This is a genomic window from Candidatus Saganbacteria bacterium (assembly GCA_016223245.1).
GTDB lineage: Bacteria > Margulisbacteria > WOR-1 > XYC2-FULL-46-14 > XYC2-FULL-37-10 > JACRPL01.
Genome location: JACRPL010000008.1, coordinates 57,672 through 115,342 on the forward strand (window position 1 = coordinate 57,672; position 57,671 = coordinate 115,342).

A 57,671-nucleotide genomic window follows, 5' to 3' on the forward strand; every position below is an offset into this window, starting at 1 on the left:
CCAAGAGATAGATGATATGGGACGGATAAATTTGACCATGAAGGGCGTAACTGAAGCTGACAAGAATCGTTTGCACTCTTAATCTTTAAGGATTACAATACAAGCGATGAATAATAAATCCCTATTTTTCTTGATATTCTTTATTATCGGCTGGGTTGTATTTTCTTTGAGCCAAATCGGATGCGGCAAGGGAGACCCTAAAACCACAACAACTACTACAACCACAACAACTACTACAGTCAGCACAAGCACAACAACGACATCAACAACAACCACAACCGTTGCAACAATAGTAGCAACGCCAACATTTAATCCAAGTGCGGGCACTTTTGAAGCGAACAGCAAGCCAATAACCATTGAAACAACCACATCCGGCGCCACGATCTATTATACGACAAACGGGGAATCTCCAACAGTGGGCGAGGTTAGGGCTCCAACTGCAATCACATATGAAGCGCCCGTAGCCTTAACGTCTTCAAAGACAATAAGGGCAGCCGCTGTCAAATCCGGATTAACAAACAGCGGGGAACTTATCGGAACATTCTACCTTAATTGGTGGCAATCGGCGGGGCTGAATTTAAATGCTCCCGTCAAAACCATCTTGAACTACGGCGGTGAAATATATATTGGAGGCAGATTTACAAACGCATCGGGCAATGCAAATGCGGACTATGTAGCCCATTTTAACAGCACGACATCGACCTGGGAGGCGGTTAACGCAACTGTCTTGGACGGGACCGTTGAGGTTTTAGCGGGGGGTGTTGCGGCTATATTTATGGGGGGCACATTCCAGAACTTTGGGGGAACTAGCGCAATTAATGTTGTGAGAATGAACAGCAGCAATGCCTTTAGCGCTCTAACTGGAGGCGGGGTAGATAGTATAGTGCAAGCTCTGGCTTTTGATACAACCACCAGCCGAATGTACATGGGTGGAGATTTTGCAACAGTTGGCGGAAGTACGACTGCGACTCGGGAGGCCTATTATAATCAGGATACAGGCGCCTGGGGTGCGATGAGGTCAGGATTGCCGGCATATGTATCAGCTATGGCCCTTAATTCAGCCACCGAAATATACATTGGCGGAGGTTTTACAACTACAGAAGGCGCTCCGGCAAGTTACGCTGTCTTATGGAATGGGACTTCTTTTGCGGCATTTGACGATGTGTATCCTAATAATTCAGTCAGCGCATTAAAATATTTTCCTTCAAGCGATCCTTATCTTATTGTCGGAGGCTTGTTCCAAAGGATAGGAAGCACAGTGTATAACTATATTGCAAAATGGACCAAAAGCACAGGGGAATGGTCTGCTTATGGCAGCGGGCTTGGCGACGGGGTCAACACTATAGCGATAGATTCATATACTAACAATGTTTTATATGTTGGCGGGAGATTTATATCTTCCGGGACCGGAACAACCCTTAATCATATCGCCAAATGGAATGGCTCATCATGGGCGGCGCTTGGGAGCGGATTAAATGGGATCGTACATTCGATAGTTTCCGATAATTCAGGGAATATTTTTATCGGAGGAGAATTTACAGACGGCGGCGGAATAACCGGCGCAAATTATATTATTAAATGGGGCAGACTATAATTATAGCTTCCCAAGTTTACAAAGAGTTAGGCTTATCAGACAAAGAATACCAAAGAATTTGGAATATCCTGGGCCGCGACCCGTCTCCAACAGAGCTTGCCATGTTCTCTGTAGAATGGTCGGAGCATTGCGGCTATCCAAGGTCGCGGAAATATCTCAAATTATTCCCCCAAAAAGGCAAATACGAATCCCTAGTTGGCGAGGATGCCGGGGGGATCATTTACGACGACACAGCGATAATATTTAAAATGGAATCCCACAACCATCCATCTCAAGTCGAGCCAAAACAAGGCGCCGCGACAGGGGTCGGAGGCATTATCCGCGATATCTTTACTGCAGGCGCCAGACCTATCGCATGTTTGGACTCGCTCCGATTCGGCGATCCCACAAATCCCAAAAATAAATTTATTTTTGACGGGGTTGTCGATGGCATCCAATTTTACGGCAATTGCGTGGGAGTCCCGACCGTAGGCGGCGAGATATATTTCAATGACGCGTATGCCGGCAATTGCCTTGTAAATGTTATGTGCGTCGGCGTATGCGATAGGAGCAAGATCGCCAGGGCAAAAGCTGTTGGGATCGGCAATTCGATAATATATGCCGGTTCCCGCACTGGCCGCGACGGGATAGGGGGATGTTCAGTCCTTGCATCGGCCGAGTTTTCGGAAAAGGATTGCGAAAAACGCCCAACAGTCCAAGTCGGCGATCCTTTCACCGAGAAATGCTTGATCGAAGCGACGCTCGAAGCTCTTGAAAATGATGCGGTATTCGGGATAAAAGACATGGGGGCCGCGGGGCTTACCTGTTCTTCGTCAGAGATGGCCGCGGCCGGCGGCGTTGGAGTTGCCGTTGACCTCGACCTTGTCCCTCTTCGGGAAGAAGGAATGGAGCCATACGAAATAATGATGTCCGAATCCCAAGAGCGGATGCTTCTTTGCGTTAAAGCCGGGCATGAAGATGAAATAATAAAAGTGTTTGTTAAGTGGGGGCTTGAAGCCGCAACTATAGGGAAAGTTATCCCCGAAAAATTAATTAAGATAACAAGAAATAAAGAACTAATTGCAGAAATCCCTATTGAAGAGCTTGCAAATGCGCCGCTTTATGATATGCCGTGGGAAGAACCTCCAACTTCCAACATCAAACCTCCAAAAATAAATGCGCCAAAAGATCTAAATAAGACATTGTTGCAGTTAATGGGATCGCCGAATATTGCGAGCAAAAAAGCAGTATATGAGCAATACGATCACATGGTGCAGGTTAATACTTCAATTTACCCGGGCGGCGATGCGACTGTCCTTAGGATGAAAGATAAACCTTGGGGAATAGCTGTTACATCCGATTGTAATGGGCTTTATTGCAAACTTGATCCATTTATCGGCGCGCAGATAGCTGTTGCCGAAGCTTGTCGGAATATCGTTGTAACGGGAGCGGATCCCGCCGCGGTGACCGACTGTTTAAATTTCGGGAATCCCGAAAAACCCGATAGATATTATTATTTTAAACGCTGCGTAGAAGGGATAATAAATATATGCAAAGAATTTGAATTGCCTGTGATCTCCGGCAATGTTTCTTTTTATAACGAAAGTCCGCAAGGCCCGATCCTTCCAACACCTACGATCGGAATGGTCGGGATATTAAAAGATATCGAAAAAAGATGCACGGTGCCTTTTAAAGATAACGGCGATTTAATCATTCTTCTTGGGATCAACAAGGACGAGCTTGGAGGCTCGGAATATTTGCAGTATATCCACAAAACAGAAGAGGGCCAGTGCCCGTCATTGGACCTAGACCTTGAAAAAAAGGTACAAGCCGCGTGTTCGACCGCGATAGAAGTTGGTATCGTAAAATCGGCGCATGACCTATCGGAAGGCGGGCTTGCGTCCGCGATATCAGAATGCTCGATCCTGGGAAACAAGGGAGCCGCGATCTATTTAAAGGATGACTTGAGGCCCGATTCCTTGCTGTTTTCCGAGACACAATCGCGCATCTTGCTCACTATCGATCATGACAACATTTTTGCCGTATCGGACATCTGCATGCTATTGAATGTCCCATTTGAAATTATCGGTAAAGTAGCGGGCAAAAACCTATCTATCAAGCACAATGACAAAAAGATCATCGATCTTCCTGTCTCAAAATTAGCGGAAGCATACTACAATGCGATATTATGACCCCCACTCATTCTCCCCCTTATCAAGGGGGAGATGTAAGAGGGGGTAAAAGCTTTCATGGATCCAACTACTTCCACGATCATCATCTTGGTTTTCGTATTTTCAATAATTGGTTCGGCCACCCATCATAAAAAAGGACCAATTGCCGAAAAACCCGGCCAAACTATAGGGATCGCATCTCCCGGGACCGTTTACGGCACAGTTGAGTCGGTCGTCCCTATTGAGTCTTTTGAGGGTGTTACACTCGAAGGATTGAGCGATAAGATCAAAAGCTTCACATTGAGATACGGCAAAAATCTTCCCGAATCCGATGCACAAAGCATTTCCGAAAATGTCATCAAATATTCCAAACAATATGACGTTAACCCAAAACTTGTAACCGCTCTAATCGCACGGGAGTCAAGGTTCAATAAGTACGCGATATCATCGTCTAATGCGCAGGGACTCGGCCAGCTTCTTCCAAGCACTGCAGTAGGCCTTGGCGTTACCGATCCATTCGATATCGAGCAAAATATCAAAGGGACGGTCAGGTATATTAAATCTCTGCTTGATAGGTTCCCAAATTCCAATAAGATACCAAATGCCATTGCGGGATATTTTGAAGGCCCGAACGGTATTTTGCGAAATGGCGGGTTCAAGCTCAAATCCAAGAGTTATGTTGAAGATATTTTAGCGATCTACAACAAAATTTAACTCACCCCCTTAATCCCCCTCTCTTAATAAGAGAGGGGGAAACCGACGAAGTCGGAGGGGGTGAGTTGGCATCTTAATTGCTCCAACTGTTCCATGAACTTCGATCTAAACCAAAAATTGACGTTTATTGGTCTAATTGTCGCGATTGTCATCGGATCAGGATATTATTTTTATGAGCACATTTTTGTACCTGATCCCCCTCAAAAAATGATCGATCACATCAAAAATAATCAGCAGGAGAACAAGTCTTCTCAAATAGTGGTTCATATTGAAGGGGCTGTTAGAAATGAAGGAGTTTTTAAAGTATCGTTCGGAACTAGAATATTCGATCTTATAAAGCTTGCCGGTGGAGAGTTGGCATCAGCCGATTTTTCGTCGATCAATCTTGCGGAAACCGTAAAAGACGGGCAGAAGATCATTATACCGAGAAAGGTTTATCAGGATATCAGGGGATCGGCGGGAAGTGTATCAGAAAATCAGGATAACAGGGAACGGAACAATAAAAAAATTAATATCAATCGAGCGACGAAAGAAGAATTGGATGCTCTGCCGGGTGTCGGACCTGCGACTGCAAAGAAAATAGTTAATGCACGGCCTTTTAACTCGATCGAAGACCTAAAAAAGATCCCTCGATTCAGCAAGAGCGGGTTTGAAAAAGTTAAAGATAGGATCACTTTATAATGTTTAAACGCCCGATCGTCACAATTGCAATTCTTTATGCGCTTCTAATAATTCTTCTAAGGCCTATGATCCCTGTTCCCGAGAGACCAAACTTCAATACCGATAAAAAAGAAATACCAGCGATCTCCGCGATCAACGAAAAATTCATGGATGTGATTAAGAAAACCACACCTGCACCATATGATGCACTTCTTGGAAGCATTGTTTTCGGGACAAACGTTTCTCCTCTCGATACTGGCCTTAAGGACAGGTATAAAAAAGTCGGATTGGCTCATCTTTTGGTCGCATCGGGGACCCAGATCTCGATATTGATCGGGGTATGCCTTGCGATGATCCGATATTTTAAAATAAAAATGGGAATCGGCGTTGTTGCAGTTTCGATCGTAAATATTTTGTTCACAATAACGACAGGCTGCGGGCCATCAATGGTCAGAGCTGCAGTCATGGGGGAAATTGCTCTTATTGGCCTATTATTCGACAGGGAATCGGAAATATATACTTCGCTTGCTCTTTCTGCCTTGGTATTATTTATCGTTGATCCGCTTAATTTATTTGATCTGGGATTTCAATTGAGTTTTTCGGCTACTTGGGCTCTTGTTTATTTTTGTCCGGTATTGGAAGAAAAAGGGATCCCATCTATTATATGCGTATCTTTAGCGCCCATTTTGGCGACACTTCCCATTTCTCTTTATAATTTCAATCAAATATCAATAGTTTCGCTATTGGTCAATATATTGGTCGTCCCATGGATCGAATTTCTTACAATAGCGGGTTTTGTTTCGACATTCTTTGGTGTATTTTTTCTTCCGATCGCCGCAATAATGAATTTTTTACTTTATATCGCGCTTAAATTCTTGAACGGCATAGTGTATACTTTCTCGGGTCTTACTTTTTCATGCGTTTACTTAAAACAGCCTTGGTTCCCTTTCGTGATAATATATTACGCTGGATTGATCTGCTTTGCCGAAAGATTAAAGGGGAAAAGAGTGTTTAAACTGAACAAAGAAAATATAATATTGATCGGATTGTTGTTTGTCGGGCTGTTCACATGGAATATTGCCGTATCGCCAAGTTCCGCATTTGCCCAAAACGATCTTCAGATATCGGTTATAGATGTAAAGCAAGGGGACTCGATCTTCATTAAGAGCCCATCCGGCAAAACAATGCTGATCGATGGCGGGCCAAAATTCAGGAATATCGATGCCGGGAAAAAATATATCATTCCATTCCTTAGGAAACTTGGGGTCAACAAACTTGATATCGTTGTATTGACGCATTCTCATGAAGATCATGTGGGCGGCCTGCCCGCGGTTTTATCCGAGATCCCTGTTGGTCTCGTAATGGATCCCGGCCAGGCGCATACAGCAAAAGAATACATTGAATTCCTTAAATTGATCGACGAGAAAAATATACCTTACAAGGCCGCGAGAGCGGGCGATGATTTCCATTTGGAAGAGCTTGTCACATGTGAAGTATTGGGCCCAACCAACCAATTTATCGAAAAATCGGCATTTAACAATAATTCGATCGTCATACGATTAAGCTATAAAGATTTTTCAATGATGCTTATGGGCGATTGCGAAAAGGAAGGCGAGGAGATGATATTGGGAAAATATTCGTTTATAAAACCGGTTAATGTCTTAAAAGTGGGGCACCATGGGAGCAATACCGCAAGCTCGATAGCGTTTTTGAACGCGATCAAGCCGCAAGACGCCATTATTTCTGTTGGCGCAAAGAACAGGTATTTTCATCCGCACCCTTCGACATTAAAGAAATTTGAAGAAATAGGAACCAATGTTTATCGGACGGACTTGAACGGGACGGTAACTGTTGATACAGATGGGGAAGAGTATCATATTAAATCCGAAAAATAGATTTTCATGTTCTTATGGCGTTGAGACTTCGGGAGTTGAAACTTCCGATTTTTTTAACATATATTCAGGGACCGTCCCAGGGATCGGCATTGCACCAAAATTCCAGAAATCGTTAACCATTTGTTGAATAGGTTTTGTCCTGTAGAGGACCTCGGATGCTTCGGCACGGCTATACTCGCGCGTTGCTTCAAATGTTTTGCCTTCAAGATATTTTAAGAGTCCCGCATCTTTGGCCGAGGCAATGAATTTGTTCCCCCAAAATTTTGCCGCAAGGTCTTGGAAGGCCGATTCGTCTTTTTCCGGTAGCTTGGCGAATCGAGCCATGACAGTTATGCCTTCCACGCGATTTATCACTTTGTTGCCGTTGAATGTCCCGTCGGGATATCCTTGGACAAAACCTAATTGCGCGCCAACGTTTATGTATGGAGCCGCCCAATGCGTTGGAGGAATATCTTTGAACCTTTGCGTTTTTATAGCTTCCGTCCAAGCTTCATCCGAAATATTGAGGGTCCTGACCAAAAGCGTTGTAAGTTCCGCGCGTGTAATTCCTTTTTCCGGCTTAAAGGTGTTGTCGGGATAGCCTTTGATCAGTCCAAGCGTTGAGGTCAATGCGATAGGCTCTACAGCCCAGTGGGTATCTTGTATATCTGCAAATGGCGCATATCTTAGCACCACGGCTTCGGCAGTAAATTTCTGGGCTTCGGGAGACGTATAGCCGATAAGCCTTATCACATTTCGGCCGATTGCGAGGGTTGCGGCCGTTTCAAATGTCCCGTTGTTTATTAGTTTGCCGTTCAATGTGGCTTGGGCAAGTTTTTCAGTCTCATAAACTTCTTTGGTAGTCGATGTTTGCGAGAATGAAGGGACGGTATAAGTTGTTTTTTCCGTAAAGACCTTGTTTGCGTAGGCTTCGCCCCATACTTCAACCGATTCGCTGGTCGTTATTAGCCTATTCATCGGCCTTGATAAGAAAAGTTTGGTTTCTTTGCGTTTCAAAGTTTTTGTAACCGATACAAGGCGTTCACCAATAAAAGATATAGAAAAGTAATGGGGATTATCTTGAGGGATACCCTGCCTGTCGACATATGCATAATCAAAGCGGAACCCGCTGTTAATAAAGCCAACCCCGAACGTAAGTCCTGTCCCTCCGGTCTCCTGGTTTAAACCTGTACGAAGGACGATGTTCTTTATCGGGTAATATTCCGCCCCAAAATTATAAAGCATAGAGCTTTGTTGTGCTAGATAATTTGAAGGCAAGCTTATATCTATTCCCAAAACCAAGTTTTGGGCAGATGCCCTAAAGGCTTCAGTGGAATTTCCCAGAATATTGAAAGAAGACCCGAATTTATAAAATCCTGAAAGCCTGTCTTCCGACTTGCTCCATTTGATCGTCCCGCCTATTATTTTTTGGAGCATGGCGCCTGTCGTTATCCAATTGCTTAACTTATATTTCATTCCGAAATCTAAGCTGTACCCTGTCCCCTGGTCGACGCTGCCGCCGGTAAATCCTTGAGAATAAAGGTTTAAGTTCGCTCCAGCCTGTATTTTTTTGTTAGGGATGTTGAATGGGAGGTTTACGTCCTTGGCGTAGGATATTGCCGCAACGCTGTTTGAGTACCCGATCGCTTCTCGGCTCGAATCTTGGATTATCCTGCCTGAAGCGGGGTCGCGGAAAGTTGGGATCGAGCCTAATGTTCCCATTTGGATATATCCGAAGCCGACAACTCCCCAGTTTGTCGGGATAGATATCCCAAATAACGAGTATTGGGTTTCATCCAGGAATATTTTTCTTGAAGTTGCGGAGATTTGCGGATAAATGATCCCGCTTAATCCCGCGGGATTCGAAAAAATGCTATTCCCGTCATTTGAAAAAGCGACCGAAGCGCCGCCCATGCCAAGCCGCCTTGAATCAAAAAGGCTCGCGCTTGGATCAACGGAAATCCCCGCATATGCCTGCGAAAGGCCACATATTATAAAAGCGATGATTGAAATTATTATACGCATTTTCATCTTTTTACGGCTGTGATCTTTCCTTTTCCTATTACTTTGCCTCCGCCAATAATAAGATAAACATATGTACCGGTACCGACAGTTTGGCCTGCATCAGATTTTCCATCCCATGAAACTTCGTTGTATCCTGCGATCCCGCCGTTTTGGGTTGAAGAATATGATTTTTTGGATATTAAGTTCCCGGATAAGTCGTGGATCGTGAGCGTTATCGATGAAGCTTTTGACAGCAAGTATGAAATTGAAGTTGTTTCCGTTTGCGGGTCAAATGGGTTGGGATAGCTTAATGGCGTTCCCTGCGATACAAGGTCCTTTGAGCTTTGGACATAGATCGGAGTTACTTCATAAGTTGAGCCGTTGCCCAATGTGTCGAACGCTTCGACAATAAGGTACACAGATCCGTCCGATAAAGGAGCTGCAGTTTCAAATGTGGAATAATAATTGGTGTCGACGTTTGCAAAAGTTAAGTTGGTTTTTGAGCTGTTTATCTTGATGCTGCCGGTCGGAGGGCCATTTATTGTATTAACTGTGATTTCGATCTTAGGGGTAGGAGAGAGAGGGTCTCCAGGATAAGGCTTAACGCCGTTTATCCTGACGCTTATAGTTGGAGTTGACTGTGCGACGGTAAAAGAATATGTAGAAAAGCTAGAAGTCGTTATGTTGCCTGCTGCGTCAGTCGTCCTGATCGAAATAGTATGCGAGCCGCGGCTCAAAGCTGACGGGATCCTTATGTAAAAAGCTTCGTTTGTCGAATTAAAGGCGCCATCAACCGCTTCTGCGGAAATAAAGCTCCCGCTGTCGACGCGGAATTCAACATTTGCAACCCCTGACTCATCAGTTGATATTCCATTAAGTGTCGGCAGGAGATCCGTTGTTGTGTTGCTTGGAAGCGGGGTTACACTTACAGTCGGCGGGGTTGCGTCGATGGAACTGCTATTAGTATTAAATGAAAACACATAATTGGAATCCATCGCGCTTGATCCTTCATCCAGAACATTTGACTTGAGTACTGTAACTGTATATGTGGTATCAATAGTAAAGTTTGGATGGGAAATGGTCAATATCGTATTGCTTGAATCAAAGTTTGCAGTCAATGTGCCGACAGACGGGCTAATACTAACCCATGCGGCGGGGTTGCTCGTCGACATCCGCTTATTGAATGTTAGGACGATCGGCTTGTTTAACGGCGCGCCGCTCTCTCCGCTTGTAGGCATGTTCGACCTCACTGCGGGAGGCGCGCCCGGAATATACGGATAAGTATACGTAAAATTATTCAAGCTTGATGAGCCAAGCCAAAAGCTTTCCAAGAATTCTTTTGGCACTACTCCCTCGGAGCTTATCGAGTCGCGCGCAGACTCATAAAAAGGCTTGTCATTTGAATCCCGACCAATCGTTTTATAAAAAGACTTGATATATCCGTTCGTGTAGATCTTATATATGGAATATCCCGTCGGGAATTGGACTGCGGGACCTTGCCTTACGTATGAGATATTGTTAATATCGCGCTTGTAATTATCTGTAATATGTCCGGATATGACCGCGGCTACAAGGGGATAGCCATTAGTATCCTTTATTGCCTCAATTGTCGACCTAAAAGCAGTATCGTTATCTATTACGACGACCCCGCCTTCTACAGTAGGGATAGTCAGCGGATAGTCTTTAAGAGTAGAACCGTTAACGCTTACGCTGCGGAAATCGTAGCATGGAAAACTTGAAAATACGAAAGTTTTAATTGCTTCGGTTGTAATAAGGTTCCGCGCAATATCCGTGTTTATATGTCCGCTTGCATCGCTTGGCTTTTTGACCGAATCGAGGAACACGAAATTATAGTGGTTATACGCGAAACTGTAATTCAATACCGAATTCGCGTCTTTGCTTGCCGCGTTATATCCGTAATGGGTTTCAAGGCTTACAGGGTCTGTTAATAATTTAAATCCATTCGTTATCCAATCCGTTGTAAAAGTTGCTTTTTTATCCTGGTATCCCGGGACAGCTAAATATTTGAAAGCATAATTTGGGAGGTCGCTTGCGCCATTCAATGAATCAAGTTTCGTCTTAAGATTTGTCCCAATTTGGTCCCCGTAAGCATTAGAGCTCTCCGCCAAGTTGCCGTTTATTACGGTAAAGGCAACGCCCTTGGCATTGATATCGGAAACTTCCGACGTGACGATGCTTTGGCAAAGATTGTATGGGGATCCGCGGCCGCTTACAGTAGCCGCTTTTCCTTCGGCATAGCGGATATCATTTAACACCGCGAAACTGAAAAGGTAATCGCCTGTCGGCTTTGAAAGAGTCGTTGCTGTATTATTGGGCCCTTTTGAGCTCCCTGATTTTACCCTATATGAGTATAAATTGTTCGGGTTGAGGCCGCTTACTACAGCGTAATGGTATTTTGTCGCGCCTTCGACTGTGACAATGGACGAAAAATTCCCGATACCATATTCGATCTCTGTTGTCGAGGCTTCATCGGTCGTCGTCCATGTTACAATAAAAGAGGAATCCGTTATGGTCGTAAGCTCTTCGTTGGAGATGATTGCCGCATTTGCGCAAATGACAAATGACAAATGACAAATGACAAACAATGTAATTATTAAAATTAATTTTTTCATTTCATTTCCTTTAAAATTTATACGAGATCCCCAATGTCTGGATGAATTTTATGTCCGATATCGCAAGGCTCTTTTTACCCGATGAATCGGCCGGTTTGCCCGAATAAGCCGCTGCACTCGAAAGCAAATCTAAATGCGAAAGATAATCTATTGTCCATGAGTCTTTTTTGAGCGAGAAGCTGTAATAGGCCATCTTGCTTAGGTCTATATTATTTACATCTACTTGAAGGGTGTTTATTATCGGCAGCAGATCGAATCCAATGGCATCGCCAAGTTCATATCCCCACAAATTCACATAGGAACCCAGGTCCAGCTTTGCCGGCAAAACTTTATATTTGAAGGCGCTATTGATCGTATTGAGCGTTGCCGCATCGGCTCCGACAATTGTCGGCTTTGTAAGCAAAACTGTCCCAAATCTGATCCAAATTGGCATGAAAAAAAATTGGCTTTCAAATCCCAGCCTGATAAGGTTCAGATTGCTTATTGTAGATGTCGTGTTGTTGCCAAGAGCAAGAGAGAGCGGGGTTTGGTTCTGTTCATAATCTATTGCAACAAGGAAAGGCTTTTTGATGGCAACCCCTATCCGCATTTTTTGGGGGATCTTATATGTTTTTTCGGGTTCAAGCGACAATTTGGCGCCGCTTATTTCGGTTGTTGTTGTCCATGTGTCAAGAAAAGGCGCCCAGGCAGATGTTTGGCCCGGTTGGAGCAGGGATGCAGCCCCCGAAGTGTTAAAATCCCGGTAATTTATGTATGATGCGATCCCGTTGCCTTTCATGCTTAGGGCTGCGCTCCCAAAATTTTCAAGCGCCAATCCGACGGTTACCCAATCCGAAAAATCATACATAAACCCAATGTCCGTTCTTAGAGTATTTCCGGAATAATATCCCGTGTACCTTGCGTCAGCGACCACGTCGCCTGACGGCAAAGTTATCTGTTTTCTCGTATATCCACTTTGCGCGCCGTATTTATCAGGGTCTGAAAGCCATTTTGCTCCGGCAGTTGCATCTGTTGGATCGAAATTGGGCAGATAAAAGAATTGGTCGGGAGCATCGGAGTTCACAACCGACCTGATATCGTTCGCTATTTGAGCGGTTGCGCTTATCGGGAACATGTTCAACCCGGCATAGAATTTTCCGAATTGCGAAGCAATGGTCGCGATATACGGCGCCTGGATATCTATATTATTCCTGATCTCGGTCAGGTTTGTAAAAGGGATAACAGCTTCCTGCGACAAGAACCCGCTCCAGAGGGGGGATACTGTTTCGGGGGTAGTGACGATGCCTCCGGATGTGAAAGTATAGCCCATTTTCCCTCCGCTTGTGATCGCCATGTTCCCCAAGGTCTGTCCATATAGGTTCGTTGCCATTTTTGCGGTTGTCGGAAAATTCCCGGAAATGTCGAGTTCGCCGCCAATTGGGGCGCGGGAGGAAAAACCAACAGTTATCCAGTCATTCACTCTTTGTGCTGTTGCAAAATTGATCCCTGTAATGCTTGTCGAATAGTTTAGGCTGCTGCTCAATTGGATCTCTTTTGTCGATATTCCAGTTCCTATAGCGCTCGGAGCCCTGAAGAAAATGCCGTATCTTATCGGGGTTGCGGTCGTAGATCCCGTTGTCGACCCAAGTTCGGATGTCCCGGAAAGTTCGCCATAGTTTGTTGTTTTCAGGATATTATAGTTTCCCGAAGCCGTTGAATATGAAAGGGAAGTATCTGATAATTTTTCTTTGCCGAGAGAGGCAGGGTTCCAAAGTATGCTTTTTGTGCCGTAATCGAGGGCGCTAAAGTAGTTTCCCATCCCGATGATAGGATCTTCAGATGGAGATAGCCTAAGGTTTATCAGCCCGTATGGGTAATTGACGGTCTCCCCATAGCTTGTTGATTGAAAAATCGATGCGCAAAAGACCGCCAATAGCAATAACGAAATGAATAAAAAATTTTTCTGCCGCATCAAAATAATGATATGTTGTATAATGTCAAATGTCAAATGTCAAATGCCAAATGCCAAATCATCGGATTAACGGGGCCGATAGGCTCGGGAAAATCGGAAGCGGCAAAGATTTTTAAACGCGCCGGAGCTTTGTTGATAGAAGCAGATCATGTAGGCCACAACCTATATGTTCCCCAATCAAAAGTTTGGGGACAGATCGTCAAAGCGTTCGGGTCTGTTGTGCTTGGAAGCGAGGGAAGGGTCAATCGAAAAAAACTTGGAGAGATAGTTTTTGCCGACCCAAAGAAACTTGATATCCTTAATAGAATTACTCACCCTTTAATTATGCAAGAGATAAAAAAAGAAATTGCAAGTTGTGAGTTGTCAGTTGTTAGTTGTAAGTTGATTATCGTTGACGCAGCTCTCCCGCAATTGTTTGAAGGTTTAGTTGATCGGGTAATTCTCATAACGGCCACAAAAGAGAAAAGGCTTAAACGTCTGATAAAAAAGGGTTTGGAGAAAAACATGGCCCAAAAAAGGATCTCTTTGCAAATGGCCGCAAAAGAATATTTGGATATTGCAGATATTGTCATTGAGAATAATGGGCCATTGAAGCAGTTCAAAGAAAAAATTAAACAGGTTCTAGCCAGTAATTCAATAATTGGTAATAATTCTCGACAAAATTAGGGGTTACCGCTTCTTTAAATTATAAATCCATGAGACCGGTTAGGAAGCGAATATTTTCCGAAGGGTTTTTAAAACGATCGATTTTTTGAGTAGTTTTGATAACGGTAGAATCAGCTCCGCCCAAGCAATCTTTGAGAAAGCCCTTTTCTTGGGCATAGAGGACGATTTTATGGAAAGCTTTGTCGATCCGGCAAATCATCATCAAAAGATACATTGAGGAAGAAGCGGAAGAGGATATGGAGATTGATCAACTCTTCGAGCTGATAATTCGAATTCAAATTCATGGCCTCCTTGAGGAAAAGTATTTTAAACATCAGGACAGGATCAAAGGCGTGCTGACCGGTTTTTATGAGACCGAGTTAGCAACATACCTTTGCGCCCATGTTGGCCTTGTGATGTCCATGCTGGATATATTTCGTTAGATCCGGGCTGGAATTTCAAGAACACGCCTATTTTTTTAATATGACGATAAAAGCCGATCCCTTGCCTTCTTTGCTTTTGACAAAAACCTTGCCGTGGTGGGCGTCGACAACCCATTTGACGATCGCAAGCCCTAAGCCCGAACCCTCGCCTTTTCCTTGCTCAATGCGATAAAAGGCATCAAAAATATTTTTCTGCAATTCTTTTTTTATGCCAATGCCGTTATCGGAAACTTCAAAGATGAATTCTTTCCCGGTGGATCTCAAATTTATTTGTATCTTGCCGTCAGGCGCCGTATTTTTAGCCGCATTTTCAAGCAAATTATTAATGGCTTTTTTTATCTGGTCCGGATCCGCTTTCAATCCCGAGTCGTCGGGAAGATTTAATGTGATGTTCTTTGTCGGATATCTTTTCTTGAGATGCGATGCCGCATTTGTTATGAGTTCCGAAAGATCAAAAGTTCTCTTGTTTAATTTTTCGGTCCCGCCTCGGCTCCTAAAGATCAGCAGAAGATTTGAAACGAGCTTGTCCATCCAATCGGCTTCATTTTTTATTTCAGTCAGCGTTTCGCGGCAGTCATCGGGCGAAAGGGGGGGAGCGCAGCGCGACTTCGGCGATCCCGGAAATTACGGATAAAGGGGTGCGCAGCTCGTGCGACGCAAAACTCAAAAATCTTTGCTGTTTTTTTACCAGATCAACAGAGATAAGGGCATTTATCCCAAGCCATAATGCCGCTATCGTGGCGAAAGTCAGGATCGAAAGTATCCCTAAAAGGATGTCAAAATTATGGTACAGCGGGGAAGTTGTTATCCCAAAGATCGCATAGCCGAGGCTGTTGCCCGCGTCGATAATTTCTCTTTGGTATACTTTGAGCTTTAAATTGTTTTCGAATTCCACATCTTTTAATACGTCGTCTTCATTTTTAAAAAAAGGAAGCGAATTATGCTTTAAGCTAGGAGATCGGGCCAGAAGGTCGCCGTCCTTGCCCATGAATTGGACCAGAATTCCCGATGAAGTGAATTCATTCTTTGTGGTGGAAAAAATATAGTCCTTCGGATCTTTCAGGAATAAATTCGGATTTTTACCTATCTCGACCAGCACATTGTCGGCTGATTTGATGAGCCTTAATTCGGTGTTTTCAAGCGTGCTGTTTTTGAAATAAAAAAATAGCGACAAATTTGAAAAAACGATTATAATTGATAAAAACAATGTGAACCAAGGGGCTATCTTTATTCGCATAATCTGAACCCGACCCCGTGGACCGTTTGGATGAGGTTTTTTTTATGCCCTTTGTCTATCTTATCCCGAAGATATTTAATGTAAACGTCGACGATGTTGCTTTCCGGTGAGAAATCGTATCCCCAAACATTTTCCAAAATAAGCGTCTTTGATACGACTTTATTCGGGTTTCGCATTAAATATTTTAATAATTTGAATTCCGTTGTGGAAAGTTTTATCTCTTCCGGACCTCTTTTTACTGTATGCGATCCGGGATCCAGCGTGAGATCGCCGATCTTTAAAGTTTCGAAATGGATGCCCCGATCTCTTCTTGTAAGTGCGCGTATCCGCGCCAGAAGCTCCTCGAAAGAGAATGGTTTTGTCAAATAGTCATCGGCTCCGGCATCGAGGCCTTTTATTTTATCTTCAACCGCGTCTTTCGCTGTGAGCATAATGATCTTTGAAGGATCCGGTCTTGTTTTCAATTTTTTTGCGATAGTTATCCCATCAAGTTTTGGGAGCATTACATCGAGGATAACAAGCTCGTATTTTCCATCCTGCGCCATAAATAGGCCGTCTTCACCATTTAATGCGGAATCAACAGTATGGCCTTCGCTTTTGAGCCCTTTTTTTATGAATTTGACAATCTTTTCTTCGTCTTCAACTATGAGGATCTTCACATAATAATTATATCATACCTCACCCCCTGTCCCCCTCTCCACTTCGTAGAGAGGGGGGGGGATCAATGAAGAAGGTTTCGAATATAGTTCTCCCTCTCCATTTATGGAGAGGGAGTTAGAGGGTGAGGAAAAGAAAATTAATCAATGATAGGTTCTAATGATTTTCTAATTATTTTTTTAATAATTGTTTAATGTGTGGCCGGTATACTGGGACAATAAAAGTTTACAATTTGAAAAACGGGAGGTGAAAACTCATGAAGAAATTAGCGGTAATATTTGTAGCATTATTCGCGCTTGCGTCATTTGCATTAGCTGCAGAAACAGCGCCAGCTGCAAAAACAGCCGATTCAACAGTAAAGGCTCCAAAAGCAAAGGTTGTTAAGGTTAAGAAGCATTTGAAAGCCCAAAAGGCGGCTCCAAAGGCTGCCCCAGTAGTAGCTCCAAAAGCCGAGTAGTATGATGTGAACCTGAGACTAAAGTCTCGGTTCCGCTCGAATAAAAGCAGCAGAATTAATTCTGCTGCTTTTTTATTTTAACCGCGAATTTATTCGCAGGTTTGTTTCTCCATGTTATAATTTCATCAAATGTCCAAATTCAAATTGGTTTCAAACTTTAAACCCGCGGGCGACCAGCCAAATGCCATCAAAAGTTTGGCAAAAGGCCTGGATGCCGGGAATGAATTCCAAACGCTTCTTGGGGTGACCGGATCCGGTAAGACATTCACGATGGCCAATATAATAGAAAAGACCCAGCGGCCGGCTCTCGTAATATCCCACAATAAAACCTTGGCCGCGCAATTGTGCCAGGAATTTCGTTCCTATTTCCCCGAAAATGCCGTTGAATATTTTGTTTCGTATTACGATTACTACCAGCCCGAAGCTTATCTTCCGTCAACTGACACATATATAGAAAAAGAATCAACAATCAACCAAGAGATTGATCGGCTAAGGCACTCTGCAACAATGGCGCTTCTCTCTCGGCGCGATGTGATAGTTGTCGCGTCTGTTTCCTGCATCTACTCACTTGGCGCCCCAGAGAATTATCTAAAAGCCATGGTGCCTCTAAAAGTTGGCGCGCGGCTTAACCGCGATGATGTTCTTTCAAAACTTGTGGCCATGAAATACGAGAGGAATGATTATGAATTGAATCGCGGGAAATTTCGGGTTAGAGGCGAATCAATTGAGATCCAGCCGTCTTACGAAAAGCATCTATTAAGAGTTGAGCTTGACGAGGGTGATGTAATAAAAAAAATAACCGAAGTTGATCCAACATCGCAAAAAACAATCAAAGAATTGGAGTTTGCCGGCATTTATCCTGCGACCCACTTTGTAACGTTCCAGGACAAATTGGAAGCGGCCCTGCAATCGATTAAAAAAGAGCTCGAATTGCGGTTGGCGGAACTTAAAAAACAAAACAAGCTTTTGGAAGCGCAAAGGCTAGAACAGAGGACAAAATACGATATTGAAATGATAAGAGAGGTGGGGTATTGTTCCGGGGTTGAAAATTATTCAAGGCATATGGAAGGGCGGCCGGCGGGGACCCATCCGTCGACTTTGATCGATTATTTCCCGAAAGATTATCTTATGTTTATTGACGAGTCGCATGTTACCCTCCCGCAGATACGGGGAATGTATTTTGGCGACAAGTCGCGAAAAGATTCGCTTATAAATTTTGGGTTCCGCCTTCCTTCGGCATATGATAATCGTCCCTTGAAATTCGAAGAATTCGAAAAAAAACTTAATCAGGTCGTTTGCGTGTCTGCAACTCCAGCCAAATGGGAGCTTGAGAGAAGCAAAAATGTCGTGGAACAGTTAATTCGTCCAACCGGGCTCATCGATCCGGAAGTTGTGGTCAGGTCGTCAAAAAATCAGATCGATGACCTTGAAAAAGAGATAAACAAGAGAGTGGGTAAGAATGAAAGAGTTTTAGTTACAACTCTTACAAAACGCATGGCCGAGGACCTTGCGGAATACTTGGATGAAAAAGGGATCAAAGTCAGATATCTGCATTCGGATGTAGAAACTTTGGACAGAATAGAGATCCTCCGAGAATTAAGACTTGGGAAATTCGATGTGCTTGTTGGCATTAATCTGCTTAGGGAGGGATTGGATCTTCCCGAAGTTTCGCTTGTTGCGATTCTTGATGCCGACAAAGAAGGGTTCCTCCGAGCCGAAACTTCTCTTATCCAAACGATAGGGCGGGCCGCCAGGAATGTTAACGGTTTGGTTATCCTTTATGCGGAAAAAATGACTGAATCAATGAGAAAAGCATTAGGTGAAACGAACCGCAGAAGAAAAATTCAGCTTGCTTACAACAAGAAAAATCATATTACGCCTAAGACGATCGTTAAAGAGATCGCGGATATATCGGATAGGATAAAAGATTCGAAACTGGACGAAGTGAAACAAATAAAATCTTTTGTGCCGCCGGAAGAAGTCCCCGATCTTATAAAACATCTAACAGATGAAATGGAGATAGCGTCAACCGCTTTGGAATTCGAACGCGCGGCGGAGATCAGGGACAAGATAAAAGAGATAAAGAAGGCATTTTCTATAAAGTAAATTTTATGCTAGAATAAAACAATAATTTTGAAGTTTGAATCTAATTTGGAGGCGGAGGATGATTGATTTCGGAAAAGTAATAACAGCAATGGTAACCCCATTCAAAGAAGATATGTCGGTCAATTATGATCTGGCTGCGAAATTGGCTGTTCATTTATCTGAAAATGGCTCCGATTCTCTTGTTATCCACGGGACAACCGGCGAATCGCCAACTTTAAGCCACGAAGAAGAATATGAGCTCTACCGAGCAGTTAAAAAAGCCGTTTCTCCTAAATGCAAGATCATTGCGGGGACCGGATCCAATTCAACCGCCACAACCATCAAATCAACAATCGAAGCCGAGAAAATAGGCGTTGACGGGATCATGGTCGTCGTACCTTATTATAATAAGCCGTCGCAAGAAGGGATGTATGAGCATTTCAAAGCCGCGGCGAACTGCACGAAATTGCCATTGATAATTTACAATATCCCGGGTCGCTGTGTTGTGAATATGCTGCCGGAAACAGTTGCGAGAATCGCCAAAGAATTCAAAAATATCATTGGGCTCAAAGATGCCGCGGGGAACATCGAGCAGACCAAGAAAACTATCGAATTAGCGCCAAAAGGCTTCATCCTATGGTCGGGCGACGATAATATGACCTTGCCAATGATGAAAGCCGGGGCAGTTGGCGTAATATCTGTTGCGTCGCATATCGTGGGGAACGAAATAGCCCAAATGGTTTCAGCGTTTAATTCCGGCAATACAAAAAAGGCGCAAGAAATACATGATAAGCTTTTACCCATATTTAAAATATTGTTCATAGCGCCTAACCCGACTTGCGTTAAAGCCGCATTGGAAATGGTTGGACTAAAAGTCGGAAAACCTCGTTTGCCTTTGATCGAGGCTGATCAAAATGAAAAAGAGCAGGTCAGGAAAGTCCTGAAAAGTCTGGGTAAAATATAGTTATGAAGAAAGTCTTATTGCATGCATGCTGCGCTCCATGCGCGACACAGGTATTGTCTGAGCTCAATGAGGAGCATTTCGATTTGACGGGATTTTTTTATAACCCGAATATCTTCCCTGCCGAAGAGTATGGAAAAAGAAAATCAAGCATGGAAGAATATTGCAGGATCGTAAACCTCCCGATGGTTTATATCGAGAACGACTTGGAGCACAGGTCCGGGGATTGCCCTTTTTGCTATGAGACAAGGCTTTTGCGCACGGCACAGTACGCCAAAGGCAACGGATTTGAGGCATTTACTACCACGCTTCTCATAAGCCCTTACCAGAACCACGAATTGATAAAAAAGATAGGGTTCCAGATAGAGGAAGAGTTCGGGATCATTTTCGCCTACCGGGATTTCAGGCCCGGCCACCATGCCGGCCGCGCCAAATCAAGAGAATATAACCTTTACCGCCAGAAATACTGCGGTTGCGCATCAAGCCTCAAAACACAGGAGGTAAAAAAATGAGCAAGCTCTTGAAATATTTATCCGAAAAGCCGTTGACCCTTATCGTAAATATCCCGGAAAATAATATCGAAATGGCGAATGCCGCAGTCCAATCGGGCGCCGATGTCCTGGTGCTCAACCAAGGGTATGACGAGGAAAAAATATTAAAAGCCTCGTCTGTCCCTGTAGGGCTCGATGTGAATGACGCCGAAATTAAAGAGATCGAAAAACTCCTCGATTTGAAGTTTGATTTCATAAATTTCCACCATCAGGCGCTCGACCAATATATAAAACTTAAGAAGGCAAAAATAATCGCTCTCGATGAAAATTATACTTTGGACAATTTAATGCAGCTCTCCGATAAAAAGATCGAAGCGATCGACGCGGCGATAATCCCCATAAGCCAGTCGATAAAAGACCTCATGGTCGGCGATCTCCAGAATTATATTGCAATTGCCTTATCCTCAAACATCCCCGTCATCATTCCGACCCAGAGGAGCATCAAGCCGTCTGAAGTCCCGATCATTTGGGATACTGGAGCCAAAGGATTGCTCCTGACAAAGACCGTTATTGGTGAAACCGCGGAATCGATCTACAAGGCCGTAAAAGAATATCGAAATGCGGTCGATGACATCGACACCGAAGCGTAAATCCCAATGACCAAATCCCAAATCCCAATTATTGTATTAATTATACTTCTGCTAACAGCTTCAAGTGCATTTGCTTTCTCGTTTGTTGTGTTTGGCGACAATAGGGACGGTGATGCGGTTTATAAAAAGATACTCGATAAGGTCAATTCAGATAAAACCATTACTTTTTCGGTAAATACCGGCGATTTTGTCGCCCGCGGCCAGGAAAGCGAGTACATCAAATACCAAAAAATGATCAAAAAAAGCAAGATACCGATCTATCATGTAATGGGCAACCATGACGGCGTGTTTGGCGGGTGGAAATTCTACAAAAAATATTTCGGGTCCGATTATTATTCTTTCGATCACGAAAACAGCCATTTTGTCGTGTTAAACAATGCTTTTAAGAGCAGTTTTGACGCGAAGCAGTATAATTGGCTTATTTCCGACCTTAAAAAAAATAAACGGCAGCATACTTTTGTTTTTTTCCATAAGCCGACTTTCGATGTTTCGGGGTTTTACGGCGATTATGTAATGAGCGACAGGCAAGCGAGCGAAACCATGATGGCGCTTTTTAAAAAATATAAGGTTGAATATGTTTTTACCGGACACGTACATGGATACGCGCGAGCAGAAAGAGAAGGGATAATATACACAATAACCGGAGGGGGAGGGGCTCCGCTTTATCTTCCAAAAAATGCCGGAGGCTTTTATCATTATGTGAAAGTAACGGTTGAAGATGATAAGATCGCAGATGAGGTTGTGAGAATTAATGACGAAAGCAATTAAAGAAAGAAATAGGATAACTCTCGCGGCGATAGAGCTCGCGCGCGACAAAAATTTCCACAATATCCCGCACAATGAAAGGATGCATCTCATATCCGAAGTGCTTGCTTTGGGGGAAAATATAGCAAACGGCATTTCAAAAGAGTTTGGCACCTCTGATCCACGAAAGATCGCAGACCTGATGGGCGTTAAGATATCGGGCGACGAGGCGGGCAACCTAAAGAAAAGCGAATACCGGAAGAAAGAGAAGCAGATCGTAATTTTCCACGATACTTTGCGGCGCATCACATCGGAAATTACCGTTCCGGAGCTTTCCGACCGGATATTAAGGTGCCTTATCGCGCACGAGCTTTTCCATCACATCGAAGAAGTCAAAGTGGGATCTATCTATAAACGGTTCAAATTCAAAGGCAAATTATGGTTTAATTATTATATCAAGGGGCTGTCAGACGTAGCCGCGCAAGCGTTCACGCAAAAATTATTGGGGCTTGAATTTTCTCCGCTGGTATTTGACTATTTAACGTATATAATGTTCACATCGGATTTTAAGAACTAATAGGGGGGTAATATGAAAAAAATTATCTTAAGTTTCTTTGTTGCTGTGTCCCTATGTCTCTTTGTTGCTATGGCCCTATGTTCCATTTCCTTTGCGTTGGATTTGCCGTCCGATAGCGGATCATCTCTGCTAAATACTGTTTCACAGGTGTCGAATCTATCGACTGCGGCAACAACTAAGCCAAGTTATAAGCTCGGCGGAATAAGTATTGCGTATGTAAAAGTTGGGGCGGATTCCGTCGGTGTTCTAACTTGGCATCCTGACCTAAAATTCGGCCCATGGGGTGCGGGGCTTGATGTGAATATGTCTTTGGGGGATAAATATGTCACGGGATACGAAGGGATCGTTGTGCGTTATGCCGAATATGACGATTCAAGCCGAGGTTTGAGATATGGGATACTGGACGGAATAACTTGGGGGCATGGGCTGCTTTTGAAAAATTATACGACAAAAATCATCGGCCCTGTTATCGTAAGTGATAACCAGTTAGGTTTTAAAGGATATTATAGTTTCGATAAGTTCACAGTCCGAGGATTGACTACGCATACAAATATTATAGGCGCTAGAGTTGAAGAAAAAATTAATCCGATGCTCACTTTGGGACAGCATTATGTTGCGGATAACGGCGGGACAAATGGAAGGCCTGCTATCGCGGGATTGGGCGCTGATGCTTCCGTCCCCCTGCCTCTTAATTTTGAAGCATACGCCGAAGCCGCGCAGATCGTAAATCATGGATCGGGAATTGGCGCGGGGTTAACTTGGGCGTATGACATTATGGCGGCCAAAGCGTCTTTTAATGCTCAATACAGGACTTTCGATAAAGGATTTATCCCTTCACTTTTTAGTTCCGATTACGAAACGAACCCAAAGAGCTTGGCATCAGCCGAAGCTTCGGGCAATTCCAAAAACGGGTATTTGGTCGAGCTTGGGATCGATGCTCTTGGGTTAGCCCAATTAAATGCGGCATTTGAAAGCTATGTCGGATCTAACCAATCTTTCGGCGCGACACTTGCCGCAAAAGTCAGCGAGCAAGTATCTTTCACCGGATATTACAAACAGCCGTCTTTTATTAATTTCAGCTCTCTTTCATACGAGCAAGGCGCCATCATGGGCGGAAAACTTGCGTATAAGGTCAATCCATACACAACGCTAATAACTAATTTCAAGAGAGCCTACAATCCTGCAACAGGGCAGGTACAGAGCGACCAATATTACGAAATGCAGTTCAATTTGTGATATAATTTATGATATATGTCTGCAGACCTGCACATCCACAGCAACCTTTCGGACGGTACAAATTCGCCAGAAGAAGTAGTTGACCTGGCAAAGATTGCCGGCCTTACAAAGATCGCCCTGACTGATCACGATACCGTAATGGGGATTAAACGGGCGCAAAAAGCAGGCATCGGGATAGGCGTTGACGTAATACCCGGTATCGAGTTCACAACTGAAGCTAATAACACCGAAGTCCACATATTAGGTTATTTTTTTGATCCAAAAAACACAAAACTTTTAGAAATATTAGAGAAGATACAAGCGGGCCGGGTGGATCGCATACATAAAATAGTTAAAAAACTGAATGAGCTTGGCGTTTCAATAACGGCCGACGATGTTTTTAGATTTTCAAACAAAGGAGCTCCGGGGCGGCCTCATGTGGCAAGAGCAATGATCGAAAAAGGATATGTTTCAAGTTTTAAGGAAGCTTTTAACAAATATATTGATTTCCGCGGCCCGGCGTATGTAAGCCATTATAAATTATCGCCTGAAGAAGCGATAAAATTAATAAGGCAAATAAATGGAGCGCCGGTTTTTGCGCATCCCGCAGTCTCGAATTGCGACAATTATATTCCTGATCTTATAAGTGCAGGGCTTTTAGGCCTTGAAGCATTTTACTCCGGGCATAATTCATCGCAAACTGAAAAATATAAAAATATCGCGCATAAATATAATTTAGTTATGACCGGAGGTACCGATTTTCACGGCGACAATTCCGGCCGTGAAATAAAATTAGGCGATATTTCAATTCCCGACGACATGGTCGACAAATTAAAAGAGGCAATATCTTGAATACATTCGCCGAAATAAGCCTTGAGGCGGTCAAACATAATATAAAAGAAGTTAAAAATCTTTTGTCCCCGAGCACTCGCTTTATGGCTGTTGTTAAAGCGAATGCTTATGGGCATGGATCGATCGCAGTTTCCCGTGCCGCGGCAGAAGCCGGCGCCGATCATCTAGCAGTTGCTAATTTGAAAGAAGCCCTCGAACTGCGGGAAGCCGGGACACAGCTTCCAATTTTAATTTTGACCGAATCCCCGACATCGGTCATGGATGAGATCGTGGAGCACCGTTTAACGCAGACTGTATATTCATATTCCGAAGCAAAAGCGCTCTCTGATGAAGCCGTAAAGCGCGGGAGAAAAGTTCCGGTCCACATCAAAATGGATACAGGCATGGGCCGCGTCGGCGTCCAGCCATCAGAGGTTATCGCGCTTTACAATAAAATCATATCTCTCCCTAATTTGATCGTAGAAGGCATTTTTACTCATTTTGCGAAGGCCGAAGAGCATGGAGATTCGTACACAAAACAGCAATTTGAAAAATTCCAGTCGATAATTGCCCGGCTTGAAGTCGTTAAGATAAAACACGCGGCAAATTCCGCGGCGACCCTTTTCCATCCAGAAACCCATCTTGACATGGTGCGGATAGGCCTTATGATATATGGGATATACCCGGCAGGCGGAGCCCACAGGTCAATTGCTTTGAGGCCGGCGCTTTCATTTAAAACAAGAGTAGTTTATTTAAAGAGAGTCCCGCGCGAAACCTCTCTCTCTTACGGCGGGACATATGTTACAAGCGGTGAAACAACTATTGCGACACTGCCTGTCGGTTATGCTGATGGATACAGCAGGAGATTGAGCAACAGAAGCCAAGTCCTTATTAAAGGAAAGCGTTTCCCAGTTGTCGGCCGCATAAGCATGGATATGACGCTCGTTGATATCGGGGACGCAAAGATTGATGTTGGCGATGAAGCTATGCTTATAGGGACGCAAGGAATGGAGACTATTTCTGTTGATGAGATAGCTAGGCTTGAAGATACCGTGAGCTATGAGATAATTTGCGGGATAGGGAAAAGGGTCCAGAGGATTTATAAATAAAAATTAACCAGCGACTAAATCCCGATGTGGGAATCGGGACAAGCGTCGCGGTTAATTTTTGAGGAACCGCGAGCCGTGCCTACCGGCAGGCAGGGTTTACTCGCAGGTTCCGAACTGGAGAGAAAATGAGCTATGTTTCGCTGTACAGAAAATGGAGATCTCAAAGCTTTGACGATATAGTTGGGCAAAAACATATAATCAAGACTTTAAAGAACGCGATATCACAAAACCGCATCGCGCACGCTTATCTTTTTTGCGGACCGAGGGGGACAGGAAAGACTTCGATCGCAAGGATATTTGCAAAAGCTTTGAATTGCGAAAATGGTCCGACAGTTTCGCCATGTACAACTTGCGCCAACTGCACAAAGATCCGCGACGGACATTCCGTTGATGTAACAGAGATCGATGCGGCGTCGAATCGCGGTATCGACGAAATACGCGACCTTCGCGAAAAAGTCAGATATGCTCCTGTTGAAGGAAAATATAAAGTTTACATTATAGACGAGGTGCATATGTTGACCTCCGAAGCGTTCAATGCATTATTGAAAACCCTTGAAGAGCCGCCATCGCATGTAATCTTTATTCTTGCAACAACTGAACCGGCGAAAATTCCTGTAACTATCGAAAGCCGATGCCAGCGATTAGACTTTTCCAGGATTTCTCTTGAAGAAATTAAACAACATTTGAAAAAAATATCCGCCGCCGAAAGCATTAAAATAGAAGAACCCGCATTGGACCTTGTTGCAAGGTCGGGCGAGGGAAGCATGAGGGATTGCGTTTCACTCTTAGACCAGCTTTCATCGTACGCCGGCAATAATATCTCGATCGATAATGTTGTCGAGCTTTTAGGCTGTGCGGATGAAGCGATGCTTTTTAATATGGCCGATTCATTGGCGAGGTGCGATATCGCTTCGGCGCTCAATACTCTGCGTGAGGGGATAGATCGCGGGCGAAGCGCCTCGCAAATAGTAAGGGACATGATCTCGCATTTTAGGAATTTATTGTTCATAAAGCTTTCGGCTCACGAGGCGCTCGAATTGACCAAAGATTATCTCGAAAGGTTAAAAAAACAATCGGGATCATTTTCTCTTGATGCGGTAAAAAAAATAATAAGGGCTCTTTCCCGGGCAGAACTTGATATGAAATGGCACCCTCACGCTCGATTGGTTTTAGAGGTTGCTTTGCTTGAGTTGCAAGAGGAAAACCCCCTCTCTTCTCTCCCCCTTAGTAAGGGGGAGATGTCCGAACATCGTTCAGACAGAGGGGGTAAAGTCGCAGCCGATCCACGCCTAACGGAAATTAAAAGTAAATGGTCCCAAATCCTCGAAGAAGTTAAGAAGAAGAGTTTGTACGGATATGTATCTCTGCATGAAGGCGACCCAATTTTAGCAGATGACACAGGGCGTCTTGTTATTTCTTTCAGAAAAGGATATGCTTTCCATAAAGATAGGCTGGAAGAAGCTAAAAATAAGCAGGCTGTTGAAGATATTATTACACAAGTTATGGGACACCCCGTTAAAATCGAATGTAAGATATTGGATGACGTTAATAATGCTAAGCCGCTGATAACAGTCGATGCCGTGCGCGAAATTTTTGAAGGGGAGCTGGTAAAATAATGTTTGGGAAATTGGGAGATATGGCGGAGATGATGAAACAGGCGCAGAAGATGCAAGACTCGCTTAAGAAAATAAAAAACGACCTTAAGTACGCGCGGTACGAAGCGGAATCAAACGGCGTCAAGGTTATAATAGACGGAGAAATGGAAATAAAAGAATTAAAGATCACAACACAAATGGACAACAGGAAAATGGAAGATACGGTAAAACATGTGATAAATAAAGCATTAAAACAATCGAAAGACGATGCGGCGAACCGGTTGAAAAGTGCGACCGGGGGGATATCGATCCCGGGGCTTACATGAGCCAATACGCGTCCGCAATGAGAACATTGATCGATGCGTTGAAGCGCCTGCCCGGCGTCGGCCCAAAATCCGCGCAGAGATTGGCGTTCCATATCCTCGAGATCCCCGAATCGGAAGTAATGGATCTTACTTCAGCTATTATCGAAGCCAAAAAGAAGATTAAACACTGCAACATTTGTTTTAATATCTCGGATAAAGATCCTTGTGAAATATGCTCGGATCTAAGCCGCGACCGTTCGCTTATATGTGTTGTCGAAGAGCCTAAAGACCTTATCGCTATCGAGCGAAGCCGCAGCTTCAGGGGCATTTATCACGTACTGGGAGGGGCTATTTCGCCGCTCGACGGCTTGAGTCCCGATAGCTTGAGGATCGTGGAATTGATCGACAGGGTCAAAAGCAATATGATAAGCGAGGCGGTCCTTGCAATGAACCCGACAACAGAAGGAGAGGTCACGGCGTCATATTTGACAGGGATATTAAAGCCTCTTGGCGTTAAAGTTACCCGCATTGCCTATGGCTTGCCTATGGGCGGGGACTTGGATTATGTGGATGAGCTGACGCTTTCGAAATCATTTGAAGGGAGGAGGGAAGTGCATGTTTAGATCTTATCTTAACGATCTGGCGAAGATGATCTTCAGGCCGATATTGTTTTTTACGGTGATCCCCGAGGGGAAATGGTACGATAAGCCGGCATCATTTGCGGGGTTTACTTCCGCATTGCTTTCGTTCGTGCTGGCTTCTGTTATTTTTGTGACGCAATTCATGCCCATAGGCTCGACAATGTTCGAAAAAGTACAACCGTCGAAGATCATAATTGCTTCTCCAGTGATGGCAGTCCTTGGCCTGATGTTTTTTGCGATGACATTTGCTTTGCTTTTTGGGCTGCTACTTGTTATTTTATTAATTTTATCCGCGACCATCGGATCTTTATTGTTTTCCGCGTCTTTTGTGTTATTTTCAAAACATGAATCGACGGTCGGCATCAATAACGAAGGGTTCTTAAAGGATATCAAAGCTTCATTATATTCATCAGGCTCTATGGCCGTATTTATTTTGCCGATTTTGATGATACTGCTCACAAAATCGAGCCGCATGGACTTTACAAACTTTAAGATCGGGTATAATATGTTATATTCGTTTTGGGTCTTGTATATGTATGGAATACTAGCGATCATTGCCCGCAAAAACCATGATCTGCCAAAATGGAAAGCGTTTGCAGCAGCACTTCTCCCCATTATATTCCTGATATTGGTTGGAGTTGTAGTGAGCAAGGTTGTTCTTATTAAAATTAGTTCCATGATAGCCTAAGAAAGCCCTCCAAAGGCGGGCAAGGAATATCAATGAGTAAAAATATCTTAGAAATAAGATGGCACGGAAGGGGAGGCCAAGGAGCGAAGACTGCCGCCCTGCTTTTTGGCGACGCCGCAATGGATTCCGGCATGAATATCCAGGCTTTCCCCGAGTACGGCCCGGAGAGGATGGGAGCGCCTGTCGCATCATTTAACCGATTATCCAAAAAGCCTATCACGATACACTGTTCAATAACTAATCCCGATGTTGTTGTAGTATTGGACCCTACTTTGATCGGCCGCGTCAATGTTACCGATGGTTTGGCAGAAGGCGGCAAACTGATAATAAATACAGAATTATCCCCCGCGGATTTCAAAAAAACGATAAGCGCCCCAGGTATTATGATCTATACTGTCAATGCATCCGGTATTTCAAAAGAAGCGATCGGCCGCGATATGCCAAATACACCGATGCTTGGAGCTTTGCTTAAAGTTTCGCAGATCATGGATTTTGACAAAACGATCGCAGGCATTGAGATCAAATTAAAGAAAAAATTCAAAGGCAAGCCGGAAATAATCGATGGCAACTTAAAAGCCATCAAGCGCGCTTATGAGGAGGTCGTATCCGAGTGACTGCAAAACCAGGTTGGAAACAATTAAAAGAGGGAGATATCCTGGAAGCCGGAACTTCGCAAAAGTTCACGACAGCCGATTGGAGATCCGAGCGGCCAATATTCCATAAAGAACGTTGTATCGATTGCAAGCTGTGCTGGGTGTATTGTCCCGATTCATCGATACTTCTGGACGAAAACAAAAAAGTATGCGGGATCGATCTTGAGCATTGCAAAGGATGCGGGATCTGTTCGTTCGAATGTCCTGTGAAGCCCGAAAAAGCTATCACAATGCAGAACGAACACAAGTAAACGAAGGAGAGGTCATATAATGGCAGTAGCGGCAAAAACAGGCAATGAAGCGATGGCGGAGGCCATGCGCCAGATAAATCCGGATGTTGTTGCGGCGTATCCAATAACTCCGGCAACAGAAATTGTCATGATATTCGCGCAATTTGTAGCCGATGGATTGGTTGATACCGAATATGTTCCGGTCGAATCAGAACATTCGGCAATGTCCGCTTGCGTTGGCGCCGCGTCAGCAGGGGCGAGAGTCATGACCGGGACATCTTCGCAGGGGCTAGCATATATGTATGAAATATTGCCGATAGCCGCGGCTCTTAGGCTTCCAATTGTTATGTGTGAAGTCAATCGTGCTATTTCCGGTCCGATAAATATTCATTGCGACCATTCCGATACTATGGCTGCGAGGGATTTTGGGTGGATACAGATGTTCTCCGAGAACGCCCAAGAAGCTTATGATAATACGCTTCAAGCTGTTCGGATCGCAGAGACCGTAAAACTTCCAACAATGGCAACAACAGATGGGTTTATCATCAGCCATTGTATGGAAAGGATAGAAACACTGGAAGATGACCAAGTAAAAGATTTTATCGGCGAATACAAATTAACACCATCACTTTTAGATATCGAAAATCCGACAACACGAGGAGCTTTAGACCTTCAGGATTATTATTTCGAACACCATGTCGGCGTGGGCGAAGCGATGAAGGGCGCAAGATCCATTATTAAAAGTGTTGCCGAAGACTTCAATAAAAAATTTGGCAGAAAATATGATCTCATTGAAGGCTACAAATTAGAAGACGCCGAAAGGGTGATCGTAGCTCTTGGTTCCACTTGCGGAACACTTCGAGCGGTAATTGACGAACTTAGGGAAAAAGGCGCAAAAGTAGGTCTTTTAAAGATCAGAGTATTTAGGCCATTTCCTGCCGATGAAATTGCGAAGGCTCTTTCAAATTGCAGATCAGTTGCGGTTTTGGATAGAGTCGAGCCATGGTCGGGCGTTGGTTCCCAAACTTTTGTTGAAGTAAGGTCTGCATTGTTCAATCTGGCTAAAAAACCAAAGCTTATCAATTACATGTACGGCTTGGGCGGAAGGGATATTTCACTAAAAGAACTCGCGGGCGTTTATGAAAATCTAAAGAAGGCCGATAGCCTGCAAGAAGTAAATTATCTGGGAGTGGGGGAATAATATGGCAAGTTTGAAAGATCTAGCCAATAGGAAAGAAGGATTATCCGGCGGCCACAGGGCTTGTATCGGATGCGGCGCAACAATTGTTGCAAGGCAGATAATGCTTGCGTCCCCCGATCCAGTTGTTGTAGTTTCAGCTACGGGGTGCCTTGAGGTAACTACAACAATTTTTCCATACAGCGCGTGGAATGTCCCATTTCTCCATAACGCGTTCGAAAATGCCGCCGCAACTCTATCGGGTGTTGAAGCCGCTTACAATGCTTTTATGAGAAAAGGCAAGATCGCCAAAAAGATAAATTTTATCGCTTTCGGCGGAGACGGTGGAACTTATGATATAGGTTTCCAGTCCCTATCGGGCGCAATGGAGAGAGGCCACAATCTTCTTTATGTTTGCTACAACAACGAAGCATACATGAACACAGGCGTCCAGAGATCAGGTGCGACTCCTCGCGGAGCAAATACAACCACAGAACCCGTAGGAAAAGTCAGGCAAGGAAAAGTTAAATTCCAGAAAGATCTGACTGCGATCATCGCGGCGCACAATATTCCTTTTGTCGGGCAGTCAATCGTAGGTAATTGGGCCGACCTGACCCGAAAAGCCGAAAAGGCTTTTGCGACTCCCGGCGCCAAATTTATAAACGTCCTTCAGCCTTGCAGATTAGGATGGGCATATAAACCCGAAGAAACGGCTGCATTGGGAAGATTGGCCGCCGACACTTGTGTTTGGCCGTTATATGAAGTCGAAAAGGGAATATTAAAAGTGACATTCAAACCAAGAGAAAAGAAATCGATCATGGACTATATAAAGAAGCAGGACCGTTTCCGACATTTAACAAGGCCTGAAAATGCAGGGCTTGTAGCCGAGATCCAAGCGGAAATAGACCGTCGATGGGAGCTTTTGATTTCAAAAGACGGTAAACAGCTCTATTAAAAGGAGGGAATTAGATGAACAAAAAACAATTGGCCGGAAAAGTCGCGAATCAAGTCGGTATCACTAAATCAAAAGCCGAACAGATCATTGATTCCGCTTTGAACTTTATAACTGAAGAATTAGTTGCGGGACGCAAAGTTAGATTGGTAGGATTTGGGAATTTTGTTGTAAGGACTAGGGCCGGACGCGTTGGCCGCAACCCGCAAACAGGAGCTAAGATCCAGATCACATCTTCTAAATCTCCAGCTTTTGTTCCGGGATTTAATTTAAAAAAGTCAGTAAAGCGCAAGTAATAGATAATGGCTAAACCAAGAAAGTCCGAAGATGTAAGGACAGCAGAAAAAACCGAAGAAGAAGTTTTAAAGCTTCTTGATGTGCTTCCCCATAGAGTTAAGGATTATGTAAAAAGTTTGCGCGAACTTCAAGACCTTGTTGAGATCGTACTCGATCTCGGCAAAGCGCCCGAAGCTAGATTTGTAAATCAAACAGTAAAATACACGCCGGGCGATCCCATAAGCCAAGAAGATATCGACTTTGTCACCGCAAATGTCGGCCAATTCACATCGGATAATCGCGCAGGGATCGAAAGGACGCTCCACAGGATCTCGGCTATCAGAAATAGGACCGGGCGAGTTGTCGGCATGACATGCAGAGTAGGCCGGTCAATTTATGGAACGATCGATATTATACGCGATATTATTGAATCAGGAAAAAATATTCTCTTTGTCGGGCCTCCAGGCATTGGAAAAACTACAAAGCTTCGCGAAGCAGCGCGGGTTTTAGCCGACCAATTTTCAAAGCGAGTGGTAGTTGTTGATACAAGCAATGAAATTGCAGGGGACTCCGATATCCCGCACCCTGCAATCGGCCGCGCGCGCAGGATGCAGGTGCCGTCACCCGACATGCAGCACAAAGTCATGATCGAAGCTGTTGAAAACCATATGCCCGAAGTTATTATTGTTGATGAAATAGGCACAGAAGCCGAAGCAGCCGCATCAAGAACAATAGCCGAGAGAGGCGTCCAATTAATTGCGACAGCCCACGGAAAAGCTTTGGAAAACTTATTATATAATCCAACTTTATCCGATCTTGTCGGCGGGATCCAAACTGTAATTCTAGGTGATGAAGAAGCGAAGCGAAGACACACGCAAAAAGCCATCCTTGAGCGAAAAGCTTCTCCTACATTCGATATTCTTATAGAGATCAGGGAGAGGGATACTTTCGCGGTCTACCATGATGTTGCAGCGGCGGTTGACGCAATGCTTAGGGGCAAGGTGCCAAAACCCGAGATAAGGCTTAGGAAGACCGACGGCGCGATTGAAATTGAAAAACCAGAAGTTGAGATCCCGATCCCAAATGAGCAAGAAGCCAAGAGGATATTATCCGAAAAAGAAAAAGGGCCCGTGCGTATCTTTCCTTTCGGGGTCAACCGCCAGGACCTGGAGCGGAGCTTGAGGGCGCTTGAACTCCCTGCTATCGCAGTAAAATCGCTTGACGACGCTGACATGATCTTGACGATCAAGCCCAAAGCGCGGCCTGGGACCAAAATAATGCAATCTGCGGAAGACCATAACCTTCCTGTTCATGTGCTGAAAAAGAATGTTTCATCGCAAATAAATAAATTCCTGAAATATCATTTCCAGGTTGGAAGCGGCGAAGAAGCGGATGAAGCGGCGCTTAGGGAAGCTAAAGAAGCCGTGCAGATGGTCAAAAGTTCAGGCAAAAGCATTGATATCAATCCGCAAAATTCCTATATCAGGAGGCTTCAGCACCAAATTGTTGATGGATCCGGCCTTCAATCGGAGTCGGTAGGGGAAGATCCCAGGCGCAGGCTAAGAATATATCCCGAAAAATAGGGGGGGGTAAATAATGGCAGATGAAAAAGTTGTTATCGATCCTTATAGGAGAACAGTTGCTTTAGTCCTAGCTGTTACGATCCTGGGCCTTGCTTTTCTCATAATACGTCCATTTATTATAGCAATACTTTCCGCTGCGGCGCTTTCATACATATTTTATCCGATGTACAAATTCTTGCTTTCAAGCCTTTTTCCTAAAATATTAAGGCAAAGGACTATATGCTCTATAATTACTTGTTTTGTGATAATTGTCCTGGTCTTGATACCGACAATAATATTGTCGACCGTTTTGGCATATGAAACGCGTGAAGGATACAAATATTTCCGCCACCTGCTTGAAACGCCCGGAGTTTCAATAAGCGCACTGCCTATCAATTTTGTCGACCTTATCGGCGGGAAGGACCAGCTCAATAATCTGATAGGTGATTTCGCCGGCCAAGTGTTCGAATGGGCCCAAAAGATATTAAAAGGCGTCCCGAACATTGTTTTAAGTATTTTTATCACGATATTTTCGACATATTATTTCTTGAAACACGGCAAGGATATTTATGAATTTTTTAAGGGAATTTTCCCTCTTCCCGAAAAGCGCTATAAGCAGATCATTTCCCGGTTCGACGACCTAAGCCGCGGAATGATAATGGGGCAGATATTCGTCGGATCGATCCAGGGGTTCTTGACCTGGGCGGTACTTTATTATTTGCATTTTCCAAATCCGGTCCTATGGGGATTTATCACCTCGCTGATCTGCATTATTCCGCTGCTTGGAGCCGCGATGGTTTGGCTTCCGATCGATATTTACCTGTTCATTAATGGATATCTTACAGGCAATTATACCGACGCAATAATTCTTCTTGTTTGCGGAACATTTGTCATAAGCCTTATTGATAATTTTTTGAAGCCGAAAATTGTCGGGGATCACGCAAAGATACATCCGCTTGTGATACTTTTTGGTATATTAGGCGGCATACAGCTTTTTGGAATACCGGGGATCCTGATAGGTCCGTTGATCTTGACCCTTTTTGATGTGGTAATTGAGATCTACAGGGAAACTTTATAGACCAGGTGTTTCTTACATTCTTTATCGTCCGTTTCCGGATGGTCCGATCTAAAGTGGGCGCCGCGCGATTCTTTTCTGTCTTTTGCGGCAGTACTCACTAAGAGTGCGATCTGGACAAGATTTTTAATTTCCACTTCATCTTTTACATGAACATCTTTCGCCATATGTTTTTCGATGTTTTGGAATCGTACCATTGCGGCATTTAATCCTTCTTCATTCCTTTCGATCCCAACTTCCTGCCACATATTGCTCTTGACTATCAGTTTAAATCTTTGTAGTTCAACGGGTTTTATCATTTCTTTTACCGTAATTTCGGGAAGAGCTGCAAGTTTTATAATTCCGCCTAAATGGGCTTTGGATGCTTCAGCCGCGCGATGGCCAAAAACCAACCCGTCCAACAGCGAATTGCTTGCGAGCCTGTTCGCGCCATGTACCCCAAGTGATGAACATTCCCCGGCGGCATACAGCCCATCGATATTTGTTTTGCCGTCTACATCGGTTTTGATCCCGCCCATGGCGTAATGCGCCGCGGGAGCGACCGGGATATTATCTTTTGTAATATCTAATCCTCGGTCGAGGCATGTTTTATATATTCCGGGGAACCTCTTTTTTATCTTATCGGCGCCGATTTGCGACAGTTGTAAAAATACATGGTCGCTTCCGGTTTTTTTCATCTCGTTAAAGATCGCTCTCGCAACAATATCTCGCGGCAGAAGTTCCGATATGAATCTTTCGCTTTTATTGTTTAAAAGCAATCCGCCTTCTCCGCGCACGGCTTCCGATATCAAAAACTGGGGGAGGGCTACAATATCTTCAAATTCTTTGAATTGCACAAGTGATGTCGGATGGAATTGGACAAATTCCATATCTTGGACTTCAGCCCCGGACCTATAAGCCATCAAAACCCCATCGCCAGTCGCTAGAATTGGGTTTGTAGTGTGAAGATATACCTGGCAGAATCCTCCGGTAGTGAGGATCACGGCGTTTGCGAAGAAATCTTCTATCTTGTTGGTTTTTAGATCGAGGGCTCTAGCCCCAATGCATTTTCCATTATTAATGATAATATCTATTCCCAAGACTTGAGTGAATACTTTTATCTTGCCGCCTTTCATAACTTGGGCGGCGAGAGTTTTTTCTATTTCAAGGCCTGTTTGGTCGCCTGCATGAAGAATTCGTCTTCGTTTGTGCGCGCCTTCAAGGGCCAAAGCATATCCTCCGGCTTCGGTTTCCGCGCGGTCGAACTCCGCGCCCAATTCTATTAATTCGCGTACACGCTCGACCCCTTCATTGACGAGTATCCTTACTGCTTTTTCGTCGCAAAGCCCGGCACCCGCGGCGATCGTATCTTGGAAGTGGAATTCGGTAGAATCGGATATCTTATCTATTGCAGCGGCTATCCCGCCTTGCGCCTTTTCGGTTGCGGTTTCACCAATTTTGCCTTTGGTTAGGACGGTAACGTTTGCGAATTTACTCGCTGTCAAAGCCGCTCGGAGGCCAGCAATCCCTCCGCCAATGATCAAAACATCCGAAACATTTGTCATTTGTAATTTGAAATTTGTCATTGTTGTGATTATACGCTCGTTGACATCTGTCCGCAAGAATGGTTAAATATTCAAGTATGCCAATTCAGATCGTGCAATTCTTAAACTTCAACCCAATATTCAAAGGTCTAGGGCTGATCATTCTTGGGCTTATCGCGCTGCTGTTCGCTTATTTTATGGATAGGAAATGGAAAGAGCCAAAGAGCTTTGGGTTTGTCTTATTTATAGCAATAGCGATCTTTATATTGTTGTTCGGGCTATATATCCTGCTATTCCATCCTAATTGGTGGGCGCTGCCTTATTCCGCGTAGCAGAGCCTCTTAGGCTCTGTTCTATTTTGCACCCCTAAGAGGGGTGCCTACGCTAAGCGTATTTTTTGACCTCTTGCTCGAACGCGGCTTCGGGTTTAAATCCGATTATCCGATTTACTTCTTTTCCGTCCTTAAATACGATTATGCAGGGGATTCCGCTAACTCCATATTCGCTCGCTTTTTCGGAGTTTTCGTCGGTGTTGACCTTGAGAAATTTGATAGCCGGGTATTTTTGCGACATTTTATCGAATATCGGGGCCATCATTTTGCAAGGTCCGCACCAGGGAGCCCAAAAATCCACAAGAACAACGCCTGCTTGCCCTTCAACTTCAACCTTAAAATCCTTATCACTTATTTCTTTTGCCATTGTTATTACCTCCTGCGGAATTACTGATATTATATCACTATTTATTCGGGTCGATTAAAGAATTTTTTCCATTCGGATGATATTGTTTGTATCCTATTAATATGCAAAGGATTGAAATTCTTGGAGCTAGGATAGACTTGCAGTCCGCCCGCCACTTCGCAAGCGAGCTTAAGGCTGTATTTCAGTTTCTGGTATTGTCCCGAAAAGACCGATTCATCCTTTGGATAAAGCCCCATTGGCAGCGCTAGGCTTACGATTTCTTGGCTGGCTAATTTGCTTAGGGCATCACATGATCTTGCAAGGGAGTATCGGGCTTCTTTGGAGCTTATATTTTTCAACCTATCGTGTGAATACGTATGAGATGCAGCTTCCATGCCCATGGAAACCAATTGCTTGATTTTTTTTGTCGCAAATTCTTTTTGGCCGAAAATATTCCTGTCGGGATTGTTCGTTTCGATCAATATAAAAAACGTCGCACGCATCGGCCATTCCGTCTTGTGCTTATCATGGAATGCTTTTATAATTCCTACCGCGCAGTTGGGATCGATCTTCCCATTTTTCAAATACCTGAATTGGCTCGATGACGAATCGTCAAAGGTCAAAATGACGGGCGTTTTTCCTTTCGGGATAATTAATGGGGACAATAGATCTTTTAAATTGATCGGGTAATAATTGTTCTTATAGAGCCATTCAAGGTCTTTCCTGAAATTTTCCGCGGTCCTGGCCCACCTGGCTTCGTATGTCCCAATTAGATGATATTCGAGTACGGGAAATTTTTTTTCACGCGGCCCCTTTAAATCCCCCATGGCAATTGCGGCGGACGATATTGATAAGAGTAAAATTACCGTTAATATGCGTTTCATTTAGATAATCTTTCAAAATTTTGTTATGATATTATATCATGAGTGCGCCAAGAAAAGCTTGGCGTATACAGTCGATTGAAATCCGACCTATCCAAAGCCTAACCAGCAGAATAGAACGGAACTCCAAGTGCTCCGATGCGAATCGGGGTGCGGAGCAGGAGTGAAGGGCTACCAGGCCATAACGCAAGTGAAGGTATATGACGGGAACTTGGGAGGTCTGGAATGCAGCCCCAGGTCGAGGGGAAGTTTTTAGCCCCCTGATATAATTGGACTTTCCGAATGAGAGACTTTTCCGGCATAGCTAGATGCCAAGTCAGACTCGGAAAATGCAACACAGCTCAAATATGAAGGGGGTTTTTAATAATGGTACACAAGAAATGGTCCACTGATGAAAAAATGGCGATAGGTCGCCGCAGGGCGAAGTTGATCGTTTGTTGAAGCTAGTCGGTCAACAGGCATATGCCATTGAATGTCAAAAAAAAATTGCGCAGGGACTGCCACTGTAGAGGAAAAGCGAAAAAAAGAAGTGATCGGCAGATATTTCAGCATGAGGGCAAGAGCTGCGGAAGAATTCTGCCTGGCGGCAGAGAAAAGAACTTGGCTTAAAATCGAATATTGCGGAGTGCAGGCGCCCAATGACAAGCCATATATTGAAAGCTGGTTTTCTTGCTACAAGAAAGAAGAAGTTTATCGGAATGATTATCTGAATTTCTGGGAAGGTCGTAAGGAGATTTTGTCTTTATAAGATCATCAAATATTTGCTCAATATCTGCAATTTCTCCATGTCTTAACATGCTCGGGTCTTTGGTCCACTCCACAAAAGAAGTAATATCCTGCCTAAGCATTTCAAGCAGTTGCGGCAGGTCTTCCTTTGGCATCAAGTAGGTTGTTGTCCACAATTTTTGGTATGCCATCGTCAGGCGATAAAGCTTTTTTTCAGGCAGTATCGCGGATATGTCAACTGGTATTGCGCTGTTTTCGGGAAGGGCTGAAGGTGATCGCGCGGAATAACGGGGCCCATTTTAGGACGGTCAAAATCAACAAACCATCTTTGCGGAGTCCGTCTTGAAAAGAAAGAAACGGATCCCGTTTTATTTATTGGCATTTTATCCCTTCAAAGGAGGATGTTTTTCATTGTTAACCGCCAGTTTTAATGCCGCAGCAAGCCTTGCGTCCTTTTCGCCAATATGACATAGTATTTGAGCCAGCTTATAATACTGCAGCTTCCCTAATCCTTTCGCAACTATGCCAATATCTGGTGATTTATGCAATATATCTTTAAGCGCATTAGTTAATTTATTTTTACTCTTCGATCCAATGAAATTAGGCAGCATAGAGCCAAAAAGCGCAGAAAAAAATATTGCCGCAGATATTAAAAAATGAAATCCACCATAACCAGTGCTAATCAATACAGCAACTAAGGCATCGATAAAGGAACCCTTAATAAGTAGAGCCTGAAGAAGAAAATTCGTGTAGCGTAACATCACGGCACCTATCCACATACCAGTGGCAAAAAGGCTAATACCTGAAAGCACCAATGTTACGTTTTGAATTATCTCTATAATAGGATTGAAATTAATTGCCATGGTATTTTTATCTATCTTGTCTATCTTAGCAAAATAAAGTTCAAACAGTTCATCATACGTTCTTGCTTTGGAAAAGCGAGTGCCAGAAACCAGTTTTCTATCAATAGGAGCGGATTCGGTTGGGAGTGTGTCTGGCATTCTCTCGCTTTTTTGCAGCGCTGCAGACACCGACACCGCTATTGGCTTTACCCATATTGCCAATTGTTATTATTTCGCCTTTTGGCAGATATATGTTTGTCCCGTTAAGGCGTAATACCCCCGCAATTTCACCTGTCGTGGATAAAAGGTCTTTTTTAACATGGACTTTTACCTTGTTCCCCGATGGAAGGTCAAAGCTGCATTTCTTATAATCACTTCTGAATATAGTTGAGATTGACATGTTATCTTTCTTAAAGAGACTCCTGAAAAATCAACCCATTTTCCCATGGATTATCTTTTTCTTTTTGGCCCGCATATATATCGACAGCCCCGCCTAGGATTTCACTATGGAACAAACTATTTTTTATGCCCGCAATCCTTTGATGCGCAAGGAATACAGAGAATAATGAAAGCCCTGCCGGCCGCAACCCCATTGATCCCAAAATCCTTTTCATGGCATGTCTTCTGGAATTCAACCCTGTCTTTTTTTAGAACCAAGCGAATGGGAGAAGAAAAGTTCAAGGAAGCATTTAACCAAGTGGTAAAACAATTAAAAGAGGCGGGCTTGATCTCTGGGCAGCTCCAATCCCAAGATGCCAGCTGGGGAGCTAAATCTGACAAGAAATTCTTCGCCGGATACAAAGTTGAGTCTAATCTTGATCACAAGTTCGGCATCATAACCGCTATTGAAGCAGACAAGGCCGGACACCCCGAAGAAAAATCAACTCTCTTGTTCCTGCCAAGAACAAAGAAGGCGGACTTGTTTTGGATAACTTTTACTTCGAGTGCGGACATGTTTCAAAATATTATTATTAGAAATATTATAGGAAATATTATTAATTCTTCTTCGCTACGTAGAATCTATCTTTGTTTAGGATCTTTATATTTCTACGTTTGACTTCGGCTCGGCAAATTATGCAAAAGACGCTTCCCTCGGCGACTTTTCTGCCGCATCCGCACGCAGGCTTGTTCAGACGCTGCTTAAGTTTGACAACTGCCATAGTTTTTAGCTCCTGGCCACATTATACTACATATTATGGGTAACTGCACTTAAATTTCAGCCATTTGCCGCAGCTTGTGCGCCTGGCGCTCCATACTTCAACAGCATTTCAACGGTTGCCTTGTCTTCAGCTTTGAAGTTTTTTATTATAGCAGGAATTGTCCAGATCAATCCAAAAGGCAGTCCCCACCATCCAAATATAAATGTGATCAAAGAGAAAACATAACCCATCGCATAACCCTTTGGAAAAAAATAATATGCCGATTGGTCCCGTATTGAGAATATAATAAAACTTAAAACCCACGTATACCGCACTACCTCGGTCTCTTTTGTGATTTCGCGCCCCGCATACTTGGTTTTCCCGCCGCTTAAAAGCGCGTTTTTGTTTTTACCGATAATTTCCAAGAACCCTTCCGCGTCCCACAATTGGGTCATCAGATAAAAGCTTAATGCAAGATAAATGCTTCCTAGCGCCACAAGCTGCGGAGCCGCATTTTCCAAAGCCCAGCCTTCCGTGAAGCCGGTAAACAGCCCGATCGCCAAAAGGAACAATCCAACGCCCGTCGCTATTTTTAACATATCACGCTTTCCTTGATTTTAAGAATTTGGACAAATTCGCGGGCCTAAATGCCCCTGCCCCGATCCAAAAAGTGAATGACGGCGAAAGAACGTTGCCCGTCCGCAGGTCGCAGGCAAACCCATAAACCCCGATCATCGGGGATACATCCCTGTATTTCATTCCTTTTATCAACTGCTTATATTTAATAAAATTCTCATGATCTTCAAATAGAAAATATCGGAGGCAGAATATGCCCGATAGCGCGGAAACGACATTCGAGTAATAAAGCGCCCAATCTTTGATGCTTTTAAAGTAATTTTCATCCTGTATATTATTCCAAATGCTTTTTGTAAGCATTATGTCGGCCTGATGCATCTCCTTAAGAGATTTTTCATCAAAATCATCCGCGAAAGTAAAAATACCGGCGACCGGCATCCCAGAGAACGTCCCTCCCGCAAGAATATCAACATTTGTATAAAACTGGTCCAGAGCATTCCGGACTTCTTTAGATTTAAAGAAATAAACGAGGCGCCTCAACGGCGGTAATTTTGCGGCTGTTTGTTCATCTGTCGAATCTAATACTAGCCCATTGTCCTCAAGATATGTTTTCAAAGCGCTTATGAAACCCGCATCAGCCATGGCAGTATAATTGCACAAAATTATCAAGCTTGTCAAGCGCTATGCCATATGCTTTGTCCTTTTCTAAAAAGAAGCGTCGAGGGGAACAATTTGTTAAGTCTCTTCTACTATTATATAATTACATCTAATCCCAATGATCTACTTAATCTACGGCGAAGAGCAATATCTGGTCCGGGATTTTATTTCCCGCGTAATAGAAAAAAATAAGGGCGCGGCTATCGAAAAGCTCGATTCGCCTTCACTCAATTCTTTGGTTGAAATCATATCTATACCATCCCTTTTTTCTCCTGATAGAATAATTATTGCCGAAGATCTAGCTCTCAATGAAGACAGTGAAAAATTCGCATCCGCATTGCAAACAATGCCGCCAAACCTTACTTTGATCATAAAAAAAGCCGACGGCTTCGATAAAAGGACAAAATTCTATAAAACGATCGAACCTATCTGCGAGATACATGAATTCAAATCCATCCCCGAATGGGAAGAGGGAAAATTGTCCGAATTCGTGATCGGAGCTTTCGCGAAGCTTAATAAAAAAATAACCCGCGATAACGCGGATATACTTGTCGAAAACGTTGGCCGCAATATGGCCCTCCTGAACGCTGAAATAGAAAAGATATCAACTTACGCAGGAGATAAAAATACCATAGAAATATCCGACATCGAAGATGTAGTGACCAGGTCGGGATGGGATTCTTTCGCGTTCGTAAACCTGGTTGTCGGCCGGGATTATAAGAATGCCCTGAAAACAATCGAGAGGCTTTTGTCCGAGAATGAAGAGCCGTCAAACCTGCTTGCCTTGGCTTCTTCCCAATACAGGGATATGTTCAAAGTGAAATTATTAGCAAGCAATGGAGCAAGCGTGAACGAAATAATGGGCAGGATGAAAAAAACATCATATTATTACATAAATAAGCTTTTTATGGCCGTAAAACATTTTAGGCTTGAAGAACTTGAGCACGGGCTTGAACGGTTTTATGAGGCCGACCTGAAGATCAAGAGCGGTTATAGCCCGCGAGTTGTTTTTCCTCTTTTATTATCGGAACTGATGCCAAATGTCTAATAGAAGAATTAGGATGCTTTCAAGGGCCATCTTAGTTGTTTTTTTGCTGATCGTCTTAAGGCTAATCGACCTGCAGGTAATCCATCACTCATTTTATAAAGGAAAAGCTGAAGGGCAGAGGAGAAGGATCATCCCCATAGCCGCTCCCCGCGGTGATATTTACGACAGGTTGGGGAGGCTCCTTGCGACATCCATCAATACCTTGTCGATCCATGTCAATCCGAAAGAGTTTTCTGATTACGAGGCTCTTTCAAAATTATTAGGCGAACCGATTGAACATTTTTCAAACAAGCGGGCCTTTGCATGGGTCAAGCGCAAAGTGAACATCGACCTTGCCCAAAAGATTAAAGAAGCCGGCATTAAGGGCGTGTATTTCCTGCCCGAAAAAAAGAGGGTTTATCCGAAAGGCCGGCTGGCATCTCAAGTATTGGGCTTTGTCGGCCTTGATAACGAGGGTTTATCGGGGATCGAGCTTGGAATGGACGAATACCTCAAAGGCGAAGAATTGAGCATCGTGACCGAAAGCGATCCCGCTGGATACGAGCTCCTGTCGCGCCGCGAAAGCAATAAAAAAAGATCACAGTCGGGAATGGATGTTTTTTTAACGATCGACGAGACTGTCCAGTATATCGCCGAGCGAGAGCTTGAAAAAATAATCAAGGAATATAACGGCTTGTCGGGCATGGTCATCGTAATGGATGTTAAAAGCGGGGAGATACTTGCGATCGCCGGAAAACCGGACTTTAACCCGAACGAATATTATAAGTTCGACCCTAAGACCTGGAGGCCGAAAGCCATTGATGTATATGAACCCGGATCGACTTTTAAGACTATTACTATGGCATGCGGGCTGGATGAAAAAGTTATCAACTTGAATACAAAGCTAAAAGCTTTGGACTCGCTTGAGATCGGCGGCAAAGTGATCAAGAATTCCCATAAGATCGATTTTGGAGGGTCTACGATCACGGTCAGAAGAATGCTCGAACAGTCCGTAAATACTGCTGTCGCGCAAATAGCTATAATGCTTGGGAAAGACAGGTTTTATAATAAAATAAGGCAATTCGGTTTCGGGGACGCGATCAATGTGGGGCTTGCAGGCGAGTCCCGAGGGATCGTAAATAAACCCGAAAATTGGTATAAGCCTGATATAGCGATGATTTCGTTCGGCCAGAGCATTGCGGTAACCCCGCTGCAGCTTTGCGCGGCGTATCTAAGCCTGGGAAACGGGGGCATGCTCGTCAGGCCGCAGCTAATCAAGAAGATCGAAAGCGAAGACCAAAGCTTCATAAAAACTTCCCGGCTGGAAGAAATAAAAAGGACAATCTCAAAGGCGGCGGCGCTTGATACCCTCGACGTGCTGGAAAGCGTCGTAATGAATGGTTCCGGCAGAAAAGCGAAAATGGAAAATTACAGGGTAGGCGGAAAAACTGGCACAGCGCAAAAAGCCCTGTCCGGCGGGTGGGGTTATATGGCAGGGCATTATATTGCGTCTTTTATCGGGATGGCGCCAATATCCAATCCGCGAATTGTTTCCCTCGTCCTTGTTGACGACCCAAAAGGGGTCATTTGGGGTGAAACCGTTGCAGGGCCTGCGTTCAAAAGAGTTGTGGAAGAAACCCTGCGGTATTTAAACGTCAGGCCAGATAAATTCGGATCAAGCGAAGTAAAATCGTGATATAATTGCAATAATCATCATGCAAAAAAAGCGTGTATTATCAGGCATACAGCCAAGCGGAAAACTCCATTTGGGGAACCTTATCGGAGCGTTGGAAAACTGGGTAAAGCTCCAGGATCAATACGACTGCTATTTCTTTATAGCAGATTTACACGCACTGACAACAGCTTACGATAATATCAAAATGCTCCCGGAATATATAAAAGATGTCGCGGCAGACTTAATTGCCGTCGGTCTTGATCCCGAAAAATGTGTAATTTTCAAACAGTCCGATGTTCCCGAGCATTCCGAGCTCCATCTTTTATTTTCAATGATAACTCCGATCTCATGGCTTGAAAGGGTGCCAACTTATAAAAGCAAAATCGAGGAACTAAAAGGGAAAGATCTCGGGACTTATGGTTTCTTAGGATATCCAGTTCTTCAAGCGGCGGATATATTGATCTATAAAGCCGATTTTGTCCCGGTTGGCGAGGACCAGTTGCCGCATATCGAATTAACCCGAGAAATTGCCAGGCGATTTAATTTTTTCTATGGGAATGTTTTCCAAGAGCCCAAAGACCTGCTTGCTCAATTCCCGACCCTTCCCGGACTTGACGGCAGGAAGATGAGCAAGAGCTACGGCAATACGATCGCGATATCCGATCCGCCGGACGTTATAAAAAAGAAAGTTAACGCGATCGTAACCGATCCCGCGAGGATAAAAAGGGAAGACCTCGGCCATCCCGATGTTTGCGCCGTATTTTCATATCATAATATTTTCAATAAAGATAAAGTCAGCGTGATCGAGAGGGAATGCAAAGAAGCCGCTAGGGGATGCGTCGCGTGTAAAAATGAATTTTTGGTACATCTGCTTGAATACTTGAAGCCGATCCAGGACAGGCGCAGAATGATATTGCGCGATCATGAAAAATTAGACAAGATATTAAAAGACGGCTCGATAAAAGCGCGGAAGATCGCAGGAGAAACCCTCCTTGCCGCGAAAAAAGCAATAGGGCTTATGATATGAATGTCTCGCAGTTCCAAATAACGCAGGAAATATATTCAGGCCCTTTCGACATGCTTCTTGCATCGATCAAAGACAGCAAGATCGACGTGTTTGAAATATCGCTTTCGGCAATAACAAGCTCGTATTTTGAGCATTTAAGGGGCATAAACATCATTAATTTGAATTTCGCATCGGAGTTCCTGATTATGGCTTCGATCCTCCTTGAAATGAAGTCCAAAAAACTTCTTCCAAGGCCTGAAGAGGCAGGACTCCAGCTTGAAGAAGATGAGATCGAGTCCGATCTTGTTTACCATCTTGAGGAATACAAGATATTCAAAAGCCTCGCCGCTACCTTAAAGCTGAAAAAAGATACGTTCAGGAAAGTGTATTCTCGATACCATAGGGAAGTGCTTGGCCCTGACAAAAAAGATTTCTATCTTAAGGACGTAAACCTGCAAGACCTCATATTAGCGTTCAAAAGGGTTTACGATTCGATATCTGAAACGGAGGAAACCCAAAAGATACAAGATGACGATATTACGCTTCCAATGCGGATCGAGGAAGTCTTAAAAATGCTCAAAGACCAAACAGACGGGATACATTTCGAGGGGCTGTTTATCAGGAAGACGAGGATCGAGGTTGTCGTAACTTTTTTGGCAGTGCTCGAACTCGCAAAGCGCGGAAGTATAAAAATTTCCCAGGGAGGGCATTTTGGCGGCATTAGAATATTCGGAGCTTAAAAAAATATTGGAAGCGCTCCTTTTTGTGACAAAAAAGCCGCTATCCGCGCAGGAGATCTCAAAAATAACCGAAGAGCCGGAGGGCGCGATAATCAATGCTTTGGGGGACATGGCGAAGGAATTTGAGCCGCGCGGGCTTAAAATTATTACTGTCGCGCACGGGTACATATTGGGGACCGATTCCATAGCATCCGAATATGTCGACCGGATGGTAAACTCCAAAGTCGAGGCAACCCTTTCACCGCAGTCCCTTGAAACCTTGGCGATCATTGCTTACAAGCAGCCTGTCACGAAACCGGAGATCGAGACCATCCGAGGATTATATTCCGACGGCGTGCTGGATACCCTGCTTTCAAAAAAACTTATCGAAGAAAATGGCAGGAGCCATGCCCTTGGCCGCCCGATCCTTTACGGCACGACGATCGAATTTTTACGGCATTTCGGCTTGAAAGACCTCTCTGACCTTCCGAAGCTGCCGGAATTCTTAACCGAACAAGAAAACTTGTTTCAAACAGTCCTCAAATGAGCAAAGCGCAATTATGCGAAGTGTTCTCATCGATCCAGGGCGAAGGCATTTATCTTGGAGAACGGCAGGTCTTCATTAGATTTTCTGGATGCAATATTTTATGCGAGTATTGCGATACGGTTCTTTCTCTTGAGCTAACCCCTGAATATAAATTCGAACAAACCCCGGGAAAGCGCGATTTTAAATTGATGCCAAACCCAGTATCGGCCGCCGACCTTATCCTGGCCGTTTTGAGCCTTGCAAAACAAAGATCGGCGATACACTCTGTGTGCATAACCGGCGGCGAACCTCTCCTGCAAGTCGATTTCCTCAAGGAATTCCTACCCGAATTGAAAAAGCTCGGCATCAAGATATTCCTTGAAACAAACGGGACATTGCCGAAACATTTGGAAGAAGTGATAGATATTATCGATATTGTTTCAATGGATATGAAAGTCCCGTCCGCAACGGGGGGTGACTTTTATTTGAAAGAACATAAGGAATTCCTGGAGACCGCTTACACAAAAGAAGTTTACGTAAAAACTGTCGTTTCCGAAAAAACAACAGTTAAGGAGATCGAAGAGATTTCAAAATTAATATCTAGCGTCGATCCCGCAATACCGCTTGTCATCCAGCCGGTCTCGCAATCAAGGGAAAAAAAACACACCGCGAACATGCAGCTCCTTTTTGCCCTCCAGATAGTCGCGAAAAAGGACCTTATAAACGTGAGGGTCATACCGCAGATACATAAGATATTAGGCGCGCTTTAATCTAGAGATCACGGCCTTAAGCCAGCAAATATCTTTTTCCCGTTCCTTGTCGAACGATATTTTCTGCATTGACCGCAGGAGTTCAAGCTTGTAGCTTGCGGTCTCATACGCCAAGGTTTCAAGTTTTGCTTCAACAAACCGGACGCCCTTTCTGCTTATTTTCAATCCCAGGCCGCGTGCGTCCTTCGTTGCCTTTGCGATTTTTATGCTTAATTCCTCGAATTCATTTTTCGTGCCGCATAGCACCCTTTTGAGGTGGAGCTGCTTTAATTCAATGACCCGGTTGAGCCATTCGATGAGCTCCGGGCTTGCGCCGTTTTTCAGCTCATCAACTATTCCGGTGTTCAAGGCGTGCTCGAGCCTGTCTATATGGTCATCGACAGCCGCCTCGACGGATATTTCAACCCTTTCTTCCGGCAAATTGAGCTTAGGCGCGTGTTTGATGAGGCTTCTCTGCAGTTTTATCCTTGTGTCGAAATCGTCTTGTTCGACTTTCTCTTTTTCGCCCGTCTGTACCTCGTCGATTATTTTTGTCTGGGAAAACAGCTTTTTTACATGTTCAGCGAAGTTTTTGCTCGTATCGATCTCGCCTGTGCGTTTTTTAATGACATCCCTGTCGGCGGCTGAAAGGATAGCGCCGCCCGAACCTGCTATCGCTTGCTTAGTTGCATTAATGATTATTGGCTGCACAAGTTCTGCCATTGCATATATATAATCGGATCTCCATGAGGGAAACTTGCGCTTGACTTGGTTAGGCTATCTTGTATAATCGCTTTATATTAATTTGATCCCAAGGAGGTGTGATAATGCCGGAAGTCAAAGGTTATTGCGTGAAGTGCAAAAAGAAAACAGAAATGAAAAGCCCTAAAGCTGTCACTTTAAAGAACGGAAGAAAAGCTACAAAGGGTGAATGCCCAAAGTGCGGGACAAAAATGTTCAGGATCGGCGGGTAGTATATTTTATTAGCGCTAATAAAAGGCCTCCGAAGTTACATCGGGGGCCTTTTTTGATATAATTCATGATTATGCCTCAAAAATTTGTCCATCTCCATACCCATTCGGAATACAGCTTGCTTGACGGCGCGGGAAAGATACAAGAGATCGTGTCTTTTGTAAAAGAGCTCGGCATGAAATCCTACGCGCTCACCGACCATGGGAATATGTATGCCGCCGTTCAGTTTTACCTTGAATGCAAAAATCACGACATCAAGCCGATAATCGGGTGTGAATTGTACCTTGCGCCCAGGACCCGCTTCGACAAAGAAACAAAAGAGGATAGGGCGAATTATCACCTGACCTTTCTTGTGAAAAACGAAGTTGGGTACAGGAACCTGATAAAGATGGCTTCATTGGCATCGATAGAAGGGTTTTATTCGAAGCCTAGGATCGACAGGGAACTTGTCGAAAAATATCATTCCGGGCTCATATTGATGTCAGGGTGCATTGGCGGAGAGGTCGGGTCGTTCATTCTTGCGGGAGATATCGATAAAGCAAAAAAAACCGCAATGTATTACAAAGGGATACTCGGGGATGATTATTATCTTGAGATCATGGACCAAAATTTAGAAGAGCAAAAATCGGTAAATCCCCGGTTAATTGCATTTTCAAAAGAACTCGGGATCAAACTTGTCGCGACAAATGATGTGCATTATATAAAAAAAGAAGATGCTTTTGCGCAGGATGTCCTATTATGTGTCGGCACGGGATCATTTTTGGATCAGCCAAACCGCCTAAAATTCGAAACCGACCAATTTTATATAAGAACGGCTGACGAAATGCGCGAATTATTCAAGGAAGCACCCGATGCCGTAAGCAACACCCTTGAGATCGCCGAAAAGTGCAATTTTGATCTAGAGGTCGGCAAGCTGCACCTTCCAAATTTTCAAGTCCCGGATAATGAAACGCCGGATTCGTACCTGGAAAAGATCGTTTGGGATGGGATCCGGCAAAAATATGGCGTATTGGTCGAAAACAAAGACATGGAAAAGATAATGGTGCCGCCTGAAATCAATGACAGGGTTAAATATGAGCTTTTTACCATAGAAAAAATGGGATACGCGGCTTACTTTTTGATCGTCCAGGATTTTATCAGTTTTGCAAAGAAGAATGGCATACAGGTGGGGCCGGGCAGGGGGTCTGCCGCAGGGTCTATTGTTTCCTACGCTCTCGATATTACAACGATCGATCCTTTGAAATACGGCCTGATCTTTGAGCGGTTCCTGAATTTGGAAAGGATCTCCATGCCCGATATAGATATTGATTTTTGTTTCGAGCGCAGGCAGGAAGTTATTGATTATGTTACAAAAAAATACGGAACTGACCATGTCGCGCAGATAGTTACATTCGGTTCGATGGCGGCAAGGGGGGCTTTGCGCGATGTCGGCCGCGTACAGAGAATACCGCTCTCTGACGTAGATAAGATCGCGAAAATGATTCCTTTTGGCCCCAAGATCACTATAGATGACGGCCTTGCCCAAAATAAAGACCTGAAAGCTTTATACGATAATGATGAAAAGGCCAGGCATTTAATAGATACGGCTAAAAAATTGGAAGGCCTTTCGCGCCACGCGTCTGTCCATGCGGCCGGCGTTGTCATATCCGAAAAACCGGTCATGGAATATGTTCCCCTCCAGAAGCTTGATGAAACAGTAATAGTTACGCAGTATCAAATGACCGATCTTGAAAAGATCGGGCTCCTCAAAATGGACTTTTTGGGCCTTAGAAATCTTACTATGATCGCCCAGGCGGTTGAACTTGTAAAGAAGGGCCAAAATATCGATATTGATATCAATAACCTTCCTCTCGATGACCAGAGTACCTTTTCACTATTGCGCGCGGGAGAATCAATCGGCGTGTTCCAGCTTGAATCGCGCGGAATGCAAGCGCTTGAAAAAAACCTGCAGCCCGATAATTTCGACGAGATAATAGCCCTGCTCGCGCTTTATCGCCCGGGCCCGCTTGAATCGGGAATGGTCGAGGATTATGTAAAGCGCAAACATAAAAAAGTACCCGTCCATTACGAACTTGATGATCTAAAGCCGATACTCTCCGAAACCTACGGAGTCATTCTTTATCAGGAACAGGTAATGTCTATTGCAAGTAAAGTAGCAGGTTTTTCAATGGGACAAGCTGATGTTTTGCGGTCAGCAATGGGCAAAAAGAAAGCAAAAGAGATGGCAAAGCAAAAAGAAATGTTTATCGAGGGCGCGGTCAAGCGCAATGTCTCCCGCAATAAAGCGACCGAACTTTTTAATCTCTGCGCGAAATTCGCGGGATATGGATTCAATAAATCCCATTCAACTGCATATGCAATGATCTCTTATCAAACAGCATATCTTAAAGCGAATTATCCAAAAGAGTTCATGGCGGCGCTTTTAACATCTGTCATGGGCAATTCCGACAAAGTGACTATATACATCGCAGAGTCTGTTAGGATGAAGATCAAAGTACTGGCGCCTGACGTCAATCAAAGTGAAAAGACATTTACGGTCGTTCCCGATGGGATACGATTTGGATTAACAGCTATAAAAAATGTTGGCATAGGCGCTATCGAATCAATACTTGCCGCGCGAAAAAAAGACGGCCCTTTCAAGTCGCTTATGGATTTCGCAAAGAGGATTGATACAAGAGCGTGCAATAAAAAAGTGATCGAAAGCCTGATAAAATCGGGTGCTATGGATTCCATAAATATCAATCGCCCGTATTTACTTGCGATCTTTGAGCAGACAATGTCCAGGGCGGCAGCTGAACTCAAGGAGCAATCAAACGGGCAAGTCTTTATGTTCGACATGAAGCCTGTTTTAAATATCGCGGCGGCCGATTCTGTCCCTTCAAATATCGAAGTAACGCCTTATACAGAAGAAGAACTTTTGAGGATGGAAAAAGAATTACTCGGGCTGTATATCTCTAACCACCCGCTGGAAAACCTTAAGGATTCTTTGGAAGGCCAGGTCAACCAGAGGGTTGCGGACCTGCAGGAAAAATTTGAGGGCGATGTCATAAAGATCGGCGGCCTCATTTTTTCGGGTAAAAAATTCAATACGAAAAAAGGCGACCAAATGCTTGTAGCCAATCTTGAGGACTTGACGGGATCAATACCTATCATCGTGTTTCCAAAAACATATGAAAAATATTCCCAAATGCTCGATGACGATTCTATCGTGATAATTAAAGGCAAAATGAACAGGGATTTAAGGACCGAGGAATTAAATGTCTCCGTTGAATCCGTAGAACCTTTGGTCGAGCTTGATAAGGTAAGGTCGCTTCATATAGAGATCGTTGATGTAAAAGACAAGCAAGTCCTTGAGAGGCTAAAAGAAATATTACTGTTTTACCGCGGGGGCGATCCTGTGATAATCTATTATGACGGGCAAAGGATAACAGCGGGTGTAAAGTACCGCGTAGATATTTGCCCCGAAATAATTTCGCAGGTAGAAGAACTTTTAGGGTCCGGATCTGCAAGAGTTGAGTTCCGACATGTCAAAAGGGAGGCAGTTGTAAATGACAAATGACAAATGTCAAATGACAAATGAATATGTGAATAAAATTAAATTTAATAGTGAGGGATTAGTTCCGGTGATTGCGCAGGATCATAAAGATGGCGCGGTGCTGATGCTTGCTTATATGAACAAGGAATCACTTCAGATGACATTAGACAAAAAGGAAATGGTCTATTGGTCGCGTTCGAGAAAAGTTTTGTGGCACAAAGGCGACACTTCGGGGCACATCCAAAAAGTTAGAGAACTCTATTATGATTGCGATGCCGATGCGATCCTCGCAAAGGTCGAACAAGTTGGGGATATCGCCTGCCACACGGGAAATAGAAGCTGTTTCTTTAATAAGATGATCTAGGGCCTGATTCTAATCCGCGGGCTTTTGTGTTAGAATTAACAACTCAATGGAAAAGCTTATAATCAAAGGCGCGCGCGAGCACAACCTGAAAAATATCAATCTCGAACTCCCTCGGAATAAACTGATAGTTTTTACAGGACTTTCAGGGTCGGGCAAATCATCGCTTGCTTTTGATACAATTTACGCCGAAGGCCAAAGGCGTTATGTGGAATCCCTATCCGCATACGCCCGCCAATTCCTCGAACAAATGCAAAAGCCCGACGTCGACTCGATCGAAGGCCTATCCCCTGCGATATCGATCGACCAAAAAGCTCCCTCGCATAATCCAAGATCAACAGTAGGGACTGTAACCGAGATATACGATTACATGAGGCTTCTATATGCTAGCATCGGAGTCCCGCATTGCCCAAAATGCGAAAGAAAGATCGAAAAGCAAACACCCGAACAAATTGTCGACCAAATATTAGCGCATAAAGAAGGCGCAAAAATAGCAGTTCTATCTCCCGTTGTAAAAGGCCGCAAAGGCGAATACAAAGAATTATTTTCGGATATCCAAAAAGACGGATTTATACGAGCGCGAGTCGACAAGAAAATTGTTGAGCTTTCGGAGCCAATAACCTTGAATAAAAAGAAAAAGCATTCGATCGAGATCGTTGTCGATCGGCTGATATTAAAGCCCGGGATAAAAAAGAGGCTCACTGATTCCGTGGAAACGGGGTTGAGGTTTGGAAGCGGGACGATAATTATAGTTTTCGGCGAGGGGAAAGGCTCTCAAGAAGAAATTTTTTCCGAAAACTTCTCGTGTCCGGAGTGCAGTATTAGCCTTGATGAAATAACACCTCGAATTTTTTCTTTCAATACGCCGTACGGCGCATGTCCTACATGCGGAGGATTAGGCGACAAGCTCGAATTCGATCCCGATCTCGTTATCCCTGACAAAAATTTAACTATAGCTTCCGGCGCCATCGCCCCATGGGGCGATTCGTTCTCATATTACATCCAAAAAGTCGCCGCAGTCGGCGATAAATTCGGCTTCGATCTCAATACACCGATAAAAAAGCTTTCAAAAAAGCAGATGAACATTATCCTTTACGGCACCGACGAATCGGTAAAGTTCAAATACGAAATGGAGCGGGGATATTGGGAGCATGAGGGCAAATATGAGGGCGTAATAACCAATCTTCGCCGAAGATATTATGAGACAAAATCCGAAAGCGTCCGTTATTATCTTTACCGCTATATGAGCTCTGTCCCATGTCCTATATGTAAAGGCGCGAGATTAAAACCCGAAAGCTTAGCGGTGAAGATAGAAGGCAGATCGATCTCCGATGTAACTTCGCTGTCGATCAGGGGCCTTGACGATTTTATCGCGGATTTGAAATTGACAGACAGGCAGAAAACTATCGCAAAACAAGTTGTTAAAGAAATAAGGGAAAGATTATCGTTTTTAAAAAATGTCGGGCTTGATTATATCGCTTTAGGCCGCGAATCAAGCACTCTGTCGGGCGGCGAGGCGCAAAGGACCAGGCTTGCGACGCAAGTTGGATCGGGTCTTGTTGGCGTTCTATACATATTGGATGAACCATCGATCGGTTTGCACCAAAGGGATAATAAACGATTAATTGAGACCCTGAAAAGATTAAGAGATCTTGGGAATACAATAATAGTAGTTGAACATGACGAAGATACAATGCGCACTGCGGATTTTCTAGTGGATATAGGCCCCGGTGCCGGCCTTCATGGTGGGGAAATAATAGCCGCCGGATCGGTTTCAGATGTCATAAAAGAAAAAAGATCGATCACGGGTAAATATTTGAGCGGCCAAGAAAAGATCGAGGTGCCAAAAAGCAGGCGCCCAGGTAATGGCGAGAAATTAATAATCAAAGGCGCACGCCACCATAACCTAAAGAATATCGACGTCACGATCCCGCTTGGAACTTTTACATGTGTGACGGGGGTATCAGGCTCCGGCAAGAGCTCTCTTATAAATGATATCTTATATAATGCGCTTGCAAAGAAATTTTATCGATCTATCGAAAAGGCCGGTGAGTTTGACGAGATACTGGGTCTTGAGAATATCGATAAGGTCATAATAATCGACCAGTCGCCTATTGGGCGTACGCCACGGTCAAATCCTGCGACTTATACCGGAGTTTTCGATCATATACGTAATTTATTTTCCATGACGCCGGAGGCCAAAGGAAGAGGGTATCAACAAGGAAGATTTTCGTTCAATGTCAAAGGTGGCCGTTGCGAAGCATGCCATGGCGACGGTTTGGTAAAGATCGAAATGCATTTTCTGCCCGATGTCTATGTGCCATGCGACGTTTGCAAGGGTAAGAGATATAATAGGGAAACCCTTGAGGTACATTACAAAGGAAAGAATATCTTTGAAGTGCTTGATATGACAGTTGAAGAGGCGCTTGAGCATTTTACAAATATCCCGCAAATTGAAAAGAAGTTCTCGACAATTAGAGATGTCGGGTTGAATTATATAAAACTTGGCCAATCGGCAACGACATTGTCCGGCGGGGAAGCCCAAAGGATCAAATTAGCGACAGAACTTGCCGGAAGATCGACAGGACGAACTTTGTATCTCTTGGATGAGCCGACGACAGGCCTTCATTTCGCCGATATCAAAAGATTGCTTCACGTATTGGATCGTTTGGTTCAAACCGGCAATACTTTGGTTATGATCGAGCATAATCTTGATGTTATAAAGACTGCCGACCATTTGATCGACCTTGGCCCGGGCGGGGGAGACGATGGCGGAAGGATAATAGCTAAAGGAACACCCGAACAAGTGGCTCAAGTTGGCAAGAGTTATACAGGACAATATTTAAAGGATATTCTAGGAAGCTGATAACTCACCCCCTTAATCCCCCTCTCTTAATAAGAGAGGGGGAAACCCGAACAGAGTGAGGGAGGGGGTGAGTTAAATGGAGGAAATAATGACAGCGCTTGGTTTGCTACTATTTGTAATTATTATATTGGCGAGCTTGACGATACACGAATATTCTCACGCGAAAGCCGCGGACATCTTGGGCGACCCGACGCCAAGAATGGCGGGAAGATTAACGCTAAATCCAATAGCTCATCTTGATCCAGTAGGTTTTCTTGCTCTTTTGCTTATAAGGATCGGTTGGGCAAAGCCCGTTCCTATAAATCCTTATAATTTTAAGAATCCTGAACGCGGGATGCTTATCACGGGGATTGCAGGGCCGATATCAAACTTTTTCTTGGCTTGGATCTTAGCGATCGTATTAAAGACGATTCCGTTTAATAATGCTGTTTGGGTTGAAGCGCTTCAAAGCGCGATATGGATAAATTTAGCTTTGATGGTTTTCAATCTTCTCCCGATCCCGCCGCTTGATGGATCAAGGATCTTTACCCAATATATGCCCGTTGAATGGCAGATGAGCCTTGAGAGATACGGGTTTTTGATCTTGATCGGCGTGATAATGTTCCCGCCTACGCAAGAACTATTGATGGTTATTATCGGGTTGATCTACGGGTTATTGTTAAGATAAATTCAGGATACCGCGTCCGCGCATCTTTCGCATAAAGTAGGGTGGGCCGCGTTTTTGCCGACAGTCGGTTTTAATATCCAACAGCGTTCGCATTTATGGTTTGTCGACTTTTCGATAACTATTTCTTCCGGTCCTTCTTTTACTACAACTTCCGACACGATGAAAAGTAACGGCAAGAAATCTTTTTCGGAATTAAGTATCGCAAAATCTTTGCTGTTTGCAAAGATAGCGACTTTTGCTTCGGTTGAAGACGAAAGTTCTTTATTCTTGCGTTTTTCTTCTATTAGCCTGTAAACATTAGCCCTTATTTCAAACAGTTTATCGAATTTCTCTTCAAGAGCATTATTTTTAAGATCAGGGTTTGGTTTTGGCATTCCAAGCAAGAATATACTTTCCCTCGCCCCAGAGCTTCGCTCTTCCCCTCTCCCTATGGGAGAGGGGGTAGGGGTGAGGGGTTTATTAACATATCGATATATATCTTCAGCAGTAAAGCTCAATATCGGCGCCATGAGTTTAATTAATGTGAGCAGTGTCTCGTTTATTGCCGTCTGTGCCGAACGCCTGCTTTTTGAATCTAGTTTATCGCAATACAGCCTGTCTTTTGACATATCAAGGTAATACGCGCTAAGGTCGGTTGTGCAGAAGTCATACAATGAATGATAAACTATGTGGAATTCGTATTCTTCATAAGCTTTGTTTATTTTTTCAATGAGCTTGTTTAGTTTGGACAGTATCCACCTATCGATCTGTTCTAACCCCCTCTGTCCCTCGACAGAGCTCGGGACATCTCCCCCTTGGCAAGGGGGAGAAAGAGAGGGGGTAAAGTCCGACAAATTACTCAAAAGGAATCTGCAAGTATTTCTTATCTTAAGATACGCGTCTTGAACTTGTTTCAATATCTTGTCCGACGCGGCCATATCGTTGCGGAAATCTGTTGATGCAACCCACAATCGTAAAACGTCGGCCCCGTATTTATTGATAACATCTAGCGGGGCTATCACATTGCCCAAAGACTTGCTCATTTTCTTGCCTTTATCATCAACTGTAAATCCATGGGTTAATACTGCGTTAAAAGGAGCGCTGCCTCTTGTTCCAACAGATGTTAGAAGAGATGCTTGGAACCATCCCCTGTGCTGGTCGGAGCCTTCCAAGTAAAGATCCGCCGGGTAGGATAGCCTAGTATCGAGGACCGCCGCATGGGATGATCCCGATTCGAACCAAACATCCAAGATATCAGTTTCTTTCCTAAAATTAGAGCCTCCGCATTCGCATTTAAGACTTTTTGGCAGGAATTCTGACGGCTCTTTTTTAAACCAGCCATTTGTCCCTTCTTTTTTCACAAGAGCGCATGCGGCCTTGTTGAATTTGCCTTTAAAATAAACTTTTCCGCAGTCTTTGCAGTAGAAAGCCGGGATCGGTACTCCCCAAAATCTTTGGCGAGAGATGCACCAGTCAGGGCGTGTTTCCACCATTCCGCGGATCCTGTTCTCGCCCCAGCTTGGTACCCATTTTGTATCAATAACAGCTTTAAGAGCCTTGCCTCTTAGGTCATTGTGCTCAACCGATACGAACCATTGCTCCGTCGCCCTGAAGATCACCGGTTTTTTGCATCTCCAGCAATGAGGGTAACTATGTTTTATGAATTCTAGTTTGATCAATTGTTTTGTTTCTTCAAGTTTCTGTCCAACTAATTTATTGCCTTCATCAATT

The 57,671-nt window shown here is 44.0% G+C and carries 58 protein-coding genes (2 of these 58 cut by a window edge); 42 read left to right on the forward strand and 16 right to left on the reverse strand.

The window, feature by feature from the left end; genetic code table 11:
• The 6 genes from HZC34_03650 to HZC34_03675 all read left to right on the forward strand — a co-directional run.
• Positions 1-82, forward strand: partial view of a polyribonucleotide nucleotidyltransferase gene (locus HZC34_03650; protein MBI5700928.1) — the end only. It extends 2,069 nt beyond the left edge of the window; the window shows 82 of its 2,151 coding nt (coding positions 2,070-2,151); the start codon falls outside the window, past its left edge; it ends in the stop codon at positions 80-82.
• 24 nt (positions 83-106) lie between these two features.
• Positions 107-1,594 carry a chitobiase/beta-hexosaminidase C-terminal domain-containing protein gene (locus tag HZC34_03655; GenBank protein ID MBI5700929.1) on the forward strand — a complete coding sequence of 496 codons (1,488 nt, stop codon included), beginning with the start codon at positions 107-109 and terminating at the stop codon, positions 1,592-1,594.
• Positions 1,579-3,765, forward strand: a complete 2,187-nt coding sequence (gene purL, locus HZC34_03660) for a phosphoribosylformylglycinamidine synthase subunit PurL (protein MBI5700930.1) — start codon at positions 1,579-1,581, stop codon at positions 3,763-3,765. The genes HZC34_03655 and purL overlap by 16 nt, the downstream gene beginning before the upstream one ends.
• A gap of 57 nt (positions 3,766-3,822) precedes the next feature.
• Entirely contained in the window at positions 3,823-4,458 is a 636-nt protein-coding gene (locus HZC34_03665; GenBank protein MBI5700931.1) for a lytic transglycosylase domain-containing protein, read from the forward strand.
• A gap of 93 nt (positions 4,459-4,551) precedes the next feature.
• The gene (locus tag HZC34_03670) at positions 4,552-5,139 is read left to right on the forward strand and encodes a helix-hairpin-helix domain-containing protein (protein ID MBI5700932.1); all 588 of its coding nucleotides are present in this window, start codon (positions 4,552-4,554) and stop codon (positions 5,137-5,139) included.
• Positions 5,139-7,013: a DNA internalization-related competence protein ComEC/Rec2 gene (locus tag HZC34_03675; GenBank protein ID MBI5700933.1), complete on the forward strand. Its 1,875-nt coding sequence runs from the start codon at positions 5,139-5,141 to the stop codon at positions 7,011-7,013. The genes HZC34_03670 and HZC34_03675 overlap by 1 nt, the downstream gene beginning before the upstream one ends.
• 12 nt (positions 7,014-7,025) lie before the next feature.
• Here HZC34_03675 and HZC34_03680 read toward each other — a convergent pair whose 3' ends face one another.
• Genes HZC34_03680 through HZC34_03690 form a run of 3 tightly spaced genes read right to left on the reverse strand, consistent with a single transcriptional unit; the run spans position 7,026 to position 13,580 of the window.
• On the reverse strand, positions 7,026-9,017 hold the full coding sequence (locus HZC34_03680) for an S-layer homology domain-containing protein (GenBank protein MBI5700934.1): 1,992 nt from the start codon (positions 9,015-9,017) through the stop codon (positions 7,026-7,028).
• A 2-nt stretch (positions 9,018-9,019) separates the two neighbouring features.
• Entirely contained in the window at positions 9,020-11,629 is a 2,610-nt protein-coding gene (locus HZC34_03685; GenBank protein ID MBI5700935.1) for an Ig-like domain-containing protein, read from the reverse strand.
• A 10-nt stretch (positions 11,630-11,639) separates the two neighbouring features.
• Entirely contained in the window at positions 11,640-13,580 is a 1,941-nt protein-coding gene (locus tag HZC34_03690) for a hypothetical protein (GenBank protein ID MBI5700936.1), read from the reverse strand.
• A gap of 36 nt (positions 13,581-13,616) precedes the next feature.
• On the opposite strand from HZC34_03690, the gene HZC34_03695 reads away from it, so the two are divergent.
• A complete protein-coding gene (locus HZC34_03695; protein ID MBI5700937.1) occupies positions 13,617-14,246 on the forward strand; it encodes a dephospho-CoA kinase in 630 nt (209 codons plus the stop codon).
• A 167-nt stretch (positions 14,247-14,413) separates the two neighbouring features.
• Here HZC34_03695 and HZC34_03700 read toward each other — a convergent pair whose 3' ends face one another.
• The 4 genes from HZC34_03700 to HZC34_03715 all read right to left on the reverse strand — a co-directional run bounded on the left by HZC34_03700 (position 14,414) and on the right by HZC34_03715 (position 16,564).
• Positions 14,414-14,560 (reverse strand): transposase, encoded by a 147-nt coding sequence (locus HZC34_03700; GenBank protein ID MBI5700938.1) that lies wholly within the window; start codon positions 14,558-14,560, stop codon positions 14,414-14,416.
• A gap of 135 nt (positions 14,561-14,695) precedes the next feature.
• Positions 14,696-15,199, reverse strand: a complete 504-nt coding sequence (locus HZC34_03705) for a HAMP domain-containing histidine kinase (GenBank protein ID MBI5700939.1) — start codon at positions 15,197-15,199, stop codon at positions 14,696-14,698.
• A 43-nt stretch (positions 15,200-15,242) separates the two neighbouring features.
• A complete protein-coding gene (locus HZC34_03710; GenBank protein ID MBI5700940.1) occupies positions 15,243-15,905 on the reverse strand; it encodes a hypothetical protein in 663 nt (220 codons plus the stop codon).
• On the reverse strand, positions 15,896-16,564 hold the full coding sequence (locus HZC34_03715) for a response regulator transcription factor (protein ID MBI5700941.1): 669 nt from the start codon (positions 16,562-16,564) through the stop codon (positions 15,896-15,898). The genes HZC34_03710 and HZC34_03715 overlap by 10 nt, the downstream gene beginning before the upstream one ends.
• 254 nt (positions 16,565-16,818) lie before the next feature.
• Here HZC34_03715 and HZC34_03720 point away from each other — a divergent pair, with 254 nt between their 5' ends.
• The 21 genes from HZC34_03720 to HZC34_03820 all read left to right on the forward strand — a co-directional run bounded on the left by HZC34_03720 (position 16,819) and on the right by HZC34_03820 (position 34,839).
• Positions 16,819-17,019, forward strand: a complete 201-nt coding sequence (locus tag HZC34_03720; GenBank protein ID MBI5700942.1) for a hypothetical protein — start codon at positions 16,819-16,821, stop codon at positions 17,017-17,019.
• A gap of 129 nt (positions 17,020-17,148) precedes the next feature.
• Positions 17,149-19,125, forward strand: coding sequence for an excinuclease ABC subunit UvrB (gene uvrB, locus HZC34_03725; protein ID MBI5700943.1), 1,977 nt, complete (start codon positions 17,149-17,151; stop codon positions 19,123-19,125).
• 58 nt (positions 19,126-19,183) lie between these two features.
• Entirely contained in the window at positions 19,184-20,068 is an 885-nt protein-coding gene (dapA, locus tag HZC34_03730; protein MBI5700944.1) for a 4-hydroxy-tetrahydrodipicolinate synthase, read from the forward strand.
• A gap of 2 nt (positions 20,069-20,070) precedes the next feature.
• On the forward strand, positions 20,071-20,577 hold the full coding sequence (locus tag HZC34_03735) for an epoxyqueuosine reductase QueH (GenBank protein ID MBI5700945.1): 507 nt from the start codon (positions 20,071-20,073) through the stop codon (positions 20,575-20,577).
• The gene (locus HZC34_03740; GenBank protein ID MBI5700946.1) at positions 20,574-21,206 is read left to right on the forward strand and encodes a hypothetical protein; all 633 of its coding nucleotides are present in this window, start codon (positions 20,574-20,576) and stop codon (positions 21,204-21,206) included. The genes HZC34_03735 and HZC34_03740 overlap by 4 nt, the downstream gene beginning before the upstream one ends.
• Before the next feature lie 6 nt (positions 21,207-21,212).
• Positions 21,213-21,974 carry a metallophosphoesterase gene (locus HZC34_03745; protein ID MBI5700947.1) on the forward strand — a complete coding sequence of 254 codons (762 nt, stop codon included), beginning with the start codon at positions 21,213-21,215 and terminating at the stop codon, positions 21,972-21,974.
• Positions 21,958-22,527 (forward strand): hypothetical protein, encoded by a 570-nt coding sequence (locus tag HZC34_03750; protein MBI5700948.1) that lies wholly within the window; start codon positions 21,958-21,960, stop codon positions 22,525-22,527. The genes HZC34_03745 and HZC34_03750 overlap by 17 nt, the downstream gene beginning before the upstream one ends.
• A gap of 12 nt (positions 22,528-22,539) precedes the next feature.
• Positions 22,540-23,763, forward strand: coding sequence for a hypothetical protein (locus tag HZC34_03755; GenBank protein ID MBI5700949.1), 1,224 nt, complete (start codon positions 22,540-22,542; stop codon positions 23,761-23,763).
• 15 nt (positions 23,764-23,778) lie between these two features.
• Positions 23,779-24,594, forward strand: coding sequence for a PHP domain-containing protein (locus HZC34_03760; protein ID MBI5700950.1), 816 nt, complete (start codon positions 23,779-23,781; stop codon positions 24,592-24,594).
• Positions 24,573-25,682: an alanine racemase gene (gene alr, locus HZC34_03765; protein ID MBI5700951.1), complete on the forward strand. Its 1,110-nt coding sequence runs from the start codon at positions 24,573-24,575 to the stop codon at positions 25,680-25,682. Before HZC34_03760 ends, alr begins: the two co-directional genes overlap by 22 nt.
• Before the next feature lie 125 nt (positions 25,683-25,807).
• Positions 25,808-27,298 (forward strand): DNA polymerase III subunit gamma/tau, encoded by a 1,491-nt coding sequence (gene dnaX, locus HZC34_03770; protein MBI5700952.1) that lies wholly within the window; start codon positions 25,808-25,810, stop codon positions 27,296-27,298.
• The gene (locus tag HZC34_03775; protein MBI5700953.1) at positions 27,298-27,603 is read left to right on the forward strand and encodes a YbaB/EbfC family nucleoid-associated protein; all 306 of its coding nucleotides are present in this window, start codon (positions 27,298-27,300) and stop codon (positions 27,601-27,603) included. Before dnaX ends, HZC34_03775 begins: the two co-directional genes overlap by 1 nt.
• The gene (gene recR / locus HZC34_03780) at positions 27,600-28,205 is read left to right on the forward strand and encodes a recombination protein RecR (protein ID MBI5700954.1); all 606 of its coding nucleotides are present in this window, start codon (positions 27,600-27,602) and stop codon (positions 28,203-28,205) included. The genes HZC34_03775 and recR overlap by 4 nt, the downstream gene beginning before the upstream one ends.
• Positions 28,198-28,911 (forward strand): hypothetical protein, encoded by a 714-nt coding sequence (locus HZC34_03785; protein ID MBI5700955.1) that lies wholly within the window; start codon positions 28,198-28,200, stop codon positions 28,909-28,911. Before recR ends, HZC34_03785 begins: the two co-directional genes overlap by 8 nt.
• A gap of 32 nt (positions 28,912-28,943) precedes the next feature.
• Positions 28,944-29,525: a 2-oxoacid:acceptor oxidoreductase family protein gene (locus HZC34_03790; GenBank protein MBI5700956.1), complete on the forward strand. Its 582-nt coding sequence runs from the start codon at positions 28,944-28,946 to the stop codon at positions 29,523-29,525.
• Positions 29,522-29,815, forward strand: coding sequence for a 4Fe-4S binding protein (locus HZC34_03795; protein ID MBI5700957.1), 294 nt, complete (start codon positions 29,522-29,524; stop codon positions 29,813-29,815). The genes HZC34_03790 and HZC34_03795 overlap by 4 nt, the downstream gene beginning before the upstream one ends.
• Positions 29,816-29,834: 19 nt before the next feature.
• Positions 29,835-30,995, forward strand: a complete 1,161-nt coding sequence (gene porA, locus HZC34_03800; GenBank protein MBI5700958.1) for a pyruvate ferredoxin oxidoreductase — start codon at positions 29,835-29,837, stop codon at positions 30,993-30,995.
• A gap of 1 nt (position 30,996) precedes the next feature.
• Complete coding sequence (locus HZC34_03805; GenBank protein MBI5700959.1) at positions 30,997-31,926, forward strand: pyruvate ferredoxin oxidoreductase; 930 nt, start codon at positions 30,997-30,999, stop codon at positions 31,924-31,926.
• A 14-nt stretch (positions 31,927-31,940) separates the two neighbouring features.
• The gene (locus HZC34_03810; GenBank protein MBI5700960.1) at positions 31,941-32,219 is read left to right on the forward strand and encodes an HU family DNA-binding protein; all 279 of its coding nucleotides are present in this window, start codon (positions 31,941-31,943) and stop codon (positions 32,217-32,219) included.
• A 6-nt stretch (positions 32,220-32,225) separates the two neighbouring features.
• Positions 32,226-33,782 (forward strand): AAA family ATPase, encoded by a 1,557-nt coding sequence (locus HZC34_03815; GenBank protein ID MBI5700961.1) that lies wholly within the window; start codon positions 32,226-32,228, stop codon positions 33,780-33,782.
• Positions 33,783-33,795: 13 nt separating this feature from the next.
• A complete protein-coding gene (locus HZC34_03820) occupies positions 33,796-34,839 on the forward strand; it encodes an AI-2E family transporter (protein ID MBI5700962.1) in 1,044 nt (347 codons plus the stop codon).
• Here HZC34_03820 and nadB read toward each other — a convergent pair.
• Positions 34,821-36,401: an L-aspartate oxidase gene (gene nadB / locus HZC34_03825; GenBank protein MBI5700963.1), complete on the reverse strand. Its 1,581-nt coding sequence runs from the start codon at positions 36,399-36,401 to the stop codon at positions 34,821-34,823. The genes HZC34_03820 and nadB overlap by 19 nt on opposite strands.
• A gap of 56 nt (positions 36,402-36,457) precedes the next feature.
• On the opposite strand from nadB, the gene HZC34_03830 reads away from it, so the two are divergent.
• Positions 36,458-36,691 (forward strand): hypothetical protein, encoded by a 234-nt coding sequence (locus HZC34_03830; GenBank protein MBI5700964.1) that lies wholly within the window; start codon positions 36,458-36,460, stop codon positions 36,689-36,691.
• 52 nt (positions 36,692-36,743) lie between these two features.
• Here the strand turns inward: HZC34_03830 and trxA are convergent, their stop codons facing one another.
• Both trxA and HZC34_03840 read right to left on the reverse strand, forming a co-directional pair.
• Entirely contained in the window at positions 36,744-37,058 is a 315-nt protein-coding gene (gene trxA / locus HZC34_03835) for a thioredoxin (protein ID MBI5700965.1), read from the reverse strand.
• A 41-nt stretch (positions 37,059-37,099) separates the two neighbouring features.
• Positions 37,100-37,921 (reverse strand): polysaccharide deacetylase family protein, encoded by an 822-nt coding sequence (locus tag HZC34_03840; GenBank protein ID MBI5700966.1) that lies wholly within the window; start codon positions 37,919-37,921, stop codon positions 37,100-37,102.
• Between the two features lie 469 nt (positions 37,922-38,390).
• Between HZC34_03840 and HZC34_03845 the strand changes: the two genes are divergently transcribed.
• On the forward strand, positions 38,391-38,666 hold the full coding sequence (locus tag HZC34_03845) for a hypothetical protein (protein ID MBI5700967.1): 276 nt from the start codon (positions 38,391-38,393) through the stop codon (positions 38,664-38,666).
• A gap of 361 nt (positions 38,667-39,027) precedes the next feature.
• On the opposite strand, the gene HZC34_03850 is transcribed toward HZC34_03845, so the two are convergent.
• Together HZC34_03850 and HZC34_03855 are read right to left on the reverse strand one after the other, a co-directional pair.
• Complete coding sequence (locus HZC34_03850) at positions 39,028-39,708, reverse strand: hypothetical protein (protein ID MBI5700968.1); 681 nt, start codon at positions 39,706-39,708, stop codon at positions 39,028-39,030.
• Between the two features lie 188 nt (positions 39,709-39,896).
• Positions 39,897-40,100, reverse strand: coding sequence for a hypothetical protein (locus HZC34_03855; protein MBI5700969.1), 204 nt, complete (start codon positions 40,098-40,100; stop codon positions 39,897-39,899).
• Between the two features lie 47 nt (positions 40,101-40,147).
• Here HZC34_03855 and HZC34_03860 point away from each other — a divergent pair, with 47 nt between their 5' ends.
• Complete coding sequence (locus HZC34_03860; GenBank protein ID MBI5700970.1) at positions 40,148-40,543, forward strand: hypothetical protein; 396 nt, start codon at positions 40,148-40,150, stop codon at positions 40,541-40,543.
• A 159-nt stretch (positions 40,544-40,702) separates the two neighbouring features.
• Here HZC34_03860 and HZC34_03865 read toward each other — a convergent pair whose 3' ends face one another.
• On the reverse strand, positions 40,703-41,224 hold the full coding sequence (locus tag HZC34_03865; protein ID MBI5700971.1) for a hypothetical protein: 522 nt from the start codon (positions 41,222-41,224) through the stop codon (positions 40,703-40,705).
• Position 41,225: 1 nt separating this feature from the next.
• Positions 41,226-41,843 (reverse strand): hypothetical protein, encoded by a 618-nt coding sequence (locus HZC34_03870; protein ID MBI5700972.1) that lies wholly within the window; start codon positions 41,841-41,843, stop codon positions 41,226-41,228.
• Positions 41,844-41,976: 133 nt separating this feature from the next.
• Here HZC34_03870 and holA point away from each other — a divergent pair, with 133 nt between their 5' ends.
• Genes holA through HZC34_03900 form a run of 6 tightly spaced genes read left to right on the forward strand, consistent with a single transcriptional unit; the run spans position 41,977 to position 47,581 of the window.
• Positions 41,977-42,906: a DNA polymerase III subunit delta gene (gene holA / locus HZC34_03875; protein ID MBI5700973.1), complete on the forward strand. Its 930-nt coding sequence runs from the start codon at positions 41,977-41,979 to the stop codon at positions 42,904-42,906.
• Positions 42,899-44,581 carry a penicillin-binding protein 2 gene (locus HZC34_03880; protein MBI5700974.1) on the forward strand — a complete coding sequence of 561 codons (1,683 nt, stop codon included), beginning with the start codon at positions 42,899-42,901 and terminating at the stop codon, positions 44,579-44,581. The genes holA and HZC34_03880 overlap by 8 nt, the downstream gene beginning before the upstream one ends.
• Before the next feature lie 19 nt (positions 44,582-44,600).
• Positions 44,601-45,587, forward strand: coding sequence for a tryptophan--tRNA ligase (gene trpS / locus HZC34_03885; protein ID MBI5700975.1), 987 nt, complete (start codon positions 44,601-44,603; stop codon positions 45,585-45,587).
• Positions 45,584-46,306 carry a segregation/condensation protein A gene (locus HZC34_03890; GenBank protein MBI5700976.1) on the forward strand — a complete coding sequence of 241 codons (723 nt, stop codon included), beginning with the start codon at positions 45,584-45,586 and terminating at the stop codon, positions 46,304-46,306. Before trpS ends, HZC34_03890 begins: the two co-directional genes overlap by 4 nt.
• The gene (gene scpB / locus HZC34_03895; protein ID MBI5700977.1) at positions 46,278-46,832 is read left to right on the forward strand and encodes an SMC-Scp complex subunit ScpB; all 555 of its coding nucleotides are present in this window, start codon (positions 46,278-46,280) and stop codon (positions 46,830-46,832) included. Before HZC34_03890 ends, scpB begins: the two co-directional genes overlap by 29 nt.
• Entirely contained in the window at positions 46,829-47,581 is a 753-nt protein-coding gene (locus HZC34_03900) for a 7-carboxy-7-deazaguanine synthase QueE (protein MBI5700978.1), read from the forward strand. The genes scpB and HZC34_03900 overlap by 4 nt, the downstream gene beginning before the upstream one ends.
• On the opposite strand, the gene HZC34_03905 is transcribed toward HZC34_03900, so the two are convergent.
• Entirely contained in the window at positions 47,567-48,283 is a 717-nt protein-coding gene (locus tag HZC34_03905; GenBank protein MBI5700979.1) for a hypothetical protein, read from the reverse strand. The genes HZC34_03900 and HZC34_03905 overlap by 15 nt on opposite strands.
• Positions 48,284-48,387: 104 nt before the next feature.
• On the opposite strand from HZC34_03905, the gene HZC34_03910 reads away from it, so the two are divergent.
• From HZC34_03910 to HZC34_03930, 5 genes are all read left to right on the forward strand, one after another.
• Positions 48,388-48,534, forward strand: coding sequence for a hypothetical protein (locus tag HZC34_03910; GenBank protein ID MBI5700980.1), 147 nt, complete (start codon positions 48,388-48,390; stop codon positions 48,532-48,534).
• A 71-nt stretch (positions 48,535-48,605) separates the two neighbouring features.
• Positions 48,606-52,091, forward strand: a complete 3,486-nt coding sequence (locus HZC34_03915) for a DNA polymerase III subunit alpha (GenBank protein MBI5700981.1) — start codon at positions 48,606-48,608, stop codon at positions 52,089-52,091.
• Positions 52,092-52,101: 10 nt separating this feature from the next.
• Positions 52,102-52,431 carry a phosphoribosyl-AMP cyclohydrolase gene (gene hisI, locus HZC34_03920; GenBank protein ID MBI5700982.1) on the forward strand — a complete coding sequence of 110 codons (330 nt, stop codon included), beginning with the start codon at positions 52,102-52,104 and terminating at the stop codon, positions 52,429-52,431.
• A gap of 46 nt (positions 52,432-52,477) precedes the next feature.
• Positions 52,478-55,294 carry an excinuclease ABC subunit UvrA gene (gene uvrA / locus HZC34_03925; protein ID MBI5700983.1) on the forward strand — a complete coding sequence of 939 codons (2,817 nt, stop codon included), beginning with the start codon at positions 52,478-52,480 and terminating at the stop codon, positions 55,292-55,294.
• Between the two features lie 76 nt (positions 55,295-55,370).
• A complete protein-coding gene (locus tag HZC34_03930; protein ID MBI5700984.1) occupies positions 55,371-55,961 on the forward strand; it encodes a site-2 protease family protein in 591 nt (196 codons plus the stop codon).
• Positions 55,962-55,963: 2 nt separating this feature from the next.
• On the opposite strand, the gene ileS is transcribed toward HZC34_03930, so the two are convergent.
• On the reverse strand, positions 55,964-57,671 hold the 3' portion of the coding sequence (ileS, locus tag HZC34_03935) for an isoleucine--tRNA ligase (protein MBI5700985.1). 1,142 nt of this gene lie beyond the right edge of the window; only the last 1,708 of its 2,850 coding nucleotides appear in the window; its start codon lies off the right edge, out of view; it ends in the stop codon at positions 55,964-55,966.

Excerpts from the sequence above, each read along its gene's own strand:
- nadB (MBI5700963.1), bottom strand. The coding sequence starts at position 36,401 with ATGACAAATTTCAAATTACAAATGACAAATGTTTCGGATGTTTTGATC.
- HZC34_03750 (MBI5700948.1), top strand. The coding sequence starts at position 21,958 with ATGACGAAAGCAATTAAAGAAAGAAATAGGATAACTCTCGCGGCGATA.
- HZC34_03685 (MBI5700935.1), bottom strand. The coding sequence starts at position 11,629 with ATGAAAAAATTAATTTTAATAATTACATTGTTTGTCATTTGTCATTTG.
- HZC34_03695 (MBI5700937.1), top strand. The coding sequence starts at position 13,617 with ATGTCAAATGCCAAATGCCAAATCATCGGATTAACGGGGCCGATAGGC.
- HZC34_03855 (MBI5700969.1), bottom strand. The coding sequence starts at position 40,100 with ATGAAAAGGATTTTGGGATCAATGGGGTTGCGGCCGGCAGGGCTTTCA.
- HZC34_03845 (MBI5700967.1), top strand. The coding sequence starts at position 38,391 with ATGTCAAAAAAAAATTGCGCAGGGACTGCCACTGTAGAGGAAAAGCGA.
- HZC34_03665 (MBI5700931.1), top strand. The coding sequence starts at position 3,823 with ATGGATCCAACTACTTCCACGATCATCATCTTGGTTTTCGTATTTTCA.
- HZC34_03905 (MBI5700979.1), bottom strand. The coding sequence starts at position 48,283 with ATGGCAGAACTTGTGCAGCCAATAATCATTAATGCAACTAAGCAAGCG.
- HZC34_03680 (MBI5700934.1), bottom strand. The coding sequence starts at position 9,017 with ATGCGTATAATAATTTCAATCATCGCTTTTATAATATGTGGCCTTTCG.
- HZC34_03775 (MBI5700953.1), top strand. The coding sequence starts at position 27,298 with ATGTTTGGGAAATTGGGAGATATGGCGGAGATGATGAAACAGGCGCAG.
- trpS (MBI5700975.1), top strand. The coding sequence starts at position 44,601 with ATGCAAAAAAAGCGTGTATTATCAGGCATACAGCCAAGCGGAAAACTC.
- HZC34_03690 (MBI5700936.1), bottom strand. The coding sequence starts at position 13,580 with ATGCGGCAGAAAAATTTTTTATTCATTTCGTTATTGCTATTGGCGGTC.
- uvrA (MBI5700983.1), top strand. The coding sequence starts at position 52,478 with ATGGAAAAGCTTATAATCAAAGGCGCGCGCGAGCACAACCTGAAAAAT.
- HZC34_03700 (MBI5700938.1), bottom strand. The coding sequence starts at position 14,560 with ATGTTTAAAATACTTTTCCTCAAGGAGGCCATGAATTTGAATTCGAAT.
- HZC34_03735 (MBI5700945.1), top strand. The coding sequence starts at position 20,071 with ATGAAGAAAGTCTTATTGCATGCATGCTGCGCTCCATGCGCGACACAG.
- recR (MBI5700954.1), top strand. The coding sequence starts at position 27,600 with ATGAGCCAATACGCGTCCGCAATGAGAACATTGATCGATGCGTTGAAG.
- HZC34_03870 (MBI5700972.1), bottom strand. The coding sequence starts at position 41,843 with ATGGCTGATGCGGGTTTCATAAGCGCTTTGAAAACATATCTTGAGGAC.
- HZC34_03740 (MBI5700946.1), top strand. The coding sequence starts at position 20,574 with ATGAGCAAGCTCTTGAAATATTTATCCGAAAAGCCGTTGACCCTTATC.
- HZC34_03655 (MBI5700929.1), top strand. The coding sequence starts at position 107 with ATGAATAATAAATCCCTATTTTTCTTGATATTCTTTATTATCGGCTGG.
- HZC34_03860 (MBI5700970.1), top strand. The coding sequence starts at position 40,148 with ATGGGAGAAGAAAAGTTCAAGGAAGCATTTAACCAAGTGGTAAAACAA.
- HZC34_03810 (MBI5700960.1), top strand. The coding sequence starts at position 31,941 with ATGAACAAAAAACAATTGGCCGGAAAAGTCGCGAATCAAGTCGGTATC.
- dapA (MBI5700944.1), top strand. The coding sequence starts at position 19,184 with ATGATTGATTTCGGAAAAGTAATAACAGCAATGGTAACCCCATTCAAA.
- porA (MBI5700958.1), top strand. The coding sequence starts at position 29,835 with ATGGCAGTAGCGGCAAAAACAGGCAATGAAGCGATGGCGGAGGCCATG.
- trxA (MBI5700965.1), bottom strand. The coding sequence starts at position 37,058 with ATGGCAAAAGAAATAAGTGATAAGGATTTTAAGGTTGAAGTTGAAGGG.
- HZC34_03900 (MBI5700978.1), top strand. The coding sequence starts at position 46,829 with ATGAGCAAAGCGCAATTATGCGAAGTGTTCTCATCGATCCAGGGCGAA.
- uvrB (MBI5700943.1), top strand. The coding sequence starts at position 17,149 with ATGTCCAAATTCAAATTGGTTTCAAACTTTAAACCCGCGGGCGACCAG.
- HZC34_03760 (MBI5700950.1), top strand. The coding sequence starts at position 23,779 with ATGTCTGCAGACCTGCACATCCACAGCAACCTTTCGGACGGTACAAAT.
- dnaX (MBI5700952.1), top strand. The coding sequence starts at position 25,808 with ATGAGCTATGTTTCGCTGTACAGAAAATGGAGATCTCAAAGCTTTGAC.
- HZC34_03755 (MBI5700949.1), top strand. The coding sequence starts at position 22,540 with ATGAAAAAAATTATCTTAAGTTTCTTTGTTGCTGTGTCCCTATGTCTC.
- HZC34_03915 (MBI5700981.1), top strand. The coding sequence starts at position 48,606 with ATGCCTCAAAAATTTGTCCATCTCCATACCCATTCGGAATACAGCTTG.
- HZC34_03880 (MBI5700974.1), top strand. The coding sequence starts at position 42,899 with ATGTCTAATAGAAGAATTAGGATGCTTTCAAGGGCCATCTTAGTTGTT.
- HZC34_03710 (MBI5700940.1), bottom strand. The coding sequence starts at position 15,905 with ATGCGAATAAAGATAGCCCCTTGGTTCACATTGTTTTTATCAATTATA.
- HZC34_03930 (MBI5700984.1), top strand. The coding sequence starts at position 55,371 with ATGGAGGAAATAATGACAGCGCTTGGTTTGCTACTATTTGTAATTATT.
- HZC34_03910 (MBI5700980.1), top strand. The coding sequence starts at position 48,388 with ATGCCGGAAGTCAAAGGTTATTGCGTGAAGTGCAAAAAGAAAACAGAA.
- HZC34_03815 (MBI5700961.1), top strand. The coding sequence starts at position 32,226 with ATGGCTAAACCAAGAAAGTCCGAAGATGTAAGGACAGCAGAAAAAACC.
- HZC34_03785 (MBI5700955.1), top strand. The coding sequence starts at position 28,198 with ATGTTTAGATCTTATCTTAACGATCTGGCGAAGATGATCTTCAGGCCG.
- HZC34_03820 (MBI5700962.1), top strand. The coding sequence starts at position 33,796 with ATGGCAGATGAAAAAGTTGTTATCGATCCTTATAGGAGAACAGTTGCT.
- HZC34_03675 (MBI5700933.1), top strand. The coding sequence starts at position 5,139 with ATGTTTAAACGCCCGATCGTCACAATTGCAATTCTTTATGCGCTTCTA.
- HZC34_03720 (MBI5700942.1), top strand. The coding sequence starts at position 16,819 with ATGAAGAAATTAGCGGTAATATTTGTAGCATTATTCGCGCTTGCGTCA.
- HZC34_03840 (MBI5700966.1), bottom strand. The coding sequence starts at position 37,921 with ATGAAACGCATATTAACGGTAATTTTACTCTTATCAATATCGTCCGCC.
- HZC34_03865 (MBI5700971.1), bottom strand. The coding sequence starts at position 41,224 with ATGTTAAAAATAGCGACGGGCGTTGGATTGTTCCTTTTGGCGATCGGG.
- HZC34_03670 (MBI5700932.1), top strand. The coding sequence starts at position 4,552 with ATGAACTTCGATCTAAACCAAAAATTGACGTTTATTGGTCTAATTGTC.
- HZC34_03890 (MBI5700976.1), top strand. The coding sequence starts at position 45,584 with ATGAATGTCTCGCAGTTCCAAATAACGCAGGAAATATATTCAGGCCCT.
- HZC34_03790 (MBI5700956.1), top strand. The coding sequence starts at position 28,944 with ATGAGTAAAAATATCTTAGAAATAAGATGGCACGGAAGGGGAGGCCAA.
- HZC34_03745 (MBI5700947.1), top strand. The coding sequence starts at position 21,213 with ATGACCAAATCCCAAATCCCAATTATTGTATTAATTATACTTCTGCTA.
- HZC34_03830 (MBI5700964.1), top strand. The coding sequence starts at position 36,458 with ATGCCAATTCAGATCGTGCAATTCTTAAACTTCAACCCAATATTCAAA.
- hisI (MBI5700982.1), top strand. The coding sequence starts at position 52,102 with ATGACAAATGAATATGTGAATAAAATTAAATTTAATAGTGAGGGATTA.
- holA (MBI5700973.1), top strand. The coding sequence starts at position 41,977 with ATGATCTACTTAATCTACGGCGAAGAGCAATATCTGGTCCGGGATTTT.
- HZC34_03805 (MBI5700959.1), top strand. The coding sequence starts at position 30,997 with ATGGCAAGTTTGAAAGATCTAGCCAATAGGAAAGAAGGATTATCCGGC.
- purL (MBI5700930.1), top strand. The coding sequence starts at position 1,579 with ATGGGGCAGACTATAATTATAGCTTCCCAAGTTTACAAAGAGTTAGGC.
- HZC34_03705 (MBI5700939.1), bottom strand. The coding sequence starts at position 15,199 with ATGGACAAGCTCGTTTCAAATCTTCTGCTGATCTTTAGGAGCCGAGGC.